The organism is Acinetobacter sp. SwsAc5, from assembly GCF_013391485.1.
GTDB lineage: Bacteria > Pseudomonadota > Gammaproteobacteria > Pseudomonadales > Moraxellaceae > Acinetobacter > Acinetobacter towneri.
The window spans coordinates 1-57,671 of record NZ_JACAXD010000002.1 but is presented as its reverse complement, the minus strand read 5'-3'; the positions used below and the strand labels follow the sequence as shown (position 1 = coordinate 57,671).

The 57,671-nt window shown below is 40.6% G+C and carries 47 protein-coding genes and 1 pseudogene (1 of these 48 running past the window's edge); 27 read left to right on the top strand and 21 right to left on the bottom strand.

Annotated features, from left to right (window positions below):
* Together coq7 and HYG89_RS01440 are read right to left on the bottom strand one after the other, a co-directional pair.
* A protein-coding gene (gene coq7, locus HYG89_RS01445; RefSeq protein ID WP_004973212.1) for a 2-polyprenyl-3-methyl-6-methoxy-1,4-benzoquinone monooxygenase crosses the window boundary here: on the bottom strand, positions 1–600 show its 5' portion. It extends 36 nt beyond the left edge of the window; only the first 600 of its 636 coding nucleotides appear in the window; the start codon lies at positions 598–600; its stop codon lies beyond the left edge, outside the window.
* A 4-nt stretch (positions 601–604) separates the two neighbouring features.
* On the bottom strand, positions 605–1,924 hold the full coding sequence (locus HYG89_RS01440; RefSeq protein WP_178865765.1) for an MFS transporter: 1,320 nt from the start codon (positions 1,922–1,924) through the stop codon (positions 605–607).
* Positions 1,925–2,099: 175 nt separating this feature from the next.
* On the opposite strand from HYG89_RS01440, the gene HYG89_RS01435 reads away from it, so the two are divergent.
* From HYG89_RS01435 to HYG89_RS01410, 6 genes are all read left to right on the top strand, one after another.
* On the top strand, positions 2,100–4,904 hold the full coding sequence (locus HYG89_RS01435) for an autotransporter assembly complex family protein (protein ID WP_178865763.1): 2,805 nt from the start codon (positions 2,100–2,102) through the stop codon (positions 4,902–4,904).
* A gap of 21 nt (positions 4,905–4,925) precedes the next feature.
* Positions 4,926–9,437 (top strand): translocation/assembly module TamB domain-containing protein, encoded by a 4,512-nt coding sequence (locus HYG89_RS01430; protein WP_178865761.1) that lies wholly within the window; start codon positions 4,926–4,928, stop codon positions 9,435–9,437.
* Between the two features lie 114 nt (positions 9,438–9,551).
* Positions 9,552–9,911 carry a hypothetical protein gene (locus HYG89_RS01425; RefSeq protein WP_004973219.1) on the top strand — a complete coding sequence of 120 codons (360 nt, stop codon included), beginning with the start codon at positions 9,552–9,554 and terminating at the stop codon, positions 9,909–9,911.
* 202 nt (positions 9,912–10,113) lie between these two features.
* Positions 10,114–10,383 (top strand): hypothetical protein, encoded by a 270-nt coding sequence (locus HYG89_RS01420; RefSeq protein WP_004973220.1) that lies wholly within the window; start codon positions 10,114–10,116, stop codon positions 10,381–10,383.
* Positions 10,384–10,679: 296 nt separating this feature from the next.
* The gene (locus HYG89_RS01415) at positions 10,680–13,319 is read left to right on the top strand and encodes a bifunctional aconitate hydratase 2/2-methylisocitrate dehydratase (RefSeq protein WP_096900892.1); all 2,640 of its coding nucleotides are present in this window, start codon (positions 10,680–10,682) and stop codon (positions 13,317–13,319) included.
* A gap of 506 nt (positions 13,320–13,825) precedes the next feature.
* Positions 13,826–14,557 (top strand): hypothetical protein, encoded by a 732-nt coding sequence (locus tag HYG89_RS01410; RefSeq protein ID WP_178865759.1) that lies wholly within the window; start codon positions 13,826–13,828, stop codon positions 14,555–14,557.
* 111 nt (positions 14,558–14,668) lie between these two features.
* On the opposite strand, the gene HYG89_RS01405 is transcribed toward HYG89_RS01410, so the two are convergent.
* The gene (locus tag HYG89_RS01405) at positions 14,669–15,826 is read right to left on the bottom strand and encodes a hypothetical protein (RefSeq protein ID WP_004973232.1); all 1,158 of its coding nucleotides are present in this window, start codon (positions 15,824–15,826) and stop codon (positions 14,669–14,671) included.
* Between the two features lie 371 nt (positions 15,827–16,197).
* On the opposite strand from HYG89_RS01405, the gene pepN reads away from it, so the two are divergent.
* Positions 16,198–18,807 (top strand): aminopeptidase N, encoded by a 2,610-nt coding sequence (pepN, locus tag HYG89_RS01400; protein ID WP_178865757.1) that lies wholly within the window; start codon positions 16,198–16,200, stop codon positions 18,805–18,807.
* Between the two features lie 78 nt (positions 18,808–18,885).
* Here pepN and HYG89_RS01395 read toward each other — a convergent pair whose 3' ends face one another.
* The gene (locus HYG89_RS01395; protein WP_178865754.1) at positions 18,886–19,224 is read right to left on the bottom strand and encodes a hypothetical protein; all 339 of its coding nucleotides are present in this window, start codon (positions 19,222–19,224) and stop codon (positions 18,886–18,888) included.
* A 245-nt stretch (positions 19,225–19,469) separates the two neighbouring features.
* On the opposite strand from HYG89_RS01395, the gene gorA reads away from it, so the two are divergent.
* Together gorA and HYG89_RS01385 are read left to right on the top strand one after the other, a co-directional pair.
* Positions 19,470–20,822 (top strand): glutathione-disulfide reductase, encoded by a 1,353-nt coding sequence (gene gorA / locus HYG89_RS01390; protein ID WP_178865752.1) that lies wholly within the window; start codon positions 19,470–19,472, stop codon positions 20,820–20,822.
* A 489-nt stretch (positions 20,823–21,311) separates the two neighbouring features.
* The gene (locus HYG89_RS01385; protein WP_004973244.1) at positions 21,312–21,530 is read left to right on the top strand and encodes a hypothetical protein; all 219 of its coding nucleotides are present in this window, start codon (positions 21,312–21,314) and stop codon (positions 21,528–21,530) included.
* 153 nt (positions 21,531–21,683) lie between these two features.
* Here the strand turns inward: HYG89_RS01385 and HYG89_RS01380 are convergent, their stop codons facing one another.
* Positions 21,684–22,130, bottom strand: coding sequence for a universal stress protein (locus tag HYG89_RS01380; RefSeq protein ID WP_004973247.1), 447 nt, complete (start codon positions 22,128–22,130; stop codon positions 21,684–21,686).
* 50 nt (positions 22,131–22,180) lie between these two features.
* Positions 22,181–22,630, bottom strand: a complete 450-nt coding sequence (locus HYG89_RS01375) for a universal stress protein (RefSeq protein WP_178318668.1) — start codon at positions 22,628–22,630, stop codon at positions 22,181–22,183.
* Between the two features lie 562 nt (positions 22,631–23,192).
* Between HYG89_RS01375 and HYG89_RS01370 the strand changes: the two genes are divergently transcribed.
* Entirely contained in the window at positions 23,193–24,179 is a 987-nt protein-coding gene (locus HYG89_RS01370) for an alpha/beta hydrolase (protein WP_178865884.1), read from the top strand.
* 30 nt (positions 24,180–24,209) lie between these two features.
* Here HYG89_RS01370 and HYG89_RS01365 read toward each other — a convergent pair whose 3' ends face one another.
* The 4 genes from HYG89_RS01365 to HYG89_RS01350 all read right to left on the bottom strand — a co-directional run bounded on the left by HYG89_RS01365 (position 24,210) and on the right by HYG89_RS01350 (position 28,209).
* A complete protein-coding gene (locus tag HYG89_RS01365; protein WP_178865750.1) occupies positions 24,210–25,400 on the bottom strand; it encodes a benzoate/H(+) symporter BenE family transporter in 1,191 nt (396 codons plus the stop codon).
* An 83-nt stretch (positions 25,401–25,483) separates the two neighbouring features.
* On the bottom strand, positions 25,484–26,146 hold the full coding sequence (leuE, locus tag HYG89_RS01360) for a leucine efflux protein LeuE (protein ID WP_178865748.1): 663 nt from the start codon (positions 26,144–26,146) through the stop codon (positions 25,484–25,486).
* Between the two features lie 96 nt (positions 26,147–26,242).
* Positions 26,243–27,229, bottom strand: coding sequence for a transaldolase (gene tal, locus HYG89_RS01355; protein ID WP_136144603.1), 987 nt, complete (start codon positions 27,227–27,229; stop codon positions 26,243–26,245).
* Between the two features lie 89 nt (positions 27,230–27,318).
* On the bottom strand, positions 27,319–28,209 hold the full coding sequence (locus tag HYG89_RS01350; RefSeq protein WP_004973259.1) for a LysR family transcriptional regulator: 891 nt from the start codon (positions 28,207–28,209) through the stop codon (positions 27,319–27,321).
* A 107-nt stretch (positions 28,210–28,316) separates the two neighbouring features.
* Between HYG89_RS01350 and aceI the strand changes: the two genes are divergently transcribed.
* Positions 28,317–28,748, top strand: coding sequence for a chlorhexidine efflux PACE transporter AceI (gene aceI, locus HYG89_RS01345; RefSeq protein WP_178865746.1), 432 nt, complete (start codon positions 28,317–28,319; stop codon positions 28,746–28,748).
* A 109-nt stretch (positions 28,749–28,857) separates the two neighbouring features.
* Here aceI and HYG89_RS01340 read toward each other — a convergent pair whose 3' ends face one another.
* The gene (locus tag HYG89_RS01340; RefSeq protein WP_178865744.1) at positions 28,858–30,369 is read right to left on the bottom strand and encodes an acetyl-CoA C-acetyltransferase; all 1,512 of its coding nucleotides are present in this window, start codon (positions 30,367–30,369) and stop codon (positions 28,858–28,860) included.
* Positions 30,370–30,608: 239 nt separating this feature from the next.
* Between HYG89_RS01340 and HYG89_RS01335 the strand changes: the two genes are divergently transcribed.
* From HYG89_RS01335 to dnaX, 4 genes are all read left to right on the top strand, one after another.
* Positions 30,609–32,000 (top strand): 3-oxoacyl-ACP reductase, encoded by a 1,392-nt coding sequence (locus HYG89_RS01335; RefSeq protein WP_178865742.1) that lies wholly within the window; start codon positions 30,609–30,611, stop codon positions 31,998–32,000.
* Positions 32,001–32,141: 141 nt separating this feature from the next.
* A complete protein-coding gene (locus HYG89_RS01330) occupies positions 32,142–32,996 on the top strand; it encodes a MaoC/PaaZ C-terminal domain-containing protein (protein ID WP_178865740.1) in 855 nt (284 codons plus the stop codon).
* 89 nt (positions 32,997–33,085) lie between these two features.
* On the top strand, positions 33,086–34,372 hold the full coding sequence (locus tag HYG89_RS01325; RefSeq protein ID WP_178865738.1) for a serine hydrolase: 1,287 nt from the start codon (positions 33,086–33,088) through the stop codon (positions 34,370–34,372).
* 65 nt (positions 34,373–34,437) lie between these two features.
* Positions 34,438–36,693, top strand: coding sequence for a DNA polymerase III subunit gamma/tau (dnaX, locus tag HYG89_RS01320; RefSeq protein ID WP_178865736.1), 2,256 nt, complete (start codon positions 34,438–34,440; stop codon positions 36,691–36,693).
* A gap of 60 nt (positions 36,694–36,753) precedes the next feature.
* On the opposite strand, the gene HYG89_RS01315 is transcribed toward dnaX, so the two are convergent.
* Together HYG89_RS01315 and HYG89_RS01310 are read right to left on the bottom strand one after the other, a co-directional pair.
* Entirely contained in the window at positions 36,754–37,203 is a 450-nt protein-coding gene (locus HYG89_RS01315; protein ID WP_004973275.1) for a thioesterase family protein, read from the bottom strand.
* A gap of 101 nt (positions 37,204–37,304) precedes the next feature.
* Positions 37,305–38,465, bottom strand: a complete 1,161-nt coding sequence (locus tag HYG89_RS01310; RefSeq protein WP_004973276.1) for an iron-containing alcohol dehydrogenase — start codon at positions 38,463–38,465, stop codon at positions 37,305–37,307.
* A 119-nt stretch (positions 38,466–38,584) separates the two neighbouring features.
* Between HYG89_RS01310 and HYG89_RS01305 the strand changes: the two genes are divergently transcribed.
* From HYG89_RS01305 to HYG89_RS16080, 6 genes and pseudogenes are all read left to right on the top strand, one after another.
* The gene (locus tag HYG89_RS01305) at positions 38,585–39,094 is read left to right on the top strand and encodes a low molecular weight protein-tyrosine-phosphatase (RefSeq protein ID WP_004973278.1); all 510 of its coding nucleotides are present in this window, start codon (positions 38,585–38,587) and stop codon (positions 39,092–39,094) included.
* A 3-nt stretch (positions 39,095–39,097) separates the two neighbouring features.
* Positions 39,098–40,138 carry a UDP-N-acetylmuramate dehydrogenase gene (gene murB / locus HYG89_RS01300; RefSeq protein ID WP_004973280.1) on the top strand — a complete coding sequence of 347 codons (1,041 nt, stop codon included), beginning with the start codon at positions 39,098–39,100 and terminating at the stop codon, positions 40,136–40,138.
* A 6-nt stretch (positions 40,139–40,144) separates the two neighbouring features.
* Positions 40,145–41,272, top strand: coding sequence for a YdcF family protein (locus tag HYG89_RS01295; RefSeq protein ID WP_004973281.1), 1,128 nt, complete (start codon positions 40,145–40,147; stop codon positions 41,270–41,272).
* Positions 41,272–42,315, top strand: coding sequence for an alpha/beta hydrolase (locus tag HYG89_RS01290; RefSeq protein WP_096900878.1), 1,044 nt, complete (start codon positions 41,272–41,274; stop codon positions 42,313–42,315). The genes HYG89_RS01295 and HYG89_RS01290 overlap by 1 nt, the downstream gene beginning before the upstream one ends.
* Positions 42,316–42,591: 276 nt before the next feature.
* Positions 42,592–43,296, top strand: coding sequence for a response regulator transcription factor (locus HYG89_RS01285; protein ID WP_178865882.1), 705 nt, complete (start codon positions 42,592–42,594; stop codon positions 43,294–43,296).
* Positions 43,293–45,325, top strand: a pseudogene (locus HYG89_RS16080) (ATP-binding protein). Before HYG89_RS01285 ends, HYG89_RS16080 begins: the two are co-directional and overlap by 4 nt.
* Before the next feature lie 33 nt (positions 45,326–45,358).
* On the opposite strand, the gene HYG89_RS01270 reads toward HYG89_RS16080, so the two are convergent.
* The 3 genes from HYG89_RS01270 to HYG89_RS01260 all read right to left on the bottom strand — a co-directional run bounded on the left by HYG89_RS01270 (position 45,359) and on the right by HYG89_RS01260 (position 47,630).
* On the bottom strand, positions 45,359–46,525 hold the full coding sequence (locus HYG89_RS01270; RefSeq protein WP_178865734.1) for a cupin domain-containing protein: 1,167 nt from the start codon (positions 46,523–46,525) through the stop codon (positions 45,359–45,361).
* A 120-nt stretch (positions 46,526–46,645) separates the two neighbouring features.
* On the bottom strand, positions 46,646–47,239 hold the full coding sequence (locus tag HYG89_RS01265) for a nucleoside triphosphate pyrophosphatase (protein WP_178865880.1): 594 nt from the start codon (positions 47,237–47,239) through the stop codon (positions 46,646–46,648).
* Positions 47,240–47,246: 7 nt separating this feature from the next.
* A complete protein-coding gene (locus HYG89_RS01260; protein WP_004973294.1) occupies positions 47,247–47,630 on the bottom strand; it encodes a DUF2237 family protein in 384 nt (127 codons plus the stop codon).
* A gap of 139 nt (positions 47,631–47,769) precedes the next feature.
* Between HYG89_RS01260 and HYG89_RS01255 the strand changes: the two genes are divergently transcribed.
* From HYG89_RS01255 to HYG89_RS01240, 4 genes are all read left to right on the top strand, one after another.
* The gene (locus tag HYG89_RS01255; RefSeq protein WP_004973295.1) at positions 47,770–48,957 is read left to right on the top strand and encodes a phosphoglycerate kinase; all 1,188 of its coding nucleotides are present in this window, start codon (positions 47,770–47,772) and stop codon (positions 48,955–48,957) included.
* A 140-nt stretch (positions 48,958–49,097) separates the two neighbouring features.
* Positions 49,098–49,370: a hypothetical protein gene (locus HYG89_RS01250; protein WP_131260911.1), complete on the top strand. Its 273-nt coding sequence runs from the start codon at positions 49,098–49,100 to the stop codon at positions 49,368–49,370.
* Between the two features lie 138 nt (positions 49,371–49,508).
* A complete protein-coding gene (gene fba / locus HYG89_RS01245; RefSeq protein WP_004973298.1) occupies positions 49,509–50,546 on the top strand; it encodes a class II fructose-bisphosphate aldolase in 1,038 nt (345 codons plus the stop codon).
* 103 nt (positions 50,547–50,649) lie between these two features.
* The gene (locus HYG89_RS01240) at positions 50,650–51,510 is read left to right on the top strand and encodes a DMT family transporter (protein WP_178865732.1); all 861 of its coding nucleotides are present in this window, start codon (positions 50,650–50,652) and stop codon (positions 51,508–51,510) included.
* Here the strand turns inward: HYG89_RS01240 and HYG89_RS01235 are convergent.
* Positions 51,473–51,694 (bottom strand): hypothetical protein, encoded by a 222-nt coding sequence (locus HYG89_RS01235; RefSeq protein ID WP_178865730.1) that lies wholly within the window; start codon positions 51,692–51,694, stop codon positions 51,473–51,475. The genes HYG89_RS01240 and HYG89_RS01235 overlap by 38 nt on opposite strands.
* 115 nt (positions 51,695–51,809) lie before the next feature.
* A complete protein-coding gene (gene nfsB, locus HYG89_RS01230) occupies positions 51,810–52,463 on the bottom strand; it encodes an oxygen-insensitive NAD(P)H nitroreductase (protein WP_004973304.1) in 654 nt (217 codons plus the stop codon).
* A gap of 241 nt (positions 52,464–52,704) precedes the next feature.
* Between nfsB and hpaI the strand changes: the two genes are divergently transcribed.
* Positions 52,705–53,499: a 4-hydroxy-2-oxoheptanedioate aldolase gene (hpaI, locus tag HYG89_RS01225; protein WP_096900940.1), complete on the top strand. Its 795-nt coding sequence runs from the start codon at positions 52,705–52,707 to the stop codon at positions 53,497–53,499.
* A gap of 102 nt (positions 53,500–53,601) precedes the next feature.
* Here the strand turns inward: hpaI and HYG89_RS01220 are convergent, their stop codons facing one another.
* Positions 53,602–54,321, bottom strand: coding sequence for a UDP-2,3-diacylglucosamine diphosphatase (locus HYG89_RS01220; RefSeq protein WP_178865728.1), 720 nt, complete (start codon positions 54,319–54,321; stop codon positions 53,602–53,604).
* Between the two features lie 117 nt (positions 54,322–54,438).
* A complete protein-coding gene (locus HYG89_RS01215) occupies positions 54,439–54,948 on the bottom strand; it encodes a peptidylprolyl isomerase (protein ID WP_004973310.1) in 510 nt (169 codons plus the stop codon).
* Between the two features lie 206 nt (positions 54,949–55,154).
* On the opposite strand from HYG89_RS01215, the gene HYG89_RS01210 reads away from it, so the two are divergent.
* A complete protein-coding gene (locus tag HYG89_RS01210; RefSeq protein WP_178865878.1) occupies positions 55,155–56,879 on the top strand; it encodes a glutamine--tRNA ligase/YqeY domain fusion protein in 1,725 nt (574 codons plus the stop codon).
* 130 nt (positions 56,880–57,009) lie between these two features.
* On the opposite strand, the gene HYG89_RS01205 is transcribed toward HYG89_RS01210, so the two are convergent.
* Positions 57,010–57,543: a lecithin retinol acyltransferase family protein gene (locus HYG89_RS01205; protein WP_096900868.1), complete on the bottom strand. Its 534-nt coding sequence runs from the start codon at positions 57,541–57,543 to the stop codon at positions 57,010–57,012.
* Positions 57,544–57,671: the final 128 nt, after the last annotated feature.

Sequence of the window (57,671 nt, the reverse complement as noted above, 5' to 3'; positions counted from 1 at the left end):
AATCGCAGTCATGGTCAAACGTACAGGTACAGGCAAATCTACACCACCTGCTTTGAGCGCCGTATCGCGATGATGCAATTCATCTTCATTCATTTGGACTAGAATTTTACGTGAACGATCATCTTGTTCAGGCAATTGGCTAATATGATGTTCTAAATGCAAGCTGACTTGACGTTCAGTTTCTGCCACAAAACCCAAACTGTATTTATCGCCCGCAATACCTGCAATTGCACCCATCCCAAAAGACAAGCCATACCATACAGGATTAAGCAAACTGGTGTGACTGTCTAACTCTTTTAAGCGGTCTTCGCACCACGCCAAATGGTCTTGTTCTTCAATTGCAGCCTGTTCCATTTCACGACGTACATTGGGCAATTTCGCAGTTAAAGCCTGACCGTGATATAAGGCTTGTGCACAGACTTCACCACTATGGTTTACTCGCATTAAGCCTGCAACATGACGTGCTTCACTCACAGCCAATTTGGTTTCAACCGTATTGCCCGGGTTTTCACGTTGAGCCGAAGTTGTGCCAGGTACTAAACTACGTAAGGCTTGGTCAAATGAATGAATAAACTTGTCGATGCCTGTGTAATGACGCATGAAATTAATCCTCCAAAGAGTCCTGTGCAGTATCTAACATTGGCTTGAGCTTTAACAAGAGCCAAAAGGTGAAAACAGCACTTAAAACAGCCGTAATACTAAATAAAATTTTTAAATCAATTTTTAAAATGCTTAAAATTAAAATCGAAAAAATGGCAGATGACACCATAAATACCGCATTTAAAATATTGTTGGCTGCGACCACACGTGCGCGGTGCGAGCGAGGGGAATAGGCTTGCATCATGGCATATAAGGGTACAATGTAAAAACCGCCACTAATGCCGAGTAAAGTGACTGCGCACATGACATGATAATAACTCCAGTCTTGCTGAAAGACTTCGGCTAAGCCCAATAGCGCACCTGTTTTTTCTGGTACAAAAGCCAATGCGCCTGCCAAATAAAAAGCAAAGACGGTTAAACCGACTGCGCCAATAGGCACCATTTTAATATTAACGTCTGTACCGCCTATTTTACGGCAGAGCAAAGAACCCACACCGATACCGACAGAAAAGAGCGTCAGTAATAAACTCACCACGTTTTCAGAAGCATGCAAGTTTTGTTGAGTGAGTTGTGGAATTTGGGTTAAATACGTTGCCCCATAAAACCAATACCAAGAGTTTCCAAGTAAGATCAAAAAAATCATCGGCAGGCTTTTGGCATATTTTAAAGTCTGGAAACTGGTACGGAAAAAATTCCAGTCAATTTGAATGTCGGGTGCCGTGACGCGCTGCGTCAGCACAAAACGACTTGAGGCATAACCAATTAGTGCAATAATCACCACAGTTAAGCTAATCCAGACTAAATTGCCTGCAGATACCGAAATCACTGCACCGCCTAAAATCATCCCCAATAAAATTGCAATGGATGTACCTGACTGGAAAATTGCATTGCCCGACATCAGTTCATGCGGTTTGAGTACTTCAGGCAAAATGGCATATTTGATTGGGCCAAAAAAGGTCGATTGTGCGCCCATTAAAAATAAGGCAATCAGCAATAGCCACAAATTTCCTAAAATAAAACCAACGGTACCAATCAGCATGATGACAATTTCAAGCAGTTTGATGGCACGCACCAATTGGGCACGTTCATACTTGTCTGCTAATTGTCCTGCGGTGGCAGAAAAAATAAAATACGGCAAAATAAACAACAAGGCTGCTAAATTATTCAAGGTGCTGACATTTGCAGATTGCTGGCTAATCAGACCATAGGTAAAGACTAAAAGCAGCGCTTGTTTATACACGTTATCATTGAGTGCGCCAAAAAATTGAGTGAGAAACGTCGGCAAAAAGCGACGACTCCTCAACAAATGTTCATTTTTTTCCATGCGTGATTAACTTCGTTTAGTTTTATTAAGAAATGTGACCGCTTGATATAATAGTACAGAAAATCATGTATGATGTTTCAAGTCTTTTCACTGATGAAAAAATCAAATAAATTGGTGTTTGTACGCGGGTTCATTGGGGTTTTTCCATAAAAATTAAATCAGTTTAGAGTTTTTTATGCTTGTAAATACAAACTTTAAAAAATCAGTACTGTGTTCCAGTATGCATGCAATTTTATGCTGGAATATGCCGAAAAAGCTCGGACTAAGTCTGTTTTTAGGTTTAGTTGCATCTTCAAGTTTTGCAGAAAGTCTTACTGTACCCAATTCAAACGCTCAGCTTGCTGAAAATCCTGTACCGCTACAGACTCCAACTGCAGAAGAAGCACAAAATTTAGCTGCAGAAATTAAACAACTGGCAGCAGCACAAGGTAAAGACAGTGCCCAAGATCTACAAAAAATAGAAGAAGCTTTAGAGCAAGCGCAAACACCTGAATTTAATAGTCTAGAAATGCTGCAACAGCAACAACAGGCAGGGGCATCTTTTGCTGAATTTCAGCCTATCGAATTTGAAGACTTAGAAGATTTACCCATTGCACCTGTAGATCAGGGGCTTGCCAATGAAATTTTTCAGGTGGCAGAACAAGCCAAACAAGAAGCGATGCTAGACCGCAATGGTCAAGTGCCAGAAACGTTGGTTAAAGACGCAACACAGCAGGAGCTACTGCAAATTGATCAAGCGCCTGTAAATGTCGATCAGCTCATAACCAATATTCAGGCAGACAGTAATTTTGTAGTGGAAGCCAATCCTAACGATACCTTAATGACTGAATTGGGCTGGATGACGCAGGTCGAAAATGCCGATAAACCCGGTTTTTTCAGACGTTTACTGTATAAAGTCCGTCCACCGCGTGAGCTAAACACAGCCAAAGTGCCGCGTATTAGTGCAGATGTAGTCATTACCGCAAATGGCGCCAATGGTACACAAAACTCAATTGGAGAAGTGTCGCCCGATGCTTATCGTACAGCGGTGGATCATTTAAGTGCCAATATTAAGGCCAAACTTTCCAGTTTTACCCAGGAATCTTTTGCAGATTTTCCATCGGCATTGCCGCAACTGCGTACGTTGTCAAATCAGGCTGCGCAGGCGGTGGGTTTTTATAATGCCGAGTTTAAGTTTGAAAAACTCAGTGATAGCCGCGTGCGTGTGCAGGTTGTGCCAAATCCACCTGTGGCGATTAAACAGCAAAATATTGAATTTACAGGTGAAGGACAATACGAGGCACAATTTCAGGTTATTGGTGTCTTGCCTGATCAAGAAGTAGATGATGTGTTTAATCATGGTTTGTATGAGCAAACCAAAAAACGAATTACCGATGCCGCTTCAGATAACGGTTATTTTGACAGTTACTGGCGTTTGCATGACGTTAAAGTCGCTCAACCTCAAAATACAGCCGATATCAATTTACGTTATGAAACAGGCGAGCGTTATAAACTCGGTAACGTCGAATTTCGTATGAGCGATCCAAACCAAGAATTCCCGCTAGATATGGATATTCTGCAAAGTATGGTCACTTGGCAGGACAATGCCGACTATACTTTTTGGCGTGTGAATGGTTTGGCCAACAACCTCACCAACTCGCGTTATTTTAACTACACCTTGGTTGATACAATTCGCCCTGATCCTGTCGAGTATCCTTTGGAATTACCGCCTGATATTCAGGCTTTGGTCGATCAACAAAAACTCTCTGTTTACGATGCCACAGTCGTCGATCAAAAACGGGTGGTGTCATCTCAGGAAGTGACGCAATCTGTGGTGAATGAAGCTGAGTTTGCAGGCACAGAAGAAGGTGCGAGCAACGATAAGCTGCGCATGCTACAAGCACAGCAAGAAGACAAACAATCAGAAGAAGAACGCTTAAAACAACAGGCACGTATCGACAAAAAAATTCCTGTGATTGTGACTTTAAATGCAGACCGCTTAAATAGTGCCGAAGTCGGTGCGGGTTACGGAACTGACACAGGCGTACGTTTGCGTGGGCAATATCGCCGTGCCATTGTCAATAAACGTGGTCACTCTTTCGATGCCAACTTGGAGCTTTCACAAATTCGTCAAGCCATTGATGGACGCTATAACATTCCTTATAACCATCCACTGAATGATTATGTCGCGTTGGTTGGCGGTTATGAGCGTGAAGAACGTGACGATGTTGCACAAGGTGGCGGCTTGATGATTGAATCTGCGGTTGCAGGTGTAGACCGTGTGATTAAAAACCCAATGGGCAGTTGGCAACATACTTTTGGCTTGCGTTATCGACTGGATCGCTTAACTGAAGATGGCACTGTATTTTTGGAAAAAGTGCCTGATGCCTTTATTGCCAATGGTGATGTCGAGCAACAATCGTTATTGCTTGGCTATGAAGTTTCACGTACCGACAGTAACCGTCGTGTTAACCCAAGCAAAGGTTTCCGCCAAATTTATAAAATAGAACTGGGGAGTGAATCACTGCTCAGCGATGCAGATTTAGCCATTCTAAATGCAGGTTGGCGTTTTATTTATTCATTGGGTGAAAATGACGATCATCAGTTTGTCGGACGCAGTGACTTAGGTTATATCTACACCGAAGATTTTAATAAAGTGCCTTATAATTTGCGTTATTTTACTGGTGGTGACCAGTCTTTACGTGGCTTTGACTACAAGTCTTTAACACCACAAATTGAAGGCTTTAAAATTGGAGGTCAGGCTTTGGCGGTTGGTTCATTAGAATATAACTATCAATTTAAAGAGGGGTGGCGCGCAGCAGTATTTAGTGATTTTGGTAATGCTTACGATAAAGACTTTAGCAACGACACCGAATATAGCGTAGGTTTGGGGGTACGTTGGGCATCACCAATTGGCCCAATTCGGATTGATGTGGCTTCTGGTATTTCAGATGATAACCATCCAATCCGTTTACATTTCTTTATTGGCTCTCAACTATAAATTTAAGACTTAGAGAACATTATGGCTGAAGTTGAACAGCAACCAGAAACTCCAGTAACGCCACCTAAAAAGCGTCGAATACTCAGGAGTGTTTTACTGTCACTGCTGTTGATGCTGGTTTTATTGGTGTCCGCTTTGGTGGTGATGTTCTCAACAGACCGTGGCTCAAAGTTCTTATTAGACAGCGTATTGCAGCGCCAAGAAATTATTCATTATGAATATGAAGGCGGTAATTTATGGCGCGGGATTATTCTGCGCAATATCATCGTCAGTTTAAAACCTGTTGATGTCAAAATTGACCGTGCCGATGTCATTCTTGGTTGGCGTGCCATTTTAGATAAAGAAATCCATCTCAATCGTGCCGATGTGCGTAATCTGCGGATTTATCCGAAAGGCCCACCAAGTGATGATCCATTCAAATTCAATGAAATTCGCTTACCTTTTGTTTTGCGTTTAGACACTGCCGATGTCGATCATTTATTGATTCAAACCGCCTCTGGTACGCAGGTCGATTTTTACGATATTGATTTAAATAATGCCTTGTGGTCGGGTACAGAACTGAAATTTGAAGATTCCAATATGGATATGGGATATTTGAATGTACGCAATGCCACAGGCGATATGAAATTTGAAGGTAAATATCCGCTTAATGTGGTGGGTGATTTAAATATTCCCTCTTTACATGACAGCTTAAATATTCACGATATTAAAGTAGTAGGCAAAGGCACACTCGACACGATTCAGGCGGGTGTTGCAACAAATACGCCTGATTTGCTCACGGGATGGGTAGTGTTGCATCCAATGCGTAAGCAAGTGCCAATGTTTGGTGAGTTACAATTTAAAAACTACCGTTGGCCTATTTTGACCGAGCAGGAACTTTTTACCCAAGCAGGTGCAGCTAAATTTAAAGGCGATATCAAGCGTTTAGATATTGATGTCAATACGGATTTGAGCGGTAAACACATCCCTAAAGGTCAATATACAGGTCTGATGTATACCGATTTAGTTCATCAACTGAATATCAGTAATTTAAATGCACAACTTATGCAAGGTGCTGCCAATGTAGCGGGCATTGTCAGTTGGGATAAAAAAGTCAATTGGGATTTAACAGGACGTCTGGATAAAATTAATCCTAAAGATCCACTAATTCCTCAAGTGGTCAAAGACTTTTTACCGCCAAGTTTAGATGCCAATTTAGCATCTAAAGGTCATTTGGAAAAAGGCACACACTTAACTGCACAAGTCGATTTTGACCAATATGAAACTTGGAATTTAAAACTCGATCAAAAACCTGCGCAGGGCAAAGCGGCAAATCCGATGTTGCTTGATGTGCGCTGGAACAACATAGACCGTGCTGTGCCGTATGTGGGTTGGTTGAAAAGTGAATCGGGTGATGTGCAATTGGCCTTGGTAGAAGGTCAGCAAGATATTTTTGTGGCGAGTAAAGTCAGCACACATGAAAAAACCATGTTACCTGCGGGCATGTACCAAGCCAAATTGAATTTAAAGAATAATCGTTTAAATATTCCTAATTTTAAATTTGATACTGCAGATAGTCATTTGGCAGGCAGCGCCGTCATTGATTTACCAACTGATAAACGTCAGTTGAAATGGAATGCGGTATTGGCTGCGAAAAACTTTAATCCGCAAAGTATCAGCACCGCAGCACCTGTTAATGTGTTAAATGGGCAGTTTAAAGCCAATGGTTTTGCATTGCCGAATCAGCAAATTATTCATTTGAAAGATATTAATTTGACAGGGCGTTTGGTCAATCAAAATGAAAACGTACATTTAACTGGGCAAAGCACCATCGCTTTATTGTTCCATGATGTGAAAGCTGGTGGTGGCTTTAAAAGTTTTGCCGTGAATTATGATGGTGGGTTAAATGCCAGTGCCATTCAAGGCAGTGAAGGACATTTAAAACTAAAATTATCGGGTACGCAGGAACTAATTAAAATTAGCGACTTACGCCATAATGGTGTTGCAGGGCAAATTGTGGCGGATGGTTTGCTGCATTTGAATCAGGGGGTGAGCTGGAATTTAAACGCTTCTTTAATTCGCTTTAAGCCGCACTATTTTGTGTCCAGTGTACGTGGTGAATTATCGGGCAATATTCGCACTCAAGGTATTTGGTCAGACACTCAAAAACGGATCAACATTGAACGTCTGAATTTGGCAGGCATGCTCAATAATAAACCTGTACGTGGTACGGGGAATTTAGCCATGTTGATTGATGCTAATCAAAAAGGCTTTTTACCACAACAGTTTGAAGCCAATAATCTATTTTTGTCTTATGCCAAAAATCAGTTACAAGCAACGGGGAATGCACAAAATCTGCGTATTAAAGTCAATGCGCCTGCTTTATACGAAATCTATTCAGGTTTACGTGGACGTGCGTATGGCTATATCAATGTGCAGTCGCAGCCACGCTTACAAGCCACTGCCAATTTCGCTGTTGATCAGTTCAGTGTAAATAATATTTTCAGCGTGCGTAAATTGCGCCTACAAGGTGAATTGCCAACCTCTGAAAATACGCCAACGCTGATGACGGCATCCATGGAAAATTTACGCAGTGGCAACCGTGGCATCGAGCAAGGGCAGATTTCTTTAGCAGGTACACGTCAGGCACATATTTTAAAACTAGAAGCCGAAAATAAGCTGAGTAAGTTTTATGTACAATTGGCGGGTGGTTTAAATGCACAAAATGATTGGATGGGACAAATTCAGAAAGGAGATTTTGACTCCTTAAGAACCCACTTGGCACAGCGCCAAAACGCAGCCGTGATTTATCAACATAGAACCAGTGAGTTGTATGTTGGTGCGCATTGTTGGATGAGTCAGCAAAGCCAATTGTGTTTTGATCAACCTATTCGTGTGAGTAAAACCAAAGCCAATGCATCATTTGTGACTCAAAACTTAGACTTAAATGACTTTTCTGCATTTATGCCTGAAGGTTTGGCGATTACAGGCAAGGTTAATGGGTATGCCAAAGCGGCGTGGGCAAAAGGACAGAAGCCAAAAATTGATGCACATTTGGTCACGCGTGATGGCGTCATTGGACTTGCTGCGGACGATCCACAAGATATAGGCTCAACCTTGCGCTATGAACAAGTGGCTGTGGTCGCAAAAAGCATTGCCGAAGGCTTGAAATTACGCATAGATGTGAAAACACCTGAAATTGGTACAGGTTATGCCAATGTGCTGATTGATCCTTACACTAAAAACATGCCAATGCGCGGTGAAATTGCCTTTGATCAGGTACAACTTAAAGTTTTTAAACCGTTTATTGCCGATGTGCGCTCAATGGCAGGCATTTTGTCCTTTGCTGGCAAGATCAATGGGACTTTAACTTCACCATTGCTCACAGGTGAAATGCGCCTTAAAGATGGTGCGATCAGCATGATTTCGTTACCTGTAAATCTGACCAATGTGCAGGTCTATTCCTCTATCCGCCAAGATCAAGCCAGCATTAATGGCGCATTTAACAGCGGTGGTGGTGTAGGGCGTTTAACGGGCAGTGTGGATTGGAAAAATGATCCGCGTATTCAGTTAAATTTAAACGGTAAAGACTTATTAATTCGTCAAGCACCGCTAATTACTGCAATGATTACGCCAGATGTATCCTTAGATGTTTTACCTTTCCAGAAAAAACTGAGTTTAAAAGGACGTGTAGATGTACCTCGGGCTTTAATTTCTATGCCTGAAGTGTCTGCACCTGTGGTTAACGTGTCTTCGGATGTGCGTGTGGTACATGAAGGACAAGATCAACTGGCATTATTACGTTCAGCTCGTCCATGGGATATTCGTGCCGATCTTGAATTGAATTTGGGTGATCGGGTCATTTTCCAAGGTTTTAATAGCCGTATTCCACTGATTGGACGTTTGTATTTATCTCAACGTGGTTTAGAAACTGCGATGCGTGCCAATGGTGCGATTGGGGTCAGCCAGCGTGTGAAAATTGAAGCCTATGGACAAAGTCTGGATTTGAACCGTGCCATTGCGCGTTTTAATGGCCCAATTTCTAACCCAACTTTAGATATGGATGCCAATAAAAATGTACAGGGCAGCATGGTCGGCTTTAGAGTTACAGGCACAGCCAGCAGTCCGAACATTCAAGTGTATAACGATGCAGGCTTATCTGAACAAGAAGCATTAAATGCTTTGATTACAGGTCGTATCAATGAAGGTACCAGTGGTTTGAGTCAGACTGAAAGCTTTAAGTCAGACGTCAACAATACTATTGCAGCGGCAGGTATTAGTATGGGATTGGGTGGTACACGTGCCTTGACCAATCAAATTGGACGTACATTCGGTTTAAGTGGTTTGGCACTTGATGCCCAAGGTACAGGCGATGATACCCAAGTCAGTTTGACGGGTTATATCACCCCAGACTTGTTTATTCGTTATGGCGTGGGGGTTTTCACACCTGTCAATAAGTTGACTTTGCGTTATCAAATGAATAAACGACTGTATTTGGAAGCTAGCCAAGCTTTAGAACGCGCCGTGGATATTTTCTATAACTGGCGCTTCTAACAGCAACCTCACTAAAAAGTACGTTCAACCAGAGCGCATTTTTTAAGCTTGTGCATGGATAGTTTCGTATTTATGCCAACTTTTGATTATCATAAGCACAACAGGAGAGCTTCAATGAAAAAGATTTTGGTGGTGACTGCAGTGCTTGCATTAATGGGCTGTGCAGAAAAGAAACCCTTAACCCCTGAAGAACAATGGCAAGGCTATTGCCGAAGTGTTGGCAATGCTGCGCGTACCATCATGCTAGATCGTCAAAATGCGATTGAAAAAGAACGTGCGATTGAGCATGCCAATAAAATTGAAGATGACATTACTCGTAATTTTATTTTAGAGATTATTGAGCAAGTCTATGCATTGCCACTTGAAGAAATTAATGGTGATGTTGATGCGGCACGTGAAAAAGTCCGTACGCAATTTACTGAAAAATGTATCGCGACACCGCATGATAAAATGCCTGATTACAAGCCGTTCTAAAAGAACGGTTTTTTTATGAATTAAAATTGAAATATGTTTTGTACTTCTACTATCTTTTATCAAAAAATAGCCTAAGTGAATCAAACGTCTAAAACTAAAATAAATAACAAATAAATTGTGACAAGTTCTAAATCTTAAAACTGGCAAAGCTTATCTTTTTCATGAATAATTAAAAACATAACAAAAACAGTAGGAGCGCATAATGGAAGTGGTTGCTTACCTGCATAATGCAGATTTGCTCTTAGAAGATGAACAAGGTGTCGCGGTAATTGGCGGTAGTCATTATGTTTTAAGTTTAGGTGATCGGGTGTATTTACGTCAGCAAATTGATGCACCTGCAAAGATATATCAAGTTCAAATTTCATTTACCAGTGCAGAACACTGTATGCTGCATGAAGATGAAATTCAACTCAAGTTTGAAGGTAGTCGCGAACAATTACAGCACTATCTTCAAGCTACGACAGTACACTAAGGTGGAATATCATTCATTCATTAGAACAGGCAACATGAGCGTTGCCTTTTTTACGAGTTAAACTTTAGGCGAAAAGTTAGTGTACATACAGACAAAGTTAAAATTAAGTCGTGTTTTGCCTGTAAATTGAACAATATGCGCATCATTTAGTTATAAAATAATGGGCATCACAAAGAAACACTTTAGTTGCATTAACTTTTAACCGGAAGTTTAGTAAAATTTTGCAGTCCATATTGTTTGTGATGCTTTAAAAGCAGGAATTCACAAATAATTTTTTAAAAAAGAGGAATAACACCGTGCTAGAAGCTTACCGCCAACACGTTGAAGAACGTGCCGCACTCGGAGTCCCACCGAAGCCACTTGATGATGTGCAAACAGCTGCATTAGTTGAATTATTAAAAAATCCACCAGCAGGCGAAGAAGCTTATTTGGTTGATTTGATTGAAAACCGTGTACCTGCAGGTGTTGACCAAGCGGCATACGTTAAAGCTGCTTTCTTAGCTGCTGTAGCAAAAGGTGAAGCAACCTCTCCACTCGTTTCTAAAGAGCGCGCAGTTTACTTACTAGGTACAATGCTTGGTGGTTATAACGTAGCACCTTTAGTAGAGCTTTTAGACAATGCTGAATTGGCTGGCTTAGCAGCTGAAGCATTGAAAAACACTTTGCTTGTATTTGATGCGTTCCATGACGTAGCAGACAAAGCAAAAGCAGGTAACGAAAACGCGAAAGCAGTTTTACAATCTTGGGCTGATGCTGAATGGTTCACTAGCCGTAAAGATGTACCTGAAGAAATCAAACTTACAGTGTTCAAAGTTACTGGCGAAACCAACACTGACGACTTGTCACCTGCACAAGACGCTTGGAGCCGTCCAGACATTCCATTGCACGCAAATGCAATGTTGAAAAACGTACGTGATGGCATCAACCCAGAAGTTCCTGGTGAAGTTGGTCCATTAAACCAAATCAAAGACCTTATCGCGAAAGGCAACCAAGTTGCTTACGTAGGTGACGTTGTTGGTACAGGTTCTTCTCGTAAGTCTGCAACTAACTCTGTACTTTGGTTCTTCGGTGACGAAATCGCGCACATTCCAAACAAAAAAGATGGCGGCTACTGCTTAGGCGGTAAAATTGCGCCAATCTTCTTTAACACAATGGAAGATGCGGGTGCTTTACCTGTAGAAATCGACGTTTCTAACATGAACATGGGTGATGAAATCACTCTTAAGATCGACCATGCTGCTGCTAAAGTAACAGCGTTCAAAGACGGCGCACAAATCGCTGAATCTGAACTTAAAACTCCAGTGCTTCTAGACGAAGTACGTGCAGGCGGTCGTATTAACTTGATCGTTGGTCGTGGTTTGACAGCTAAAGCGCGTGAAGCTTTAGGTCTTGCACCATCTACTTTGTTCCGTACTCCAGTACAACCTGAAAACACAGGCAAAGGCTTCACTCAAGCTCAAAAAATGGTAGGTCGCGCTTGTGGTCTTCCAGAAGGTCAAGGTGTTCGTCCAGGTACTTACTGCGAACCTAAGATGACTACTGTTGGTTCTCAAGATACAACAGGTCCAATGACACGTGACGAATTAAAAGATTTAGCTTGCTTAGGTTTCTCTGCAGACTTAGTAATGCAATCTTTCTGTCACACAGCTGCGTATCCAAAACCAGTTGACGTTCAAATGCAACACACGCTTCCTGACTTCATCATGAACCGTGGTGGTGTTTCTTTACGTCCAGGTGACGGTATTATCCACTCTTGGTTAAACCGTATGCTTCTTCCAGATACAGTAGGTACTGGTGGTGACTCGCATACTCGTTTCCCAATTGGTATTTCTTTCCCAGCGGGTTCTGGTCTTGTAGCGTTCGCTGCAGCAACTGGTGTTATGCCACTTGACATGCCTGAGTCTGTACTTGTGAAGTTCAAAGGTAAAATGCAGCCTGGTATCACTTTACGTGACCTTGTACATGCGATTCCTTACTACGCAATTAAAGAAGGTGACTTAACTGTAGAGAAGAAAGGTAAGAAAAACATCTTCTCTGGTCGTATCTTAGAAATCGACTTAACAGAAATGGAAACTGACTTAACCGTTGAACAAGCATTTGAATTGTCTGATGCTTCTGCTGAGCGTTCAGCTGCTGGTTGTTCTATCACACTTTCTGAAGAGAAAGTTGCTGAATACCTTCGTTCAAACATCACCATGCTTAAGTGGATGATTTCTGAAGGTTATGGCGATGCGCGTACTATGGCTCGTCGTGTTGAGAACATGGAAAAATGGTTAGCGAACCCATCACTTCTTAAAGCTGATGCTGACGCAGAATACACTAAAGTGTATGAAATTGACCTTGCAGACATCAAAGAACCAATCCTTTGCTGCCCGAACGATCCAGATGATGCAAAACTTCTTTCTGACGTTCAAGGTGACAAAATTGATGAAGTGTTCATCGGTTCTTGTATGACAAACATCGGCCACTTCCGTGCTGCTGGTAAGTTATTAGACAAAGTTCCTGGTGGTTCTTTATCTACTCGTCTATGGTTAGCGCCTCCAACTCGTATGGACGAGCGTCAACTTATGGAAGAAGGCTTCTACAACACTTATGGTAAAGCGGGTGCGCGTACAGAAATGCCAGGTTGTTCATTATGTATGGGTAACCAAGCACGTGTAGCACCGAACACAACTGTAGTATCTACTTCTACACGTAACTTCCCGAACCGTTTAGGTCAAGGTGCAAACGTTTACTTAGCTTCTGCTGAGCTTGCATCTGTTGCAGCGGTACTTGGTAAGTTACCAACACCAGAAGAATACCAACAGTACGCTTCTCAAATCGACAGCATGTCTGCTGACATCTACAAGTACTTGAACTTTGACCAGATGGAAAGCTACACAGACGCTGCTGCGAATGTAGACACCAAGAAAATTGCTGCTGCTCAGTTGACCTAAGTTAGGAAAAGCAAACGCAAGAGCAAATCTATGATTTGTTCGAGTGTTGAGCGATAAGCAAGATCAAATAAGGGCTGATTATTCAGCCCTTATTTTTATGCGTAAAATTTCAATCTAATAATGAATGACATTTAAAACAGCATAGATTGTGATATTTCAGCTTGCCTAACTGATTTAAAAATAGGGGCGCAAGCTATGAAATAAATTAGAATTTAACTTATTAAAACAATATAAATTTGCCTATCAATACCGTTTGTCATAAAATAATGTAAACTGCGTCACAAAATATGGTGGATTAATGCTGGTATTCAATTTTAATTATAATATTTGGTAAAAACTTTATTGAAATGAACTACTTAGTTTTAATTTTAATGAAATTGGATATTTTTTAATAACTTACTATAATGATTGTAAAATTATGTAATTAAAATGTGTCATATTATTAATGCATTGACCAATTAAAAAAATTTTGCGTCTCTCTTTAAATATGAAACTGGGTTGTTTTTATGAATTTAATAGAAACAGTTTTTGACTTTAAAGCGCTTTCAATGCAGCAGCAATCGTATTTTTTTGAAAAAATTTATCAATTCGATCAAAAAATCTTTCCAAATTCGAGTTTAGAAGAATTTAAAGCCTTTGTTTATGACCCCGATGCAATCGCAGTCATGGTTATTCAATATCATGATCGAGATCAAGTGGTTGGGCAAAATGTTATTCCTTTTATTTTGATTCATTATAATGAACAGCCTATGCATGTGGTCAATTCACGAGCGGGTTTTTTGTCTGAATATCAAAAACAAAATTTAACGATTCCAAGTGCAGTCAAAGCCATGTTGAATCGACGCTTAAAAAATCCATTTATTCCATTGTGGTTTGTGATTAGCATTAATCAACCGAAGATTTATTCTTTGTTTGCTTCGCGTTCTAAAAGTTTTTTCCCAAGAGTCGGGAAAACTATGCCTAAGGAATATCATGAAGTTTTGCAGCTTATGGCGGCACGGTATCCTGAAATTCAAAAGCGCGGTGAAGGCGTATATGTGCATGAAACTCATTCTCCAGCACGAAGTTTTGAGCAACTGATGCATTTGAGAATTCCGCAAGATGTACATTCCAATTTCTTTTTGCAGCACGCGCCTGATTATTTTGATGGTTGGGGCATTATGTGTATTTGTAAATTAGACGGTAAAACTTTATCTGAAACGGCACTCAATTTAGCACTAAACATAAAAGTAGATTAGGTGCTTATCACATCGAAAAACTGTAATCCTCTGTGAGTGTTATGGTGAACTTAAGCCGCAGTTGATTGGTTTGCGCAGTGACACGGTGTAGCTATCATCTTCACCAAAGTTTTATTGAGTGAAATAATGATCTTGATGTTTGCAGTTGCGACAAAATAAGGACACATAATTTTCTGCGTCATAATCGACAGTCAGTTCATCCGATCCGCAATGCATACAGCGTTTGAGTGAATAAAACTTAAGTCGTGCTTCAATTTTTCGCCAAGAACGCCACACAGGTTGAAAGAAAATCCTTTCGTCATAACCCAAAAAGCGGAAGAATAAAATTTCGCTCATATAGCTGAAAGGCAAATTAGGCGGGCGTGGCAGGGTAGAGGTCTCCCATTTTTCAGCCACTGACCGTTCTCGGTATTGCTGCACAGTCTTTTTCAGTAAATTGGTATTAATAAAGTTTTCATTACGCGGTTTGAGTGCTTTTTGTTGGTATAAAAATTCCAAAGCAGTTTGCACCAAGTAATAAATTTGCCCAACCGCCAAGACATCTAAAAGTCGGTAGCAAAAGCTCTGAAAACTATGGTTGCCCGCAATTTGTATTCCCCAAGTCCGACAATAAAATTGCATAAACTGCACAATCTCTTGATACAGCAATAAATACAGCGCATCTTTGACTTCATCTGCTGTTTTGAACGGTGTGCCCATACTCAGATTTTCATAAAACCAATAACGTAATTGTTGTGCAATGCTGAATAAGCTTGGTTCAGAATAACCATCTAAACGGACATTGATATAATATTGCTGCGCATTTTCCGCAAAATCTTTGGCAATTAATATTTGCTCTTTTAGCAAATGTTTGATCATGCCGTGCTGGAAAAAATAGTTGGGGGTAATATTTAAATACTTGATTTTTTCCCAATCTATAAATTCTTCATGTGGAATATGTTCCTGTGCATGCTGATCTAAAATACTCAATAAAAATAATTTATCTATAAAACGCAGCTGATTTAATTCGCGTTCAGGTGCATCCTGTTTTTTGAATTTTTGTTGTTCTTGCAAGCGGGTTTCCGCCATGATTTTTTTGCGTTGTTGGGTACAGCTTGCGCAATGACAGTTTTGTTGTTGGCTATTTTGAAAGATGCGATGTTCACAATGACTACATTGGTGAAAATTTAATTCCTGCTCATATTGTTCTGCTTCTACCCAATACATAGATGCCTGACACAAAGGGCATAATGTGCTTTCATCTAATTGTTTTTGCAGAATTTGTAGCATTGTGAAATAGAAGCTCAAGTAAATCGTGATATGTCATTATACATGGCTTGTGTACTGAAAGGTGGAAGCTTCTGTGCTTTTGATCATCATCAAAATTAGCCTGTGTTGGTCGTATTTGAAGTGAAGTTGCATATCAAAATATTAAATTTACGCGTAATAGCAATACAGGTATTGATTTAAACAGTCTGCTTTTATGTTACTTGTACAGGATTAATCCAGATAGGATTGAAAAGCTTGGGTTGAGCGCCCATATAAATCAGCATTGTTGAACAAGACTGAAATAGATTGTGCGCAGACAGATGTTGAAAGTTGTCGTATGATCATTGCAACTTTACAAAAACAAGCGCATCGCCACAAAGAATGAGGACAAGATGAATATTGCAGCAAATCCTATGGTTGAAGCCAGCCAAACTATCTATTTAAAAGACTATCAAAAACCTTCATTCTTGGTAGATGCTGTAGAGCTAGATATTCAAGTCTATGCAGATTACACCCAAGTGGGTGCAACATTGAAAATGCAGCGTCAGACTGCAGGCGATTTGGTGTTATTGGGCCGTGATTTAGAATTGAAATCTATTATTTTGAATGGCACGGAATTATCGGAAAGTGACTATCAATTAGATAGTGAGCAGCTTCGCATTGCAAATGCACCTGATCAAGTCACGTTAGAAACCATCGTGATCATTCATCCTGAAAGCAATACGCAACTTGAAGGCTTATATCAGGCAAGTTCTGATTTATTTGTTACCCAAAACGAGCCTGAAGGTTTCCGTAAAATTACCTTCTATCCTGACCGCCCAGACGTATTGTCGGTATTTACCACACGTGTTGAAGCCGATAAAAAATATCCTGTGTTATTGGCAAACGGCAACTTGTTAGAAACAGGTGAAGCAGGCGAAGGTCGTCATTATGCGATTTGGCAAGACCCGACCAAAAAGCCAAGCTATTTATTTGCTTGTGTGATTGGCGATTTGGCAGTCATGAAAGACCATTATGTGACATCTGAAGGGCGTAATGTTGCACTGGAAATTTATGCAGAAGAAAAAGACATTCCAAAATGCAAAATTGCTATGCAAGCGTTAAAACATTCGATGCGTTGGGATGAAGAACACTATGGTCTGCCGTATGATTTAGATAATTATATGATTGTGGCGACCAGTGCCTTCAATATGGGCGCAATGGAAAATAAAGGTCTGAATATTTTCAATACGTCATGTGTATTGGCCGATGAAGAATACACCACAGATGCCGCAATTATGCGCGTACAGTCCGTGATTGCGCATGAATATTTTCATAACTGGACAGGTAACCGTATTACTTGCCGCGATTGGTTCCAGTTGTGTTTAAAAGAAGGTTTAACGGTGTTCCGTGACCAATCTTTCTCTGAAGATTTACAGTCTGCCGCAGTACAGCGTATTGATGATGTGGCGGTGCTCAAAGCACATCAATTCCCCGAAGATTCTGGCCCGTTATCGCACCCGCCACGTCCAGATCATTTTGTAGAAATTAATAACTTCTATACCGCAACAGTCTATGAAAAAGGTGCGGAAATTAACCGCATGATGTCGACTTTACTCGGTGAAGAAAAATTCCGTAAAGGTAGTGATGAATATTTCCGTCGTCATGATGGACAAGCAGTCACGGTTGAAGATTGGGTCAATGCTTTAAGCGCAGGTTCAGGTGTCGATTTATCTAATTTCCTGACTTGGTACAATCAACCAGGTACACCAAAGCTTGAAGTGCAGGGCGAATACGATGCGGCTGCGCAGGTTTATCGTTTAAATTTAAAACAAAGTCTGAAAAGCAATGCCAAATATCCAAACTTAAAAGCATTGCCTATTCCTGTTGCATTGGCATTGTTCAATGCAGAAACAGGCGAGCAATATATTTTGCAGTCTGAAGCTTTGGTTGAAAACTCAGTAAAAGATGGTGTGTATTTGTTTGATCAGGCACAAGCAAGTATTGAATTTAGCGGTATAACTGCGCATCCCGTTGTTTCTTTATTGCGTAATTTTTCTGCACCTGTGAATTTAGAATTTAACTATTCTAATGATGAATTGGCATTTTTAATGCAGCACGAAACCAATGGCTTTAACCAGTGGCAGGCGACTCAGACTCTATTGGAACGTATTTTATTGGAAGAACATGCAGCAGATACTTATTTGCAAGCCATGAAAAATACAGTACCTGCTTTAATTGAAAAAGATCCTTTGTTGGCATCACGTATTTTTGATGTACCTTCTGAAGGCTATTTGGGCAGCCGTATTGATCAAAATTATCAACCTGAAAAAATTCAGCAACAACGCAATGCGCTGTTAGATACATTGGCGCGCGAACTTGGTGCATTCTGCAAAGAAACCTATTTAAGCCTTGATCCAGACATGCAGCAAGATTTCTCTCAGGCAATGGGTGTACGTGCTTTAAAGAATATCATGTTGGCGTTAATGGCACGTCAGGGCGATGCCGAAGCGTTTGAGCTGGCAAAGCAGCAATACCAAACAACTCGAAATATGTCTGAGCGTTTAGGGGCATTGCGTGTCTTGGTGTGGAATGATGCACCGCAAGCCAAAGCTGCTTTGGAAGATTTTTATACACGTTTTAAAGATGAAGCTTTAGCACTTGATCAATGGTTTATGGTTCAAGCTTCACATCCAAAAGCGACAGCTGAAACCATTCAGGCTTTAACTGCACATCCTGATTATGATTTGGGTACACCTAACCGTATTCGTTCAGTCAGTGGTGGTTTAAATAGCAACCCTGTGAATACATGGAGTTTTGGTGTTCAGCATTTTATTGACTTAGCCAAGTATTTAGATGAGAAAAACCCAATTGTAGGTTCGCGTTTATTGCAGGTGTTGTCGCGTTGGTACACTTTGGCAGAGCCACAACGTAGCCAAGTGCAAGCAGCGTTGCTAAATTTGCAGTCTGTGGTGAAATCTAAAAACGTGGTTGAAACCCTAAATGGTATGTTAGAGGTTTAAGCTAAAAAACTAAAAGCCATTTCATCAATTCGTTGAAATGGCTTTTTTGTGGCTGGAATATATTAAAAACAATTAAAGTTAGTCACAGCGAATTTGATAATCATTCCTGTAGTTGGTGTAAGTTTCATTTAATTCAGCAAGTAATTTTTTCTCGTTATATTGCCGATCTTCAGGTTTAGAATTTTTAAGTACAATTGGCATATATTCATGTTTGTAAATCTGCGTATATTCTTCACAAATAATATGTTTGCGCTCATCTGCAGAATAGTTATCTAAATCGCGAAGCAAGATTTCATTCATTTTGGTATTGATGAGATCGAGTTCATCAAACATGCTTGGGGCTTGATCTGACGGTTGGGATGGGGAACAGCCGAAAGTGATAAAGCTACATATCAGAACGTAAACCCACTGCTTCACATTGACCCCAATGATAAAAAATCAAATTTATATTATAGCCTTAAAAGCGTAAAATTTAAGTGAATAGTCAGTTTTATTGGCAGTGAAATCAATTGAATGACAGTGTGTCGATTTTGTGTATTTAGACAATATGGCTGACTTGGGAAATGCAGTTTTATGTGTTAGTTTTGATGAAAATGAATGTTTTTCTGCGCTGAATTTCTGCAGATGAGTATCTAAAAAATCACGAAAAATTGAGGCATGAAATGGCTAAACATTATGACTATTTGGTAATTGGGGCAGGAAGTGGTGGTATTGCTTCGGCCAATCGCGCGGCGCAATATGGTAAAAAATGTGCATTAATTGAAGTTGCAGATTTGGGCGGGACTTGTGTCAATGTGGGGTGTGTGCCTAAAAAAGTGATGTGGTATTCTGCGCAAATCGCCGATGCTATTCAAAAATACGGCCCAGATTATGGTTTTAATACTGAATTAAAATCGCATGATTGGAATACGTTAATTCAAAATCGTCAAGCTTATATTCAGCGTATCCATGCATCGTATCAATCAGGTTTAGCTAAAAACAATGTTGATGTGATTCAGGGCTTTGCTCGTTTTGTAAATGAAAAAACAGTTGAAGTAAATCAGCAGCAATACACTGCAGATCACATTTTAATAGCCACAGGAACTGAGCCAACACGTCCAGATATTGAAGGGGCAGAGCTAGGAATTGATTCAAACGGTTTCTTTGAATTGCAACAGTTACCAAAACGCACGGCAATTGTCGGTTCGGGTTATATTGCCGTAGAGTTAGCAGGTGTTTTAAATGCGTTGGGTTCAGAAGTCGGATTGTTTATTCGTAAGCAATTACCGCTACGTAGTTTAGATCAATTTTTAGGTGAAACATTACTTGAATGTATGCGTGATGAACATATCCAAGTGCATACGCAAGCCATTCCAAAGAAAGTTACTCGCCAAGCAGATCAGTCTTTGTTATTACACCTTGAAGATGGTTCACAGCACGAGGTTGATTGCTTGATTTGGGCAGTTGGACGTAAACCAAATACACAAGCATTGAACTTGGCTGCTGCAAATGTGCAGATTGATGAAAAAGGATATATCAGTGTAGATCAATTCCAAAATACTAGCCAAGCGGGTATTTATGCGGTGGGCGATATTATTGGAAAAATTGAGCTGACACCCGTTGCTGTTGCAGCAGGACGCAAATTGTCTGAGCGCTTATTCAACAATAAACCAAATGAATATTTAGATTATCAAAATGTTGCCACAGTGGTCTTTAGTCATCCGCCTATTGGTACGGTGGGATTAAGCGAAGCACAAGCCATTGAACAGTTTGGGCAAGATCAGGTCAAAGTCTATCAATCTTCTTTTACCTCAATGTACACGGCTGTAACTCAGCATCGTCAAGTGTCTAAAATGAAATTGGTCTGCGTTGGTGATGAACAGAAAGTCGTGGGCGTGCATGGTATTGGCTATGGCATGGATGAAATTTTGCAAGGTTTTGCAGTCGCGGTCAAAATGGGCGCGACCAAGCAAGATTTTGACAATACTGTCGCAATTCATCCAACTGCTGCAGAAGAATTTGTGACTATGCGCTAATGGAGTAGCGTAGTCGCACACAAAGAGTATGGGTTAAAAAAATCCATACTCTTTTTTATTTTTGAAATTTGTAGATAAAAAATCAGAAGATAAACGTCAGAAAGATAAAGTTTGTTATCGTTATTTAGTTAGCCTAATAAGAAACCCACCGAAGTGGGCTTGTGCGATCAAACACCATCCATTGTGTCTGGGGTAGATTATCTCACGAAAATGATTAAGGTTTGATTAAGAAATTTTTGTTTTATTAAGTTTATCTTTACAAATTTGTAGCCGATGCTGCAAAGACTTTAAATCTATGTTATAGTGTAACTTGTACAATAAAAATATCTCTATTCTCTCGTAGTTATTCATCATCATGCTGTGCTGCATTTATTTTATGCACTGCAAATTAAGTGTGATGAATGTTGTTGTATTAAAAAACTATGCTCAAAATTTTAATTTGAGCTTGATGTGTAAGTTATAAATGAATTGGTGTAAATATTGAAAAAAATGCAAACAATGCTTGCGAAAGCAGTGAATGGTCGTGAAATTATGGTGTCTTTGGTGGCATCAAAGAAAAAGCAAAATACCCGTGATGGTTTTAAATGGGTCGAAGTCGGAAAACATGTGTTGTTGGAATGTGGTCAGGAAATTGAACTGAATTTAGATGGTCGCAGTTTTTATACCGATACGCATGAAATGTTCCGTTTACCACATCGGGTTAATTAAGTTTTAGTCTGATGAATATTCAACTCAACTGGATTGCATAAAATATGTAATTTAGAAAAATTTTAAAAGTTTTATCCAGAAAAATCCCGTTCATTGGCGAACGGGATTTTTTTATTTTGTCTTTTACTGTGACAGAGCACAGTCAGTATTGAATTAAACCTTAACAATCAAAACAGGAACAGGGGACTGAGTCAGTACGTTTTGAGCAACGCTACCGAGCATCATCTTTTTCACGCCAGTACGGCCATGCGAACCCATAATAATCAGGTCAGCACCAATTTCATTGGCAATTTGTACAATCCCTTCAGAGGCTGCAACACCGCGGATAATTTTGGTATCTACCGAAATACCTTCACGGCTAAACGATTGCTGAATTTCAGCCAAACGATTTTGTGCATTTTGTTCAGCCTGCATGAAATAATCGGTAATTGCTGGTGCAACTTTGTAGAAGTCCACGCCTACAAAAGGATCAACTGCAATTACACTCATAATAGTAACAGGGCAATTTAGATCTTTTGCCAATGAAAGTGCTTGTTCGGCTGCAGCATAAGACATAGGTGACTCATCTACTGGAACAAGTAAGTGTTTATAAGTGGTCATGGCAAATCCTTATTTAAAATTTATGATGAAAATATGGTTTAAATTTGTGATTAAGCTTTCACTACAAGTACAGGTAATTCTGTATGGCGTAATACGTCTGTGGCAAAACTACCCAATAATAATTTTTGGAAACCTTTACGACCATGTGAACCCATCACAATCACATCAGCATTTAAGTCTTTCGCTGTTTTAATTACACCTTCAGCAGATACCAAACCCTCAACCACACGAGTTTCTGCATTTACACCCACCGCTTGCGCAATTTCATCTGCTTCTTTTAATGCTTTTTGTGCATTGGCTGTCGCTTGCACAAAGTATTCTTTCATAATGGCAGATGAATAGTTATAGTAAAAGTCCGAATCGGTAAATGGGTCTTCCGCAACAAGGCTAATTAAGGTGAGTTTGCTGTTAAATACTTTGGCAATTTCAGCTGCATGTTTGACCGCTGAAAAAGAAATTTGTGAACCATCTACAGGGACTAAAATATTTTGGTACGACATGCGGGTAACTCCAGAAATTATGATTATGTGCCTTACACTTTATTGATAGCATATAGTCTATACAGGTTCAATTTAAAATCTGAAAAAAGATTGATAATTCATTTAATTACCCGCCAAATTTGCTGAAATAAAAGATAAGCTGAAGATGATGAAATTGCTCAACTCAACGGCAAGGCTATACGATAAAATAAGCTGCTAAATTTGCAAAAATAAATAGGGTCTGTTGATATTTCATAAATGGCTTGTGCGGTAGGCTAAAACTGAGCAGATCAGGCATGAAACGCAAGGAATAGCGAGACTATTGCTAAGTTTCATAACGCAATCTGAGAAAGTTTTAGCCACAGCCTTTCAGGACGAGCATATTTTTTGCTGCTATTGCGTTATGAGTCAGTCATTTAGAATGACTAAATTTCCTGCCTCATGCCTTATATCAGCTAAAAAATATGCATCGTCGCAAACATAGACGAAGTATCAACAGACCCTGGATCCTAATATTTTGAATAACTTGGGTTTGAATTGTGCCTATGAATCTTGAGGGAATTGTGGTTTGAAATTATTTTGGATGTTGCTGTGTTTTATATTGTTAAGTGCTTGTCAAACCACGCAGCAGAACAGTCGAATCATTGCTGGTGCATTTAATCTCACCACAGGCTTGCAGCAAAAAATCATGGATCGCTATGCACCCAAAAACATACAAGTGCAACATGATATTGTGTATGCCACGCAGCCCAATTTGAGTTTTGACTTGTATCAAGACAGTCAATTGCAAGATTTAGCTGCACGCCCGACAATTGTCTGGATTCATGGTGGTGGCTGGATTGCAGGTTCAAAAGCCCACGCACGTGGCTATTTTAAATTATTAGCCGCGCAGGGCTTTAATGTAATTGCCGTACAATATCAATTTGCCCCGCATGCAACTTATCCTACTCAGTTGCAACAAATTGATCAGGTTTTAAATTACATCACGCAACATGCAGAAAAATATCAGCTTAATCCACAACAATTATATTTAGCAGGCGATTCTGCAGGGGCGAATTTAGCTAGCCATTATGCCGCATTATTGAGTAATCCTGCATTTGCACAGCAGTCTAATTTACAGCCGACTATTCAGCACAAACAACTTAAAGGGCTGATTTTGCACTGCGGGATTTATGATCTAAAAGCGTTTGTTGAAACTGCGCCAGATGAAATGAATATCGTAGAGTGGGGTGTTTATAATTTGGTGCAGGCTTACACGGGAGATCGGAAACAGGACAGTGAATTTCTGAAGAATATTTCGCCTATTCAACATTTAACGGCAAACTATCCTGCGGTATTTATCAGTGGTGGTAACAAAGACTTTTTAACAGAAACTCAATCTATGCCGATGCTGCATGCTTTACAGCAACAGCAGATTCCTGTGACGACAGCATTTTATCCAGATACAAAAGCATGGTTAATTCACGAATATCAATTTTTTATGCACCAAAAAGAAAGCCAGCAAACTTTTGCTAAAACAGTAGAATTTATCCGAAGCACAGCAGACCCTAATGTATCGCTCATACAATAAATCAATACGATGCTTCAGAAAAAGTGTTTTTTAACTGCTTAAGTTATTTAGCTTTTGCTGTTTAAACTTTAAAACTGCCAAAACCACACAACCAAAAATCAGTCCCCAAAATGCAGAACCAATACCAAAAAACTGCACCCCAGAAGCACTAAATAAAAAGGTCAATAAAGCAGCTTCACGTTCTGCAACCTGCTGAAAAGCGAGGGCGATGTTGTGTCCAATGGTGCCAAGCAGTGCAATTCCTGCCAAAGCTGTAATAAAAACAGCAGGGAATGCCATCAGCAAACTGGTAAGCGTTGCCGCAAATATCCCCATCAAGATATAAAACAAACCGCAGCTAATTCCCGCAATATAGCGCTTACTGGCATCGGGATGCGATTGATCATCTAAGCTAATCGCAGCACTGATGGATGCGATATTGACACTAAAACATCCAAATGGTGCAAAAATAGCTTGTGCTGTGCCTGTCCAACCAATTAAGTGACGTACATTCGGGTTAAAACCATAGCTTTTGATCATGGCAAGACCGGGTAAATATTGCGACGCCATATTAATGACAAACAAAGGCAGGGCTAAACCTAAAATAGCAGACCAACTTAGTTCAGGTTGCATCCAAACTGGTTGTGCAATACTCCATTGCACACTCGGCATTTGAAATTGTAAGAAGATTGGGCATAACGCGACACCAATCAATACAGTTAAAACAATGCTATAACGTGGGCTAAATCGTTTTGCCAATACATAAGCCGCCAATAAAGACAAAATAAATGCCCATGCTTCTTGCAGACTGGTAAATAGGGCAATTCCAAATTTAAGCAGCACACCTGCCAACATGGCGCTGGTTAAACTCTGTGGAATATAAGTCAGTACCTTTTCAAAAATACCTAAAAAGCCAAGCACTGCTGTGAGTACGCCACAAAATAAAAATGCGCCAATTGCTTCGTGTAAGCTATAACCGCTGCCCGTGGCGATAATCAGTGCCAAGCCTGCGGTAGACCATGAGGTCGCCACAGGATATTTAAATTTCCAAGATAAAATCAGCCCGCTTAGACCAATACCTAAACCCAACGCGCAAAACCAAGAGCTGATTTGCTCAGCACTTGCGCCTAAAATTTGTGCTGCCTGAATGACTAAAACCGCGGAAACACTAATACCGACCAAGAAGGTAATAAAACCTGCAAATACTGCAGGCACAGAGAAGTCATTTAAAAGTTTTTGCATGCTTTCTTAGACATATTTTCTATAATTTATGAACAGATCATACACATTTGAACAAATAGTCAAAAGTGTTTTTTATACTTTTTTTATAGCGTTGAGCTTGCCAGTCTAAAGCCAAAACCGCAGAACAAAATACCAATGCTTGCAACGCAAATGGCTGCAATTTTATAGCGTTGATTGAAATAACTGGCTAATTTGACTCCTGAAAAAATCAAGATAGATAAATAACCCATGCTAATGATTTGTAGGACGATGGCTAAAACAGCAAAGCTCAGCATCGGGTAGGTGTAATCAGGATTGACGAATTGCACAAAAAAAGACAAATAAAACAAAATTGCTTTTGGGTTAATAACGCTAATCATTAAAGCAGTTCGGTAGGGATGAACCCGTTCAGTTGTATTGCTCGTTGCTGTTGTAGAAAGATTGGCGTGCGAAGTTCTGGTTTGTGGAAACCATGTTTTATAGGCTGCAATCAGTAGTTTAATACCTAAATAGCCTAAGTAGAGCGTACCAACCACTTTTAATAAGGTGAATAGCCATGGAAAAGCATGCAATAATGAGGCTGCCCCTAAAATGGTGCACACAATTAAAATCAGATCACCCGTAAATACACCGAAAGCAGCTGCATAGCCTGTGCGTATCCCAAAGCGTGAAGCCACTGACATGACATAGAGTGAGTTTGGGCCAGGCAAGAGCACAATTAAGGTTGTGCCAATTATAAAAGTGCTGAGGTCACTAATACCAAACACGCAAACTCACCTAAATAAAAACCGATGTTGCAGTATAACAACATCGGTTTTGTGGCTTAGTAAAAATTTTGGAATTTTACTGGGATAGGTTAAAGCTTAAGCTTTAATCTCTGCATCTAAGCCGAAAGACTGGCGTAATAGGGTGGCAAGTTGCTCACGCGCTTTAATAAAGCCATCAATGCCGCCTTGTAACAATTGGAACGCCATCAAATCTGCCTCAAGTTGCGCTTTGAATTGTTCCTTTTCAATTGCTGCCAGTGGTTCAGCTTGAACTTGAATGCCATTGGTCGATAACGCTGCAGCGACTTCTCGTTCATCAGCTTCAAGTTCTGCCAATAAATTTGGTGCAACGGTCAATAAATCACAACCAGCTAAAGCCAAAACCTGATCAATACTACGGAAACTCGCGCCCATAATTTCAGTTTGTACTTGATGCTGTTTATAGAATTGATAAATTTTCTTCACCGAAAGTACACCCGGATCTTTTTCAATAGGGTAGTACATGACATTTTCAGCTTTTTTATACCAATCTAAAATACGACCCACAAATGGTGAAATCAACGTCACTTTGGCATCTGCACAAGCATGTGCCTGATGTAAACCAAACAACAAGGTTAAATTGGTGTGAATGCCTTCAGCTTCCAACACTTTCGCCGCTTGAATGCCTTCCCATGTCGATGCAATCTTAATCAAAATGCGGTCTGAATGAACACCATAAGCTTGGTACAGCGCTAAAAGTTCTTTGGCTTTGGCAATGGTCGCATCAGTGTCATAAGACAAAGAGGCATCCACCTCAGTCGAAACACGACCTTCAATCAGCTTTAAAATTTCTACACCAAATTTGACCGTTAAAATATCAATGCTGCGCTCAACCAATAGATCATTTGTATAACCTTCAGCTTTGGCTTGCTCAAATGCAGCTTCAATCAACGCTTTATTTTCAGGTTGATTTGCAGCCGCCGTAATGAGTGATGGGTTGGTGGTCGCATCCAAAGGACGAAACTTTTCAATCGCAGCCAAGTCACTACTATCTGCAACAATGGTGGTTAAGTTTTTTAGTTGATTTAAGGCTGTCTGTGTCATTCGAGATCTAGTTCTTAGGTTATTGCTTATACATTCAGTTATATCACAAACAGCTTTTAACCCAAGTACCAAGTAAGAGGGTTTGTGGATTATTTACCAGTTTTTCTCAGATTTCGGACGTGATTAATCAAAAAATGAGCAGCAGCGCCCAATTGATGTTCTCGGCTCCAGACCAAATCGACAAAATATTCAAATTTTGGGGTGAAATCTAGCAGCTGTAAAATTTTTAATTCGTGTTGTAGTTCAGGATGTTCATTCAGCATTTCCAAGGGCAAGACACCCCAGCCTAAACCCTGCTTAATCATACTGCAGGCAGAATGATGATTATCGGTACGCCAATAGTGCTTAGAAAATAACAACTCGGGTTTAATCTGCCGATCACGGCTCGCCACTACAATTTGCCGATTTTGTAAAATCTGTTCAAAACTGACTTGATCAGATTCAGCCAGCGGTGAATGTCGGGCAGCGACAGGCACTAAAATTTCACGTTTTAATTCCACAAATTGTTCACTGCTTTGTAATTGTTCGCGTTCAAACATAAAGGCCAAGTCCGCTGCTTGAGTCATGAGTAAATGCAGTGCATCTTCTTGTGGCGCAGAGAAAATATTGATCTGCAATTCAGGAAATTGCTGTTCTAGTAACACAATATAATCTGTCCAGCGAGTGTGTAGTAATTCAGACACCACCACAATATTTAAGTGTGCTTCCAGCCCAGAACTGAGCGCAAAAGCATGTTGTTTCCATTGCTTCATTTCTATGAGCAGTTGTTTGCTTTTTTCGTAAAGACTCTGCGCTTGTGGGGTAGGCAAAGGTTCACGCCCAATCCGTTCAAACAGTTTTAGGTCTAAATCAATTTCTAAATTAGCAATGGACATACTAATTGCCGAAGGCACCTTGCCCAATTGGCGTGCAGCTGCAGAAAAAGAACCCGTTTCCATGACGGTGATAAAAATAATCAGCTGATCTTGATTGATATTCATGGCTGAGCATTCGTTTTACTTTTCAATATTATTGATGGATTCTAACTCGATTGGTCAATTAAATGAAAATAAAATAAGCGGGGAAGGATAAGTATTTGAGTAAGCAGATGTTGATTTCCAAAAGAAGATGGGTACATGCCCTGAGTTATGAAGTGATTTTATTGGTCATCATTGCTTTGGCATTAAGTTATGTGTTTGAAATGCCAATGCAAGTGACAGGTGGTCTAGGCATTGCGATGGCGGTGACATCGGTGCTGTGGAATATGTTGTTTAATCATTATTTTGAAAAGTTTGAAGCAAAGCACCAATTACACAGAACTTTTAAAATACGTATTTTACATGCAATTGGTTTTGAAGGTGGCTTAATGCTCGCTACTATTCCAATGGTGGCATATGCCTTAGAAAAATCAATAATGCAGGCAATTTTGATTGATTTGCTGATGACGCTCAGTATTTTGCTCTATACCTTTATTTTTCAATATTGTTATGACCATATCGAAGCGAAATTGGGTTATGCTCCGCAACATTCAGTCAGATAAAACGCTAGTGGCTAATTAAAAGTGAGCTGCTATAAATTAAGCGCTATAAAAAAGCCACCTGAGCGAATCAAGTGGCTTTTATTGCTATCTAAATTGGAACTAGGCAGAATTATTTTTCAATAATGGCTGTTACACCTTGACCGCCTGCTGCACAGATTGACACCAATACGCGACCTGAACCTTTTTGATTCAGAAGTTTCGCCGCAGTGGCAAGAATACGTCCGCCTGTTGCTGCAAATGGGTGACCTGCTGCCAAAGATGAACCTTTGACGTTCAGCTTGCTACGATCAATTGATCCTAAAGGTGCATCTAAACCTAAACGCTCTTTACAGAAGTTCGGATCTTCCCATGCTTTTAAGGTCGACAAGACTTGAGATGCAAACGCTTCGTGAATTTCGTAATAATCGAAGTCTTGTAATGTTAAACCAGCACGTTCAAGCATACGTGGAACAGCGTACGCAGGTGCCATCAACAAACCTTCTTTTTTGCCTACAAAATCAACTGCTGCAGTTTCTTGGAAAGTCAAATATGCCAAGACTTCGTGACCATTGGCTTTTGCCCATTCTTCAGAGGCAAGTAATACGCAAGATGCACCATCGGTTAGTGGAGTCGAGTTACCCGCCGTCATAGTGCGCGCGTCGCCTTTACCAAAAGCAGGTTTTAACTTCGCTAGTTTTTCTACAGTAGAATCTGCACGTAAGTTATTGTCACGTTCTAAACCTAAGAATGGCGTGATGAGATCATCAAAGAAACCTTCGTCATAGGCAGCTGCCATTTTTTGGTGAGATGAAGCTGCTAACTCATCCTGCGCTTCACGAGAGATGCCCCATTCCAACGTAGTAATGGCTTGGTGGTCGCCCATTGATAAACCTGTGCGTGGTTCACCGTTACGTGGCGCATCCATTAAATCTTTAATGTTGATTTTGGTTAATGCTTTTAAGCGGTCTTTACCTGTTTTTGCAATGTTGAGTTCAAGCAAAGCTTTACGTAAACCATCACCAAAGGCAATTGGTGCGTCAGAAGTAGTATCTACACCACCTGCGATACCTACATCAATTTGACCCAAAGCAATTTTATTGGCGACTAAAAATGCAGCTTGCAAACCAGTACCGCACGCCTGTTGTAAATCGTAAGCAGGTGTTTCAGGTGCAAGGGCAGTATTCAGTACGCACTCACGGGTCATATTGAAGTCACGGCTGTGTTTGAGTACTGCGCCAGCAACCACTTCACCTAAACGCTGACCTTGTAAATTGAAGCGTTCAACCAAGCCATTTAATGCTGCTGTAAACATATCTGTATTAGATGCAGTAAAGTAAGCGCCATTAGAACGTGCGAATGGAATACGGTTACCACCGATAATAGCAACGCGGCGAACAGTGTTTTGGCTCATAATTTTATCCTGTTGAACAGAGGTATTGGTATTAGATGGTGCTTTTGTTTGCGTTGAAGCAGTTGTTTTAGCACGGCTAGTCGTGCGGGTACGTGTAGTTTTTGTCGTACTCGTGTTGGAACGGGTTGCAGTGTTGCTACTTTTGCTTGTACGTTTAGCAGTTGATGTATTTGACACAGAATCCGTTGCAGAATTTTCCACTGCTGGATTTTCTTGAGTTGTTTTGCTCATAAGGCTTTTCCAAGCATGTTAAGGGTCTACTTGATGCGTACATTAGCACAATAGTATGACAGCTGAATTGACTACAATGACATTGCAGAATGCATTCAGGTCAAGACATCTGATAATTAACTCAAGTATGATTTAGCACAAACGGGTAACGCTATTGAAATGTGGGCATTTGGCATCATATTGATGTTAAAAGATATCGTGTAATCCATCAAAAAATGAATTTATGAGAGATAATAATCATGACTGATCAATACCAAACATTTGCAAAATCTCCTATTGGTAAATTTGTCATTAAAAATTTGGGTTTACCATCCCCAACTTTTTTAGATCGTTTCGAGTCTGCAACACCAGTGGTAAAAGGTGCAGTACTTTTAGGTGCAGCCCCTGCAAGTGATTTATCTGCTGAAATTGCACAGGTTTTAGCCAATGTACATGCCAATAGTTATGCAGGCAACAATGCAGAATTGCAACAAGCTGCGGCAAAAGTAGGTTTAAATTTAGGTGCGTTCAATTCGGGCGATAAAGAATCTAAATTTAAAGTGGTGGTGTTTGATGCTTCAGGTATTGAAAACTCAGAACAATTAAAAGCGCTTTATGATTTCTTTAACCCAATCGCACGTCAAATTCAGGCTTCTGGTCGCGTGGTGGTGATTGGTACTACACCAGAAACTGCAGGCAGTGTAAAAAAAGCCATTGCACAACGCGCTTTGGAAGGTTTTGTAAAATCGGTAGGCAAAGAATTTAAAAAAGGCATTGCGGCTAACTTAATTTATGTCGATCAAGGCGCAGGTGAAAACCTAGAATCAACTTTACGTTTTGCTATTTCTCCACGTTCAGCTTATGTGTCAGGTCAGGTGATCCGTGTCTCGAATGCTGCAACTGTAGAGGTAGATTGGGCAAAACCATTGGCAGGTAAAACTGCTGTAGTGACAGGTGCAAGCCGTGGTATTGGTGAAGCGATTGCGCATGTGTTGGCACGTGATGGTGCACACGTTATTTGCCTAGACGTTCCACAACAACAAGCAGATTTAGACCGTGTTGCTGCTGAAATTGGTGGTTCAACGCTAGCAATTGACATTACTGCTGCAGATGCAGGCGAGCAAATTAAAACAGCTGCCGCTGCGCAAGGTGGTTTGGATATTATTGTGCATAATGCGGGGATTACCCGTGACAAAACTTTGGCAAATATGAAACCAGAGCTTTGGGATTTAGTCATTAACATCAACTTGTCTGCAATTGAGCGTGTGAACGATTACTTATTGGCAAATGATGGTTTAAATGCCAATGGTCGTATCGTTTGCGTATCTTCAATTTCAGGTATTGCAGGCAACTTGGGTCAAACCAACTATGCAGCATCTAAAGCTGGCGTGATTGGTGTCGTGAAATTTACCGCACCTGTTTTAAACAACGGTATCACCATTAATGCGGTTGCACCGGGCTTTATTGAAACGCAAATGACTGCTGCAATTCCTTTTGCCATTCGTGAAGCAGGTCGTCGTATGAACTCTATGAGTCAGGGTGGTTTACCTGTAGACGTTGCAGAAACCATTGCTTACTTTGCTTCATCGGCATCGACAGGTATTAATGGTAACGTGGTACGTGTTTGTGGTCAAAGCTTGTTAGGGGCTTAACCCATTAAAGTCCTCTCCCTTAGGGAGAGGATTTAGGAGAGGGAGATAAGGGGATAGATTATTAACCCTTCTCTCTAGCTTTCTCCCAGCGGGAGAAAGAACTCCATTAAATAAATTAGAAAAACTTCTCAAAGGTTCAGTATGAATACTCGCCATTTTAGTCAACTTCCAAAACCCTATTTAGCCTATCCAAAAGTGATTCAGGGCTTAATTTTTAAAAAGCCAAAAGGTGAAAAAGTTCTGCCGCAAGTTGAATATGTGGTGGATTCATTCAAGGTCGATCAAAAGCACTTAAAAGCCTATAATGCAGTGACAGGTTTTAAAAATAACGGCTATATTCCTGCAATTTATTTGGCTGTATTGTCACAAAGTCTGCAAATGCACATGATGACCCAAGAAGCATTTCCATTTGCAATTTTGGGCTTGGTGCATATTCGTAACCAAGTCAAACAAAGCCGCAAAGTTGGGTTGAATGAACAACTGACTTTGTCGTGTAAATTTGGTGAATTGCAACCACATGATAAAGGCGTACAGTTTGATTTTATTACCACTGTTAAAGTAGGCAATGAGGTGGTGGTGGAAGGTTTAACCACGTATTTAGCACGTCAAAAAACCACCACTAAAGCTGCTGCAAAGCCTGCAGAAAGCAAAGCGCCAAACTATGCCGTTCAAGCTGAATGGGATATTTCTGAAAATACAGGTCGCCGTTATGCTTTAACGTCTGGCGATTTTAACTTAATTCATATCCACGCGATTACTGCAAAAGCATTTGGCTTTAAACAAGCGATTGCGCACGGCATGTGGAGCAAAGCCAAAGCCTTATCGAGTTTAACTTTGCCAGATGCTTATGAAGTCGATGTGTGGTTTAAGTTACCTATGTATTTGCCATCTAAAGTTGAGTTTTTAACTGCAATGGACGCTAAAAATACAGATTTTTTAATTCGTAACAGTAAAAACCAAAAACCGCATGTGACAGGTGTTGTCACCGCGCTTTAATTCAATGATCGAAAGCCCAGATTATTTAAATTTGGGCTTTTTATTTGCGCTAAACTTTTATTAACAAGAAAAACGAGATAAACAGGACGATGCAACATTTAAAGGATTATATTTTTGCTGAAACTGAAAATTATCGTGGATGGGTTGCGCCTGAATTTCATGATTTAGCGATGCAATTTAGCCGTTTGCAAAATGCACGTAGCCAACAGGGCGGGGCTGCTTTAGCGGTGTACTTTCAAGGTCAGAAAGTCGTCGATATTTACACAGGCAAAAAGTCGCCAGATGAAGACTGGCAAGCCGATACCTTATCGGTATGTTATTCCACAGGCAAAGGCGTACTAGCGACACTGGCACATATTTTAGTCAGTCACGGACTGGTCGATTACGATACTCCCATTTATATATACTGGCCTGAATTCGCCCAAAATGGCAAAGCATTGATGACCTTAAGGCATGTGCTGAGTCATCAAAGTGGTTTATATGACATCCGTAATATCATTGCCGATGCGACTGAAATGGCAGATTGGTCGCACATGCTGGATGTGTTGGCTCAAGCCAAGCCACGTTTTGATGTAGCAAGTGAGGCAGCGTATCAACCTTTAACTTTTGGCTGGCTGGTCGGTGGGATTTTAGAAAAAGCTACAGGTCAAACATTGGCTGAATTGATGCAGCAATACTTGGTTGAATCTTTGGCTTTGGATGGGGCGTATTTTGGTGTGCCTGCGTCTGAGCTTTCCCGTGTCGCACGACCATTTAAAACTGCTGTGACATCAGTGCAAACAGATTCATCACCCACAACTAAACAGACAGCTAAAGTTCAAAACCAAGCTAAATCGAGCAAACGTCCTGTATCAATATTCGATAAAGTCATTGCATGGAGTGGGCAAAATCCGCAAGACTTTCAGGATGGCATGATTCCCAAAGGCATGAAAAATTTTAGTTTTTTTAGTGATACTGGTTTGCAAGCTGTGATTCCTGCTGCCAATGGTGTATTTACTGCCCAAAGTTTGGCACGTATTTATGCCATGTTGGCGCAGGGTGGATCATGGCAGGGTCAGCAATTGGTTCAGCCTGAAGTTTTTCAGCAATTAAGCCAAGTGCAATATGTGCAGCGTGATCGGGTTATGCCTATCCCGATGCATTGGCGATTAGGCTATCACCGTGTATTAAGTTTGGGTAAGCGCTCTCACGGTTTTGGACACATGGGTTTTAATGGTTCAGGCGCGTGGTGTGATCCTGACCGTCAACTCAGTTTTGCCTATACCCATAATTTTGCTGCAGGTTCTTTAATTGGTGATTATCGACTTTGGGGACTGAGTCAGGAAGCCATTCGCTGTGCAGATCGGCAATTGCAAGGGCGTAAAGGCTGGTTTTAGGCGTGATTGTACGTTCACTCTTGTGCAAAAAAACAGTATGCTTAGACCTGTAAAAAGGAGCATTCATGTATCAGGTACTTGCGCGTAAATATCGTCCTCGTAATTTTAATGAATTGGTGGGACAAAACCATGTATCACGGGCATTGACCAGTGCTTTGGAACGTGGGCGTTTGCACCATGCTTATCTTTTTACGGGAACACGTGGTGTAGGTAAAACTACCATTGCGCGTATTTTGGCCAAATGCCTGAACTGTGAAACAGGCGTGACATCAACCCCATGTGAAGTGTGTCCAACCTGTACAGCAGTCAACGAAGGTCGTTTCATTGACTTGATCGAAATTGATGCGGCATCTCGCACCAAAGTTGAAGATACACGTGAGTTATTAGATAACGTACCGTATGCCCCGACGCAAGGTCGTTTCAAAGTTTACCTGATTGACGAAGTGCATATGCTGTCTACGCATTCGTTCAATGCTTTGCTAAAAACTTTGGAAGAACCGCCTGAGCATGTGAAGTTTCTGTTTGCGACCACAGACCCACAAAAACTCCCTATTACTGTGATTTCGCGCTGTTTGCAATTTACTTTGCGTCCATTGCAGGTCGATGAAATTACCAGTCATTTAACGGATATTTTAGCCAAAGAACAGATTGTTGCAGAGCAAGATGCAATTTGGCAGATTGCTGAATCTGCGCAAGGTTCTTTGCGTGATGCGATGTCTTTGACAGACCAAGCCATTGCTTATGGTCAGGGTGAAATTCATCATCAAGATGTTAAAGACATGTTGGGGCTGATTGACCGTACCATTATTTATGATTTGATTTTAGCGATTCATCAAAACCAGCAGCAGCGTGTGAGTCAGTTGTTATTGCAATTCAGACAGCAAGCTTTAGATGTGTCTTTGGTGCTGGATCAATTGATTTCGACACTGCACGAACTGGCAATCATGCAATATCTGCCAGATTTGAACCTGAAATACAGTGCTGAGATCAATCAAAAAATACAACAGCTTGCAGGACTGATCTCTGCACAAGATTTACAGTTGTATTATCAAATTGCTTGTAAAGGACGCGCCGATTTACAAATTGCCGTAACCCAAGAACAAGGCTTTGAAATGTGTGTACTGCGTTTACTGGCATTTCGACCTTTGCAAGCCAATGAAGTGTTGGTTGCTGCGCCACAAAATACTGCACAAACAGCGGCTTCCCAGCCAGTTGCTCAAATGGAGCAAACTCCACAAGCTGTGGCAACTCAAAATACAGCACAAGCGGAACAGCATGTAACTCAATTAGATGCGGTTGCAACACCTGATCTTGATGGATTTGACTATGAGGATGACGATTATTCAGAACACACCACGACACAAACCAGTGTTGCAGAACCTTCTTCAGATGATTTTTTAGATGAGGATGAGCCTGAAGCTTTAACACATCAAGATCAACAGTCGATTCAAGCGCAACAACCGACTCCGCAAGCGCTACACTCAACAGCTGCGATTTCACCAGAATCTATGTCAGAACCTGCAGTGAATGAAGAAACTGCAATACAGGCTGAGGATAAGCAATCTGAATCTATCGTGTTTGATCCAAATGCAGATGCACAATTGTTTGGTTTAGATGAAGATGCCTCATCGGTAAGCACTACATCTGATGTGCAAAGTCATGATGATTTTTTACTGGAAAGTTTTGATGCCGTTGCACCGTTAGGTGATCTTGCTGCATCAGCCGAAACATCGCTAGTTTCATCTACACTACAATCGAATAATGCTTCACCGTCAATTACACAAAATGTAAGTAATGCAGAAACCGCTTTATTTGATTTAGCAGCGACTGAAGTCGAACCGAATGTTGCCAGTGCGACAGCACAACCGCAGCAAACCATAGCATCTAATGCCGATGATCAATTAATGCCGCAGGATATTCTGCGTTTACAGCCGCAAGTTTTAGAAGGTGAGTGGACTTTAGACAAGTGGGAATATTGGTTTAGACACAGCGAGTTGTCACCTGCCGTGCAAGAATTGGCGCAGCATGGCGTAATGACGGGGCAGATTAATGCTGAATCGGTTTTTCATATTCCTGAGCAATATCAGCAGTTATTGACTCAACTGCAACATGCTTTAGAAAGTGCTTTAAAAGAACAGTGGAGTAAAACTCTGTTTAAAGTGCAATATGAAAATGTGGATGACACGACACCGTACATTTTGCAGCAACAGCGCAAACAACGCGCTTATCAACGGGCTGAAAATTTATTGCATCAAGAACCGATTGTGAAAGATATTTTGCAAAACTTTGATGGCGAATTACATAACATTCAGTTGAAATAACCTGTTGTTAGCTTTTGTTTGCAGAATTTTAAGGCTGGGTCAAACCAGCCTTATTTTTTGCTAAGCGCAAGCTGAATCTGTGCTTTTATATGGCTGTAATGCTTCGCGGATGGAGTCAGGAATCGGGCAGTTTTGGCGTGTAATTCGATCTACAAATACATGCACCACTTGTCCTTGTGCAGCGGCAAGATTTTGATTGTTTTTAAAAATTGCCAAATCATAAATTAAGGATGAGTTTCCAATTTTTTGAATAGCAACACCTACTTCAATCATTTCAGGATAGGACAATTCCTGCAAAAAATGACAGGTGGAATTGACCACTAAACCAATACAGGGTGATCGTTTGGGTTCAAAGCCTGCTTTTTGCATCAGTAGGGCATTGGCTGCGCTGTCAAAATAGCTGTAATAAGTGACATTATTGACATGTCCATACATATCGTTGTCTGCCCAGCGAGTTTGGATGGGAAAGAAAAAAGCGTATTGCTCACGGGTTTTGGTGTCAGGTTTCACAAGTTTACCTATATTTTTATCGACGTGGTGTCATGCTTTAATGGGTGGAAATCATCCCAAATAAATGTAGAAAGTTAAATACAGAACGTTAAGCGTAAATGTTAGGCATAAATGGCTTGGTAAATCTGTAACGCATCCTGCATTTGCATTGCTCTCGGGTTGTTTTGCAATAAACGGCTTTGCAGCATCGCATCTTCTGCCAGTTGTGGCAGCATGTTTTCTGCTATGCCTAGGGCATTGAGTTTTAACACCAAGCCACTTTGATCTAAATGATTTTGTAAATGATCAATAAACAAATCACATAATCCATCTGTGCAGCCTTTACTGCGTGGGTCTAACCAACACATCAGTTCTGCATAATACTGTTTGGCTGCAGGCGCATTAAATTTTAAAACTTCGGTTAGTACCAATGCATTGCTATGCCCATGTGAAATATGGAAATGTCCGCCTAAAGGATAGGCAAGCGCATGTACCGCAGCCACAGGAGCATTGGCAAAGGCTTGTCCTGCCAGCATTGAACCAAACAGCATGTTTTGCCGTGCTTGCATATTGCTGCCATCTTCAAGCACTAATTTTAAGTTTTGATCAAGTAAACGCAGCGCATGTTTTGCCAGAAAATCTGAATACGCATTTTTTTTGATTTTAGAAGTATAGGCTTCAATGGCATGTACCATCGCATCTATACCTGTGGCTGCGGTAATCTGTGCAGGTAGATGACGGGTAAAATTGGCATCTAAAATGGCAACATCGGCATATAAAATAGGAGAAACAATGCCTGTTTTACTGGTTGCACCTGTGGTGACAATGGAAATAGGTGTGACTTCTGAACCTGTGCCTGCTGTAGTGGAAACTAGAATGAGCGGTAAACGTGGTGCTTTCGCATTGCCGACACCGTACAAGTCTGACAGTTGTTGAGTTTGTGCAGGATGACTCAGCACGGCAATAATTTTGGCGACATCCATCGCACTACCCCCACCAAAACCTAATACAACATCAATATTTTGCTGTTTGGCAAAATCAACTGCTTCTAACACAATCTGTTCTGCGGGGTCGGCTTGCACATTCGAGTAAATGGCATAGTCCAGTTGCAGTTGCTTTAAAATTTCTAAAATAGGTTGATGTAATTGTTGTTGTAAAATGCCAGCATCGGTGACCAATAACAAACGCTTATAATTTTTTTCGGTTAAAACCGTTTTTAGTTCAGAAATTGAACCCAATCCAGAAATAATGTTGCCAACTGTTTGAAATTGAAAATGCTGCATCGTCTTTATTCCTAATTTTTATACTTAATTCAACATTATTGTAGGGTCACGATATAGGATTCATATCATAAATAACTTAACATAAGACTCTTAAAAATAAAGTAGCTTTGAGGTTGTTTATGTCATCCAAAACGCCATATAAGGTGTTATGTGTTTGTTTGGGAAATATTTGCCGCTCTCCAACGGCAGAAATTGTACTTCGACATTTTTGTGATGAACAACAACTCAATGTGTTGGTGGATTCTGCTGGAACCAGTAATTATCATCCAGGCAAAGCCCCAGATTTACGCAGCCAAAAACATGCGTTCAAACGTGGTTATGACTTATCTACATTGCGCGCGCGTCAGTTACGTATACAAGACTTTGTCGAGTTTGATTTGATTTTGGCGATGGATTTTGAAAACTTAAGCAATATTCAATCTTTAATGCGCCGTGCTGAAGCTGAACTGGGCAGTTTGCGCGCTGAAATAGCCTTAATGAGCGAACACGATCCGCATTATACGCAGCAAGAATTACCCGATCCATATTATGGCGAAGCCGATGGTTTTGAGCGGGTGCTCGATCAATGCGAGTCGAGTAGTCGCGCATGGGTGAAAGTTTTACAACAACAATTTGAATTGAAGGTTTAAGTCATGCACATTCACTACAACATGCAACTCAAACCTTTCAATACGCTCAATTTAGATGCAACTGCGTCGCATTATGTCAAAATTGAAAATATTCAAGATGTACAGGATGCTTTGGCATTTGCCCAGAAAGAACAATTAAATGTGCTGATTTTATCGGGTGGTAGCAATATGTTATTGCCTGAACATATTCATGCCTTGGTCATGCACATGGATATTCAGGGCATCGAAAAATGCGCTGAAGATGATGCAAGTGTCACCCTAAAAGTTGGGGCAGGACAAGTCTGGCATGAGTTTGTGTTGTGGAGTACGGAACAAAAGTTATATGGTCTGCAAAATCTGGCTTTAATTCCAGGTTTGGTCGGCGCTTCACCTGTGCAAAATATTGGTGCTTATGGCGTTGAAGTCGGTGAGTTTATCGAATCTGTGCAGGTCTATGATCGTGAATGCCAACAATTCAGCTCAATTGTTGCTGCAGATTGTCAGTTTGCCTATCGACACAGTATTTTTAAAGATCATCCCAACCGTTACATCATTACCCATGTGACTTTTAAACTGTTAAAACAGGCTGCGTTAAAATTAAATTATGGCGACTTAAAAGCTGCTGTAGGCGATGAGCAAACTGCTGAAAATCTGCAGCAACAAGTCATTCAAATTCGCCAAAGTAAGCTGCCTAATCCTGCAGAATATCCAAATGTAGGTAGTTTCTTTAAAAATCCTGTGATTTCGACTCAGCAATTTGACCAAATTGCAGCACAATTTCCAAATTTACCCCATTACCCACAGCCGAATGCGCAAGTTAAAATTGCAGCAGGCTGGTTGATTGATCAAGCTGGCTGGAAGGGAAAACAACTGGGTGTGGTGGGTATGTTTCATAAACAAGCGTTGGTTTTAGTCAATTATGCCGATGCCACTTTGGCAGATGTGCAACACACCTATCGTGCTGTGCAGCAAGATGTTTTGAGTCGTTTTGGTATTTCACTAGAACCTGAACCTGTGTTATTTGATGAAACAGGTTTGATTCGTGCACATCAACCAGTAGGTTAAGTGAAGATGAAACAGAATCATTGGATGCTCAGATTGGTACAAATTGCTGCCGTGCTATTTGTATTGTTTGCAGCGTTCATGATTTTTATCTATTCACCTTTTTATTCTACTTTGGTGGTCAAAACGCTGAACACTTTGGTACCTGTAGAAGTGAATCAAGTGGCAGCAAAAAGTCAGCAAATGGCGGCTTTTAGTGATCAAGACAGCTTGGAACCCGGTTCAGATTTATGGATTGCCCGACAAGCTTATTTGAAGCTGATGGAGCAAGAGATTCAATCTGAAAATTCGAAAAATTTAACTTTAATTCAGGCTCGTTATAAAGCCTTACAAGCGCTTATTTTAGAAGAACAAACGCAAAAAAAATTAGCATCTGAGCAAGAGTTGCCGCAAGTCCCATTGTTGGTGTCTAATGCAGCTTCTGAAGCAGTTGTAGAAGACCCATCCGAAAATGTAAAAGCCTTGCTCAATTTGGATAGTCATGAAAATCAGGTACTCATGGAACAATACTTGGAGTTTTTAAGCACTCATAAAATTGCCGAAACCGAAAGTGAGCCTGTAGATGAAGAAATCTTTAAAGATATTGCTTTAATTCAGCAACAAAATATTCCAAAAATACCTGCAAACTCTAAACCTTATGCGATTGTGGTTTTAGGTGGTGGCTTAACTTTAGATGATAATGGCAAAGATATTGTGGTCAATGACTACACACGTTTACGTTTAGAAACGACCCTAGCGGTGGTAAAACAATATCAATTGCCGATTGTACTGAGTGGTGTAGAAGCACCTTATATGCAGCGTTGGTTAAAAAAATATGATGTCGAAGCAAAATTATTAGAAGATCGCAGCATGAATACTTGTGAAAATTCACGTTTTAGTTCTTTATTATTACAAAAAAAAGGGGGGGCGCCGACAGTGATTTTGATTACAGACCGTTATCACATGCCACGCACCCGCCGTTTATTTGCTTTGAATGGAATTGAAACGATTCCAGTCGAGGCTCCCATGCCGACTCAACTGACTGCATGGCGTCCAAGTGAACAAAACTATGATCATAGCCGCCGTGCCAATTATGAAATGCTTGCCACCATTCGGGATGTCTTGATTGGTTCTAGCGCATGTCGCGAGGTGCCATAATGCCTGATATTCCATTTTTAAACCCAAGCGTGTTGAAGCAATTAGATTTGCCAGTGCCGAGTAGGGAAACCACACCACAAATTCTACAACCTTTAAATTTGAATCGTGGTTTTGAACCGAGTGTTGAGTTACAAGCCTATCGACAGCTATATGGTTTTCATTTGTTGGACTGTGAACATTGGCAAGGCTATGTGCAAATGCCGTTGTTTAAATTGCATGTGCAAATTTTTCAACCCGATTTAAGCAAAACCAAATTTGATCAGGTGCAGGGTACAGTATTTTTGCTGCATGGTTATTTGGAACATAGTGGGATTTATCAACCTATCGTCAAAGAATTATTAGAGCAGGGCTTTAGTGTTTTGACTTATGATTTGCCCGGACATGGATTGAGTGATGGTTATCCTGCCAACATCAAAAATTTTGATCATTATCAGCAAGTATTACATGCGGTTTATCAATATGTAAAAAATGCCGATCAATTGCCAAAACCGTGGTTGGGCATTGGGCAAAGTACAGGTGGTGCAATTTGGATGCATCACTTGTTGGAATTTGCTCAGCGCCGTGAAAATCCATTTGTAGAGCGTGTGTTGTTGTTATCGCCTTTGATTCGTCCTGCAAAATCGGCATGGTGGCATAACTCTGTTGGTTTGGGCATTATCCGTCGGATTAAGCGTGAAGTGCCGCGACATTTCCGACGCAATAATCATAATCCTGAATTTTTACGCTTTGTGCGTTTAAAAGACCCGCTGCAACCTAGAATGATGGGCATGGATTGGATTTTAGCCATGTCTAAATGGATGTTGGAGATGGAAGAACGTCCAGCTTGCCGTATTCCTGTTTGGTTGGCACAAGGGGCGCAAGATCAAACCGTAGATTGGCGCTACAACATTGAGTTTATTCGGCGTAAATTCCGCCTGCAAACCTTACTCATGTTAGAAGAAGGCTCGCATCAATTAATCAATGAACGTGCGGATATTCGTGCGGCTTTAACAGGGCTGATTCCTGCATTTTTACATGCACATAGCTCTAAGACTTATTATTAATTTATCAACCATCTTTTAAATACGGCTCTACATTTGCTTTGATGCTGTTCTCGGCATCAAAGCATATTTATGCTGCGCTGCTCATTAAAATGTGAAGCGATTTCTAAAATAAAATAGTACTTCACATTTATTTTTTATTTCATGCTCGAGTTTCATGTTTCAGTGCTATGCTCATGTTTATAAAATAAGCTAAATTTGAAAAACTCCTTAATTCTAGGGATAGTGTTTACATCAAAACGATTGATATATTTACAAACATAATCAAGGGGATGAATGATGGCAGAAATGGAAGCGATATTACCCGTACCGGTTTTAATTGTTGAAGATGAGCCTATTATTCAGTCACGTCTTAGAAAAATTTTGCATGATATTGGCTATCAAGATGACATGCTATTTTTCGTGAGTCATCTTAAAGCTGCAATAACGTGTATAGAAGATCATCCGATTGCTTTAGCTTTAGTCGATTTAGGCTTGCCCGATGGCAATGGTAAAGAACTAATCGAACAATTACATTTTAGAGATCCAAGCGCATTAATTTTGGTGATTTCTGCATGGAGCACCCAAGACAGCTTATTTTCTGCAATTCAAGCAGGTGCAACAGGCTATGTGCTTAAAGAACGTGATGATGCTGAAATTATTATCGCAATACGCAGCATTTTAAGAGGTGGTGCACCGATAGACCCATTTATCGCCCGTGAAATTTTATCGCAAATTTCACATCAAAAAGTACCCGTGCTGACCGAAGATTTATCAGATCGCGCCGATGCTCAAGCATTCAACTCACATTATGAACAGCTCACCAATCGTGAATTAGAAATTTTAAATCTGGTGGCGCAGGGCTTAAGTAACCGTGAAATTGCTGAGCAATTATTTGTGTCGCGTTATACCGTTGAAAGTCATATTAAACATATCTATCGGAAGTTGTCGGTCACTAAACGCACTAAGGCTGTCAGTACCGCTAGAACTTTAGGTCTTTTATGATTCAAAGGCTTTGGCAGTGTGGTTTGGGCGTGTTGTTATTGTTCTGTGCGTGGCAAAGCTATGCGCAGCAAGTGGTGTACCCAATTAATCAGTACTGCAATGTGCATGTACTTTCAATCAGCTCTGCCAAAACAGCATCACATAATAAAAAACCTGAAACGGGTTGGGAAAATGTTCAACTGCCCGACGTTTGGGATGATCGCTGGAAAAATTATAATGGTGGGGCGTGGTACAAAATAGAGTGGGAGTGGTTTTGTGAGCGTGATCATCGTTTAAATCAACCCATCGTTTTTGCACTGAATTTTTTAAATAGTGCAGGGGCAGTTTATCTGAATCAAGATTTACTTTGGGCAAGTCAACATTTAGAAGAGCCTTTGTCAAAAAACTGGAATATGCCACGTTACTGGATTTTACCTATTTCAGGCTTAAAACAAGGTAAAAATCAAATATTGGTCTATGTAAATGGATATGCATTTCAAAATGCGGGTATAGGAAAAATAAGTTTTAATAATGTGCATAACAATATTGAACAGCACCAGCAAAGTATATGGAATAAACGTACTTTATTTGAAATTAATGCGATTTTATCTGCCACTTTAGGCATTTTATGTTTGGTTATTTGGCTGTTTTTACGCCGTGATCAGAGTTTTGGTTGGTTCGCGTTGAGTTGCATGTTCTGGTTATTATTTATTTCTCATTTTTTAACCACAGAAACCTTTCCATACCCAAGTGTATTGGTGGCATCTCAAGCCAATTTAAGCTTTTTTATCCTCTATGTTTTAGCTTTTAGTCTGTATTTAATTAGGTTTGTCAATCAACGCTTGCCAATATTGGAAGAAAGTATTTTTATTCTGAGTTTAGCGGTAATCGTTTGTGTGTTTTTAACACCCTTAGATTATGTCAAACTGGTATTTGGGATTGTCTTTTTAAGTTATGCCAGCTTACTAGTCGTGATTTATTTTTATTTGGCGTATTTAGCGTATAAATCCCCAAAAACAGAAGTATATCTGCTGCTATTTTGTTTAACCTTGATTGGCTTTTTTGCGGGTGTAGATGTATTTCGTTTAAGTAATGCGGCAACGGCAAGTTTATATCAGCCATTATCACCGTATACCTCGCCAGTAATTACTTTATTTATTGCGATTATTTTAGGCATGCGCCTAAAAAGAAATATTCAAAAAATTGAGAAATTTAATCAAGATTTAGAGCTTAAAGTTTTTGAAGTCAGTGATGATTTAAAACGCAGTATGTCAGAAAAGCATTATTTAGAATTGGCTTTGTTGCATAAATATGTAAGCATCTGATTTAAATAAATTTAATTTTGGATCAAAAAATAATCAAAACTTTTAAAATCATATAGTTATGAAATCTTTGTGCAACAAAGCCTTTAGAATTGGAAAATGTGCGTTTGCAAGAGCGGATTCATCTATCGCATGATTTGCATGATGGTTTGGGTGCATCTTTGGTACGTTCCATGATTATGGTCGACCAAAGCGAACAGAACATGAGTAATCAGCAGTTCTTATCTATGCTGAAATTACTGCGTGATGATTTACGTCAAATTATTGATAGTGGTTCTTCCATTGGTTCTAAAGTGCCTGAAAATCCTAAAATTTGGGTTGCGCCAGTACGTCATCGTTTTAGTCAATTGATGGATGAAATGGATATTCATTCCAAGTGGGATTTTCCAAATGAATGGGTGATTGAGCCGAATTCGTTACAGTGCTTAACTTTGATGCGGGTATTAGAAGAAAGTTTAACCAATGTGATTAAACACAGCCAAGCCAAGCATGTATCCGTCAGTATGCAATTTGTACCGCCTAAGCAATTGGTACTTAAAATTCAGGATGATGGTGTAGGTTTTGAAGCCAATAGCGTGCTTGAACATGGCATGAGTATTGGGATGCGCAGTATGAAAATGCGTTTAGAACGGGTTGGAGGGCAATTAAAATTAAATTCGACACCTGGCTATACGTTAATTCAGGCAGTTTTAACTTTAGATCCCGCTTATCTAAATTCCCCAAGATGAATTGATCATCCTGAGGGGGCTGAAACGAATATTTTAAGCGTCTTCAGCAGGTAACAACATTAAAATGGATTCATTGAGCAGTTGTACCAAATCTTCCAAAATATTTGCGTCGTAAAGGTTTTCATCGAGCAGCACGCGTTCACCATTGGCAATTTTTTGCAGCGTAGGGATAGATGCTTCTGCGACACAAATCGCTTCACCATTCGCCCAAAATAAAACTTCATCTAGCTGATTTGCATAAAGTAGGCGAGAGGCGGGTTCCAACATGATTTGATAACCCTGATCTAGCGCATCTTCTAAATCGCCTACACCTATTTCATCTACTTCAGGAATATTTTCAGGATATTTCGGTTCAGACATTAAGCTTAAAATCGCATCATCCAACACCGATGAGTTTTGTAAACGCGCCCACAATTCTGCTTTCAGATAATCCAATTCTGTCGCAGTCATTTCGCCAATTTGGGTACTTTTTTTACGAACAAGGTCTTGTAGTGGCGTGCGTAACATTTCATCGGCAGAGAATTTATCGCTCACTCGATCCATCATTTCACTAATATTCGGCATGCGGAAACCGAACGAGAACGTCAGACAATCATCTTCCGCCACGCCATAATGTGCCAAACCCGGTGGCACATAGAGTAAATCGCCAGGTGCAAGAACTTCATCAAAATTGACCTGCATTTCAGGCAATAATTTTAACGGTTGTCCTGCGACAAATTCAGTTTCAGCATCACACATTTGCCCAAGTTGCCAACGACGATATCCATAGCCTTGTAGCAAAAACACATCGTAGAAATCAAAATGCTGACCTACAGAGCCGCCTTTAGGGGCATAAGACACCATTATGTCATCACGTCGCCATTGCGGAATAAAAGGAAATTTTTTCCAAAGTTCAGCGAGATCAAAAGAGTAATGATCAACGGCTTGTACCAATAGCGTCCACAACTTTGGCATTTTTTGAAAATCAGCCTTAATGAGCGGTGATGATTTCACAGTCCATTGATTTGGATCGCGATCTTTTTGTTTGATTAAACGGGCAGTCACATCTTCTTCAAGTGCCAGTTCCATTACATCACTAGGTTCAAGTAGGTTGGCAATTTCTGGGAGTGCATTGCGTACCAAAAGTGGTTTTTTTTGCCAATATTCACTTAGGAATTGTTCTGCGGTAATTCCGCCCAAAACATCTAAAGGTTGCGACATAAAATAGCCTAAGCAAGTTTTATCAATAATCTCAATATTGTCTGATTTGTCGCTGCAAAGGGCAAGGTGATTTATAGTCTTTATAAATATTCACGGCTGTTAAATTACACAGTTTTAAACTTAAGGAACCTGAATATTCAGCATTCTTAACATGCGGCATAACTGAATCATCGGCAGACCCATCAAAGTAGTTTGGTCATTGCCTTGCATGGCTTCAAACAGACTAATACCTAAACCTTCGCACATAAAACTACCTGCACAATGTAGCGGTTGTTCCTTTGCAACATATCGTGCAATTTCATTGTCGGTTAAGTTGCGGAATTTAACGGTGTAGTGTTCTACAACTGTTTGTTCAAAGCCTGTAGATTGCTGCTGCACACTCAGCGCAGTGCTGAAATAAACCGTTTGATCTGAATTGGCTTGTAATTGTTGTATAGCTTTTTCTGAAGTGAGCGGTTTACCTATAAAAATATCTGGCTGCTGTTCACGCCATGCCACTTGATCTGAACCAATCACAATTGCATCAGGATATTGCTGCGCAATACAGTGTGCTTTTTCAAAAGCCAAGCGTCGCGCCAAATTATCTGCATGCAATTCACCCTGTGCAGATTCATCAATATCAGGTGAAATTGACTTATACGCCAAATGCAGACGATTCATCAATTGCTGACGAGTTTGACTGCCAGACGCTAAAATAATTTCAGGATGTTGCATCAGATCATCACACCGCATAATCCATCAAAATATCTAAAGGCACATAAGACAATACTGACTGATGACAGGCTTGAATTTTAATTGGTGGTGCTTGACCTGCCTGATAGGCTTCAACCCAACGGGTGACGCAAATACACCAGAAATCACCCGGTTGTAAGCCGTTAAAACCAACTTCTGGTACTGGCGTGATTAAATCATTGCCAATTTTTTGCGAGAAATTTAAAAAATCAGAGGTCATTTGTGCACAAACGGTGTGCTGACCTAAATCGGTTGGGGCGGTATGACAAAAACCGTTACGAAAATATCCAGTAATAGGATCAAAGCAACAACTGGCGAGAGATTCGCCCAAAACATTTAAACGATTGATATTTGGATCAGGATGAATAGACATAAGTGCGAGAAAGATGGTGGCTTTACTCTATCATAATCAAAACTTTTGCTTTAAACAGCAATTCTACAAAAGTTGCTAACCTTTTTCTGCATAATCATTTAAAATCGTGGCGTTTTGATATCAATAAAGTGAGCTATACATGAACTTTCAGCGTATGACTGACCTCGATTTAGCAGGTAAGCGTGTCCTTATTCGTGAAGATTTAAACGTACCTGTTAAAAATGGTGTGATCACCAGCGATGCACGTTTACGTGCGGCATTGCCAACGATTCAAGCTGCTGTTGCCAAAGGTGCAGCAGTGATGGTGTATTCTCACTTAGGTCGTCCTGTTGAAGGTGAGCCAAAAGCTGAACAATCTTTAGCACCTGTAGCTGCGTATTTAACCCAAGCATTAGGTCAAGATGTTCAACTGATCACTGACTATTTAGATGGTGTAGACGTTGCTCCTGGTCAAGTCGTTTTATTGGAAAACTGCCGTTTTAACCACGGTGAAAAGAAAAACAACCCAGAACTTGCCGCTAAATATGCAGCATTGTGTGATGTATTTGTGATGGATGCATTTGGTACCGCGCACCGTGCAGAAGCCTCTACTGAAGGCGTTGCACGTTTAGCACCAGTGGCAGCAGCAGGCCCATTATTGGCTGCGGAATTAGATGCTTTGGGTCGTGCCTTAAAAACACCTGAAAAACCAATGGTGGCGATTGTTGCAGGTTCTAAAGTATCGACTAAGTTAGATGTATTGACTTCATTGTCTGATATTTGCGATCAATTAATTGTAGGCGGTGGTATTGCCAATACTTTCCTTGCTGCAGCAGGCTATAACGTGGGCAAATCATTATGTGAAAATGATTTGATTGACACTGCCAAAGCAATTGCCGCAAAAGTTTCTGTACCACTGCCAACCGATGTTGTAGTTGCAGATGCCGCTGAAATTAATTTTGAAGATTTCTTGGGTTCATTGGCAGCAGCGAAAGCAACTGTGAAAAAAGTTGAAGATGTTGCAGACAACGATATGATTTTAGACGTAGGCCCAGAAACTGCAAAAGCATTTGCTGAAATTTTAAAAACTTCAAAAACAATTCTTTGGAATGGCCCAGTGGGTGTATTTGAAGTTGATCAATTTGGTGAAGGTACGAAAGCACTTTCATTGGCGATTGCAGAATCTGCAGGTTTCTCTATTGCAGGCGGTGGTGACACTTTAGCTGCAATTGACAAGTATGAAGTTGCAGACAAAATCGGCTATATCTCTACAGGTGGAGGTGCATTCCTTGAATTTGTAGAAGGTAAAACCTTACCTGCAGTTGCGGTATTATTAGAACGCGCTTAAATCTAGAAAATTTATCAATAATTTTTAAAAAGGTTGACTTCGGTCAACTTTTTTATATTTATGTCATGCCGTAGTCATCAAAATGTCATAAATATGCAATAAACTGTAGTAAATGAATGACCTAACTGTAGGAAATGACGATGATTCAAAAACTAACACTTGCTGCTTTAATTGCTGCATCTTTAGCCTTGACTGCTTGTGCAAAAAAAGAAAGCGCACCTGCGACTGAAACTGATGCATCTTCTGCAGTTGTAGATAACGCTCAAGTTACACCAGAACAACAAGCTGCAATCGACGCAATTGACCAACCAATCTTGGATGAAGGCAACACCGATATTCCTGAAGACGTTGCAAATGCACCTGCTGACGTTGCGACTGCAGACACAGAAGTTGCTGCTTCTGAAGCGCAATAAGTGCTGAAAAACGACAAATTGTAGTAATTTGTTTAAAAGTCCCTGCTTTTGCAGGGACTTTTTTTTGAAAAAGGCGATTTGTTGCTGAATTGAAACAAATCACAGGGTAGAATAACCAACATTATTTGGGAGGATATTATGGCTCTTATTTCATTGCGCCAGCTCTTGGATCATGCCGGTGAACATGCTTACGGCGTTCCAGCGTTTAACGTCAACAACTTAGAACAAATGCGCGCAATTATGTTAGCCGCAGATGCAACCAATTCACCTGTAATTGTTCAAGCTTCGGCAGGTGCGCGTAAATATGCAGGTGCGCCATTCTTGCGTCACCTGATTTTGGCTGCAATTGAAGAGTGGCCACATATTCCAGTGGTTATGCACCAAGACCATGGTACAAGTCCTGATGTATGTCAGCGTTCGATCCAACTAGGCTTTTCATCAGTAATGATGGATGGTTCTTTGGGTGAAGATGGTAAAACACCAACGTCGTATGAATACAACGTCGAAGTGACGCGTCGTACTGTGCAAATGGCGCATGCGTGTGGTGTATCGGTTGAAGGTGAGATTGGCTGTTTAGGTAGTCTTGAAACAGGTATGGCAGGTGAAGAAGATGGCGTGGGCGCAGAAGGCGTACTTGACCACTCTCAATTGTTAACATCTGTTGAAGAAGCACGTAGCTTCGTTGCAGATACTAATGTGGATGCTTTAGCGATTGCTGTTGGTACTTCGCACGGTGCATACAAGTTTACTCGTCCACCTACAGGCGATATTCTTGCAATTGACCGTATTAAAGAAATTCATGCTGCGTTGCCAAATACACACCTTGTAATGCACGGCTCTAGCTCTGTACCACAAGAATGGTTGGCGGTGATTAACCAATACGGCGGTGACATCAAAGAAACTTATGGTGTACCTGTTGAGCAATTGGTTGAAGCAATTAAGCATGGTGTGCGTAAAATCAACATCGATACAGATTTACGTTTAGCTTCTACTGGTGCAATGCGCCGTATGATGGCAGAACAACCAAGCGAATTTGACCCACGTAAATTCTTCGCAAAAACTGTAGATGCAATGAAACAAATTTGTATAGACCGTTATGAAGCATTTGGTACTGCAGGTAATGCAGACAAAATTCGCCCAATTTCTTTAGAGAAAATGGTTGAACGCTATAAGTAATTCTTAATTTGATTAAGAACTCGAAAGCCCACAGTCCTTGTGGGCTTTTTACTGATGAGTCCACAACTTCCAATCAAGAACAAAAACAATCCTCGAGCGTGTCATGGAACTGATTGTAGCCGCAGCCTTTTGTAGTGTACTGGTCTCTATTTTATTAAAAGTCTGCAAAACGCAGGGTTTTAACCCCATGCAGATGATTACATGGAATTATGTCAGTGCCAGTGTGTTGTGTTTTTACTGGTTTAAACCCAACTTGGGCACGATCTCAATCCAACATACGCCGTGGTGGCTCATTATTAGTTTGGGTGTGTTGTTGCCCAGTGTCTTTTTAGCATTAGCAAAATCGTTGGACAGCGCAGGTATTTTAAAAACTGAAATTGCACAGCGTTTGTCAGTGGTTTTGTCTTTAGCAGCCGCTTATTTTATTTTTCAGGAAAATTTTAGCCAACTGAAAATTGTGGGAATCGCGCTTGGGATTATCGCAGTCTTATGTATTTTGTATTCGCATCGTGCTGCAGGGCAGTCTGCTAAAGCGCAACAAGGCATCTTATATTTGAGCTGTGTTTGGCTGGGTTATGCACTGATTGATGTTTTGCTTAAATACAGCACAGGTTTAGGACTGCAATTTGCAGTTGCGCTGAATTTGATGTTTGTATGTGCTTTTGTTTTGGCGATGGCTTATATCTTAATCCGCGATAAAAGCATGGGCAGTATGCAAAATATCAGTGCAGGTTTAATTTTGGGTGCACTGAATTTTGCCAATATTGCCTTGTATGTCAAAGCTCACATGCTGCTCAAAGACAGCCCTGCAGTGGTATTTGCAGGGATGAATATTTTAGTGGTGCTATTTGGCGTGATCAGTGGAGTATTGTTCTTTAAAGAAAAGCTGAAAAGCACGACCACTATTGGGCTAGGCTTGGCATTGCTTAGTGTGCTTTGCCTCGCTTATGCCATGACGGTTTAAGATAACTCAACATAAAGCGAAAAGGATGTTGCAATAAATCTGCAGTTTCTGCAAGACCATGCAGCATTGTGGTTCTATCGCAGATCGGGCAGCGCAGGGTTGGATAGCTTGGTTTGGCTTGATATAAATACAGTTTTTTACAACGTCGGCATTCTAGTTTTAGCGGCATTAAATTGAGCATCATACACCTCATTTTTATTTTTGATAGAGATTGAGTACAGATTGCAAATATAGATAAAGCAAAATTCAGACCAAAAAATAGGGACAAATTTTGTCCCTAGTGTTATCGCATGTTTGTTTTACAGTTGCGTGAAAATCTCGCGTTTATCAAGGCGTGATTTTGGCAGTTTGGCATTAAAATCTTGTTCACTACGATAGCCTAAACACAATAAAACCGAAGGAATCAGTCCTTGCTCAGTTAGTTGCAGTTCTTGAGTTAAAATTGCTTCATCAAAACCACCAATTGGCGTTGCGTCAATTCCTTCAATGCCTGCAGCCAAAAGCATTTGTCCGAGTGCAATAAAGGTTTGATTTTCTGCCCAACGCTGAATATCGCCTTTTTCATTGCGGTAGTAATCGACATAACCTGTGCGGCTGTCTTTCTGACCTTGTTTAGCGGCTTCATCTTTAAAGCGTCCACTAGCAGCATCCTGATTAAGCAGGTTTTCTAAATGTAATTCGCTAATGTCAGCTTTGGTGCAAAATAAAATGGTATGCGAAGCATCTAAAACTTTAGGGGCGTTATAGGCGTACTTTCCAACTAAAGCTTTAGCAATACGTTGTTTGGCTTCAGGGCGATCTGCAATAAAAAAATGCCACGGCTGAATATTAATGGAAGATGGTGCTAAACGCAGAATTTCTAATAAACGCTCAAATTGTTCTGCAGGAATAGTGCGACTCGCATCATAGGCTTTGGTCGTATAACGAGTTTGTGCAACGTTGAGCAAATCCATGAATCATCTCCATTTAAAGACTATATTTGGGGCAGGTGTGCGCCAAAAGCTTAACATGCCTCGCTATGCTAACGGAATGAATCCATGTGCTATTTATGCGGTTAAGATGAGATGAGCACGACATAAACATCTTTAAACTTAGTGTTAAATTCAATCATGCAAGACGTTTTCACTATTGGTTGTTTATAGCAAATAGGCGTTAAATATAAACTTGAGCATGGTGCATCCCAAAGGTGTATGGATGGAATATATCAATTATTTTAAGCGTAAATTAAAAACTCAGCAGCAAATTGGCTTATGGGTAGGTTTAGCAGATGCGTATGGCACTGAAATTGCCGCCAATGCAGGCTATGACTGGCTTTTAATTGATGGGGAACATGCACCGAGTGATTTAAGAACCACTTTGTCACAATTACAAAGTATTGCGGCTTATCCCTCTCAAGCGGTGGTGCGCCCGCCGATTGGCAGTGTGCAACTCATTAAACAACTGTTGGATATTGGCGTACAAACTTTGCTGATTCCTATGGTTGAAAGCGTTGAACACGCTGAGTTGATGGTCAAAGCGGTACGTTATCCACCTGAAGGTATTCGCGGCGTAGGCGCAGCTTTAGCACGTGCAACTCGCTGGAACAGTATTCCAAATTATTACGCGACAGCGCATGAAAATATTTGTTTGCTCATTCAAATTGAATCGGTCACAGGTTTAGAAAATCTGGATGCTATTTTACAAGTCGATGGGATTGATGGGGTGTTTATTGGTGCGGTGGATTTATCTGCCACGATGGGTTATGAAGGCAATCCGAACCATCCAGAAGTACAAGCCGCTGTGGTCGATGCGATTCAACGGATTCGTGCAGCAGGCAAAGCAGCAGGGATTTTATCGACCCAACATGAAGTGACACAAAAGTATTTGGATTTAGGCACAGAATTTGTGGCAGTTGGGGTAGATACCAGTGTGTTGATGACTTCGCTGCGTGAGTTGTTGGCTAAATATAAAGCTGATGCCGAAGTGATTAAAACGGAAGGTGGGTATTAATCTGCTAGCTGAAGAGATTTTGGCTAAAGAGGTTTTAGTTAGCTATGTTTAGCTAAGTACCTTTAGTGTTGTATCTATTATTTTTATGTAAAGATGTTGCGCTTAATAGTTCCAATGACTCAGTTGCCAAGTTGCTAAGGCTTGATTTGGTTCAACTACTAAAATTTGTGCAGCATCTGCGCGCCAATCGCCTAATACAATTCTAGGTTTGCCGTGTTCATTGTGAATATTTGGACGATGCGTATGCCCATGAATTAACACATTTGCATGCTGCAAGGCTTGTGACACAGCATCTGCATTTACGTCCATGACGTCATAACTTTTGACTTGATTGGCTTGCTGACTTTTTTTGCGGAAACCTTGTGCAAGTTTTTGCCGAAAAGCCAAAGGTGTTTTCTTTAAAATCCCTAAAATGATGGGATTGCGAATGATTTTACGGAATTTTTGATAGGACACATCATCGGTACACAGCGCATCGCCATGTTCTAAACGTACCTGTTGTGAACCAATGTGCAGCGTGTACACATCGGGCAGGAGTTGTCCTGAAAATTGATCTAGAAATTTCTGACCTAAAGCGAAATCACGATTGCCGACAATAAAGTAAATTTGATTACCTGCTTGGCTAAATTGCTTTAGACGTGTAACAACTTCATCGAGCCACGCTGCGGTGTAATCATCGCCAATCCATGCATTAAACCAGTCGCCTAAAATATACAGTTGGGTGTTTTTATTTTGATAAGCGTCTAGCAAATCTAAAAACCCCCGAACAAGTCGAGGGTGATTTGGTGACAAGTGTAAATCTGCGATAAACAGATAGGTCACGAATTATTCCTTGGAATCTCCCGAAATCCCTCTTTTAAAAGAGGGATTTCTCCTCCCTAAACGAATTTTAAAGCAGTACTTTAAAATGATGTGCGTAAGCGAGGTCGGGTAAGATTCTTATTCAGCAATGATTTTTGCAGATTCAATCACCACATTTTCTAGTGGAACATCTGCGTGATAACCACGGTTGCCAGTACGCACGCCTTTAATTGCATCTACAACGTCCATACCTTCAACAACTTTACCAAACACGGCATAACCCCAACCTTGTGCAGTTTTGCCTGTGTGGTTTAAGAAAGAGTTATTTTTTACGTTAATGAAGAACTGTGCAGAAGCAGAGTGAGGTGCTTGGGTACGTGCCATTGCAATTGTACCAACATCGTTGCTTAAGCCGTTGTCTGCTTCGTTTTCAATCGCATCACGTGTTGCTTTTTCTTTGAAGTTTTCATCCATGCCACCGCCTTGGATCATGAAACCATCAATAACACGGTGGAAAATTACGCCGTCATAAAAACCATCACGAACGTATTCTAAGAAGTTAGCAACTGTAATTGGTGCTTTTTCAGCGTTCAATTCTAAAACAATACGACCTTTATTGGTGTTTAATTCGACTTGAGGAAAACTCATTGTGTAATCTCCTAAACATGGACACGAATGCCATGGGTTTTTTGGTTGAGAGAAGCATAAGCAAACTGTAAACTACAAGGCAAGTAAAAACGTTATTTTCTTTGTTAAAAACAAGGAAAAGCGTTCCAATGGGTGATGAATGCTTCACTGATGAAGTTTTTGCAACCCAGTTAATTCAATTTTATTTTAGAAGTGATTTTATTGCTATGAAGCCAAATGATGTTGTTGCATCTCTGCCAAACACCCCGACACCAAGTTCAAATGCCTCTGTCGATGCTGTGCAGCAAGAACAACAGCCGGGCTTGGACTTTATACGTCAAGTCATTACCGATGATATTGCGGCTGGTCGCACTCAACAGGTTGTGACACGTTTTCCGCCTGAGCCGAATGGTTATTTGCATATTGGTCACGTGAAAGCTATTTGCTTGAACTTTGGTATCGCACAAGAATATCAAGGGGTGTGTAACTTACGTTTTGACGACACCAACCCAGATGCAGAAGAACAAGAATATGTAGATGGTATTGCCAATGATGTGAAATGGCTTGGTTTTGAATGGAATGGCGAGCCACGCTACGCCTCAAGCTATTTTGATCAATTATATGCTTGGGCTGTTCAGTTGATTGAACAAGGCGATGCCTATGTCGATTTGCAAACTCCAGATGAAATTAAGCTAAACCGTGGTTCTTTTGTAGAGTCAGGCAAGAACTCGCCATACCGTGATACCTCTGTGGCAGAGAACTTGGCTTTATTTGAAAAAATGCGCAATGGCGAATTGGGTGAAGGTCAGGCAGTACTCCGTGCCAAAATTGATATGGCCTCTCCAAACGTACACATGCGTGACCCGATTTTGTATCGTGTTTTACATTCATCGCATCACCAAACGGGCGATAAATGGAAAATGTACCCAATGTATGACTATGCGCATCCATTATCCGATGCTATTGAAGGCATTACCCATTCATTGTGTACTTTAGAGTTCCAAGACCATCGTCCATTCTATGATTGGGTGGTAGAAAAAGTGAAATCTGAGGCTGTACCGCATCAGTATGAATCTAGCCGTTTGAACATCGATTACACCATCACCTCAAAGCGTAAATTGCGTAAATTGGTTGAAGGTGGTTTTGTAAATGGTTGGGATGACCCACGTATGCCAACAGTGGTAGGTATGCGTCGTCGTGGCTTTACACCAGAAGGTTTGCGTGATTTCTGTAAGCGTGTAGGTGTGTCTAAGTCGGATGGTATTGTGGATGTTGCAATGCTTGAATATTGCATCCGTCAGTCATTGGAAAATACTGCAGCGCGTGGCATGGCGGTGTTGAATCCACTTAAAGTGACTTTGACCAATTTGCCTGAAGCACTGGATTTAGTCCATGCACGTCATCCAAATGTAGATATGGGCGAGCGTAGTATTCCACTGACTTCTGAAATTTATATTGACCGTAAAGACTTTGAAGAAGTGCCGCCTAAAGGTTTCAAGCGTTTAGTGCCAGAAGGTGAGGTGCGTCTACGCCATGCTTATGTAATCAAGTGTGATGAAGTGATTAAAGATGCCAACGGCGAAGTTATTGAGCTGAAATGTTCAATTGACCCTGAAACTTTGGGCAAAAACCCAGAAGGTCGTAAAGTCAAAGGCGTGATTCACTGGGTATCTGCAAGTAAAGGCGTTGCGGCAGAAGTTCGTTTATATGATCGCTTATTTACTGAGTCTGATCCAGAAGTGGGTGATGATTTCTTGGCGAATTTAAACCCCGAATCGTTGACTGTGGTACAAGCCATTGTTGAACCTGCATTGGCAACAGCACAACCAGAAGATCGTTTCCAATTTGAACGTGAAGGTTATTTTGTTGCAGATCAGTATGATCACAGTGCGGAAAAACCAGTGTTTAACCGCATTTTAGACTTAAAAGACAGCTTCAAACCTGGCAAGTAACACCTTATTTAAGTTTTAGCTTGCAACTTGAAAGCCCAACTTGATCAATTCAGGTTGGGCTTTTGGTTTTATCTATTTGAGGTTTATAGAATATTTTGTGAGATATACAGTGTCGCTAAAATGGCAGCAATCAGCGGTTTTTATGCTGTTCCTGCTTCATCAGGATTTGCGGTAACTGCATTTTGGCTTTATCGCGTAGTTTCTTCTTAATATAGAGCACTAAAGCAAAGCAAGTGGTGGTCAGGGTCAGCATCATACTATTCATATAACTCATCAATGAACTGACATACCCAATGGTGGTCAAACGATCCATCATCTTAAATACTTGCGGACTGCTTTCTACACCTGTAATAGCCCAAGTGCATAAATGTTCACAGTTATTCATAATCAGATGATAATTATTTTCGTGCATTCTAGAACGCATACGACGCACCACTTTGCGGCCTTTATACTTGGGCGCATGATACGACTGCACAATAATATTTTTGCCGTGACTAAACTTTTCAATACTGGTCATTTCAATCGGGTGTTTTTTGAAAAGATGTGCGAAACCCGAATAGTGAATCACGCGACCACGCCCAGCATAGATGCCATGATGGCTATAGCCGAAGTGTTTCACAATTAAATGTGCCCCTAAAGGAAATCGTGTTTTCTGCTTGAGCATCAGAGGTGGTCCCACTTGTTTGAACAACTAAAAGCGTATTTATAAGTGATATTCCGCTCTAGTTAAGCCACCTTGTTTTGTTGGGGTAGCTGATCATAGTAAAACTCATTTGGTGTCATTTTGTCTAG

Bases quoted from the DNA above. Each gene is read 5' to 3' on its own strand.
- HYG89_RS01340 (WP_178865744.1), bottom strand. From the start codon at position 30,369: ATGAGCAAAACAACTCAAGAAAATCCAGCAGTGGAAAATTCTGCAACG.
- HYG89_RS01410 (WP_178865759.1), top strand. From the start codon at position 13,826: ATGAATTTAATAGAAACAGTTTTTGACTTTAAAGCGCTTTCAATGCAG.
- HYG89_RS01375 (WP_178318668.1), bottom strand. From the start codon at position 22,630: ATGTCGTACCAAAATATTTTAGTCCCTGTAGATGGTTCACAAATTTCT.
- gorA (WP_178865752.1), top strand. From the start codon at position 19,470: ATGGCTAAACATTATGACTATTTGGTAATTGGGGCAGGAAGTGGTGGT.
- HYG89_RS01430 (WP_178865761.1), top strand. From the start codon at position 4,926: ATGGCTGAAGTTGAACAGCAACCAGAAACTCCAGTAACGCCACCTAAA.
- HYG89_RS01305 (WP_004973278.1), top strand. From the start codon at position 38,585: ATGTCATCCAAAACGCCATATAAGGTGTTATGTGTTTGTTTGGGAAAT.
- HYG89_RS01325 (WP_178865738.1), top strand. From the start codon at position 33,086: ATGCAACATTTAAAGGATTATATTTTTGCTGAAACTGAAAATTATCGT.
- dnaX (WP_178865736.1), top strand. From the start codon at position 34,438: ATGTATCAGGTACTTGCGCGTAAATATCGTCCTCGTAATTTTAATGAA.
- HYG89_RS01405 (WP_004973232.1), bottom strand. From the start codon at position 15,826: ATGCTACAAATTCTGCAAAAACAATTAGATGAAAGCACATTATGCCCT.
- HYG89_RS01270 (WP_178865734.1), bottom strand. From the start codon at position 46,525: ATGTCGCAACCTTTAGATGTTTTGGGCGGAATTACCGCAGAACAATTC.
- HYG89_RS01330 (WP_178865740.1), top strand. From the start codon at position 32,142: ATGAATACTCGCCATTTTAGTCAACTTCCAAAACCCTATTTAGCCTAT.
- HYG89_RS01260 (WP_004973294.1), bottom strand. From the start codon at position 47,630: ATGTCTATTCATCCTGATCCAAATATCAATCGTTTAAATGTTTTGGGC.
- HYG89_RS01205 (WP_096900868.1), bottom strand. From the start codon at position 57,543: ATGCTCAAGCAGAAAACACGATTTCCTTTAGGGGCACATTTAATTGTG.
- HYG89_RS01435 (WP_178865763.1), top strand. From the start codon at position 2,100: ATGCTTGTAAATACAAACTTTAAAAAATCAGTACTGTGTTCCAGTATG.
- HYG89_RS01255 (WP_004973295.1), top strand. From the start codon at position 47,770: ATGAACTTTCAGCGTATGACTGACCTCGATTTAGCAGGTAAGCGTGTC.
- HYG89_RS01335 (WP_178865742.1), top strand. From the start codon at position 30,609: ATGACTGATCAATACCAAACATTTGCAAAATCTCCTATTGGTAAATTT.
- fba (WP_004973298.1), top strand. From the start codon at position 49,509: ATGGCTCTTATTTCATTGCGCCAGCTCTTGGATCATGCCGGTGAACAT.
- HYG89_RS01425 (WP_004973219.1), top strand. From the start codon at position 9,552: ATGAAAAAGATTTTGGTGGTGACTGCAGTGCTTGCATTAATGGGCTGT.
- HYG89_RS01440 (WP_178865765.1), bottom strand. From the start codon at position 1,924: ATGGAAAAAAATGAACATTTGTTGAGGAGTCGTCGCTTTTTGCCGACG.
- HYG89_RS01265 (WP_178865880.1), bottom strand. From the start codon at position 47,239: ATGCAACATCCTGAAATTATTTTAGCGTCTGGCAGTCAAACTCGTCAG.
- HYG89_RS01290 (WP_096900878.1), top strand. From the start codon at position 41,272: ATGCCTGATATTCCATTTTTAAACCCAAGCGTGTTGAAGCAATTAGAT.
- HYG89_RS01250 (WP_131260911.1), top strand. From the start codon at position 49,098: ATGATTCAAAAACTAACACTTGCTGCTTTAATTGCTGCATCTTTAGCC.
- HYG89_RS01380 (WP_004973247.1), bottom strand. From the start codon at position 22,130: ATGACCACTTATAAACACTTACTTGTTCCAGTAGATGAGTCACCTATG.
- HYG89_RS01285 (WP_178865882.1), top strand. From the start codon at position 42,592: ATGGCAGAAATGGAAGCGATATTACCCGTACCGGTTTTAATTGTTGAA.
- HYG89_RS01310 (WP_004973276.1), bottom strand. From the start codon at position 38,465: ATGCAGCATTTTCAATTTCAAACAGTTGGCAACATTATTTCTGGATTG.
- pepN (WP_178865757.1), top strand. From the start codon at position 16,198: ATGAATATTGCAGCAAATCCTATGGTTGAAGCCAGCCAAACTATCTAT.
- HYG89_RS01370 (WP_178865884.1), top strand. From the start codon at position 23,193: ATGTTGCTGTGTTTTATATTGTTAAGTGCTTGTCAAACCACGCAGCAG.
- nfsB (WP_004973304.1), bottom strand. From the start codon at position 52,463: ATGGATTTGCTCAACGTTGCACAAACTCGTTATACGACCAAAGCCTAT.
- HYG89_RS01420 (WP_004973220.1), top strand. From the start codon at position 10,114: ATGGAAGTGGTTGCTTACCTGCATAATGCAGATTTGCTCTTAGAAGAT.
- tal (WP_136144603.1), bottom strand. From the start codon at position 27,229: ATGACACAGACAGCCTTAAATCAACTAAAAAACTTAACCACCATTGTT.
- HYG89_RS01235 (WP_178865730.1), bottom strand. From the start codon at position 51,694: ATGATGCTCAATTTAATGCCGCTAAAACTAGAATGCCGACGTTGTAAA.
- HYG89_RS01240 (WP_178865732.1), top strand. From the start codon at position 50,650: ATGGAACTGATTGTAGCCGCAGCCTTTTGTAGTGTACTGGTCTCTATT.
- aceI (WP_178865746.1), top strand. From the start codon at position 28,317: ATGTTGATTTCCAAAAGAAGATGGGTACATGCCCTGAGTTATGAAGTG.
- hpaI (WP_096900940.1), top strand. From the start codon at position 52,705: ATGGAATATATCAATTATTTTAAGCGTAAATTAAAAACTCAGCAGCAA.
- murB (WP_004973280.1), top strand. From the start codon at position 39,098: ATGCACATTCACTACAACATGCAACTCAAACCTTTCAATACGCTCAAT.
- HYG89_RS01350 (WP_004973259.1), bottom strand. From the start codon at position 28,209: ATGAATATCAATCAAGATCAGCTGATTATTTTTATCACCGTCATGGAA.
- HYG89_RS01215 (WP_004973310.1), bottom strand. From the start codon at position 54,948: ATGAGTTTTCCTCAAGTCGAATTAAACACCAATAAAGGTCGTATTGTT.
- HYG89_RS01210 (WP_178865878.1), top strand. From the start codon at position 55,155: ATGAAGCCAAATGATGTTGTTGCATCTCTGCCAAACACCCCGACACCA.
- HYG89_RS01365 (WP_178865750.1), bottom strand. From the start codon at position 25,400: ATGCAAAAACTTTTAAATGACTTCTCTGTGCCTGCAGTATTTGCAGGT.
- HYG89_RS01385 (WP_004973244.1), top strand. From the start codon at position 21,312: ATGCAAACAATGCTTGCGAAAGCAGTGAATGGTCGTGAAATTATGGTG.
- HYG89_RS01295 (WP_004973281.1), top strand. From the start codon at position 40,145: ATGAAACAGAATCATTGGATGCTCAGATTGGTACAAATTGCTGCCGTG.